This is a genomic window from Collinsella aerofaciens (genome assembly GCF_041537385.1).
Taxonomy (GTDB): Bacteria; Actinomycetota; Coriobacteriia; order Coriobacteriales; family Coriobacteriaceae; genus Collinsella; species Collinsella aerofaciens_BV.
In genome coordinates this window covers 1-57,671 of the sequence record NZ_JBGORS010000005.1, presented here as the reverse complement: position 1 = coordinate 57,671, position 57,671 = coordinate 1, and the positions used below count along the sequence as shown (strand labels likewise).

The following is a 57,671-nucleotide window of genomic DNA, read 5'->3' as shown; positions in this document are numbered from 1 at the left end:
GGAGGCAGCTATGACTTGCGCCTCCCGGCCGATACGTATTGCTTTGTCGCGGGCGACGCGGCCTATCTGGTCGATACGCGCCGCGCGCGCCGTACCGACACGGCGTTTGCCCAACATGCGGCGCCGTTCCTATCGCACTTGTTGCCCTGCCGAACGCCGGTCCATATCGCCGCCGACCAGGTGGGCGAGTTCTGCCGCATGGCGCTGCCTATCTTGCGCGACTACACCGACCTGACCGCTCCCGCCGTACTTGACGCTGTGGCGCCCGAGCCGAGCTTTGCTATGGCGATTGGCGTCGACGATGGCCTTGTGACCTGCAAGATTACGGTGGCCTACGGCGATTGGTCGACAGATCTCTTTAGTCTTTGTGCTCCGGGCAGTCCTTTTGAAGAGCAACGCCCCGGCGTTCCGCCCCGCGATACGGTGGCGGAGTTTCGCGTTATGGACACGGCGGCCCTGTACTTCGATTTCCACGAGGGCGGCCTAGCGTTTGAGGAACGCGATGACGAGAGCCTGTTCCACTTGCTGACCGAGGGCCTGTCTGCCCTGTCCGAGCTGGGCGAGGTTGTGCTCAGCGACCGCCTGCGCCAGATTTCGGTCCGTCCTGCGCCCAAGCTCTCGGTGCGTGCGACCGTCAAGAGCAACCTGCTCGACGTCGAGCTGGGTGCGAGCGGGCTTTCGGCGGCCGACCTTGCCATCTATCTCGATTCGTATAAGCGCCACCAGACGTTCGCGCGCCTTACGTCCGGCGACATCGTTCGCCTGGACGAGGGAGCGCGCGCCGCGTTTGGCCTTGCCGAGGACCTGGGCGTCGATGCTGTCGACCTGCTCGATGGCGTGTTGCTTCCCGCGTCGAGCACCCTTTTTGTCGATAGCATGCTCGCGCGTACGCCGGCGCTCGAGGCCGATCGCGACGCCGCGTTCCGCCGCACCGTCGAGCGCCTGGATACGCTCGGCAAGATGGACTTTACGGTGCCCGCCTCGCTCAAGGCCACGCTGCGTGGCTACCAGATCGACGGCTACCAGTGGCTTGGCTCGCTCGAGCACCTGGGTCTCGGCGGCATCTTGGCCGACGATATGGGCCTGGGCAAAACGCTGCAGATGATTGCGCACATTCTGGCGCGCGTGGAGGCGGGGGATACCAAGCCCACGCTCGTGGTGTGCCCCGCGTCGCTCGTGTACAACTGGGCTGCCGAGCTGGAGCGCTTCTCCCCCTCGATTGATGTGTGTGCCATCGTGGGCGCCAAGGCCCAGCGTCGCGTACAAATTGCCGGTGCCGCCGAGCACAACGTGGTCGTGACGTCGTATGACCTCATGCGTCGCGACATCGACGAATATGTCGAGCAGGACTTTGCCCGCGTAGTGCTCGATGAGGCCCAGTACATTAAAAACCCGCTCACCCAGGTGGCCCGCGCTGCCAAGCGCCTGCCGGCCGGCGTGCGCTTTGCCTTGACGGGCACGCCCATCGAAAACCGCCTGTCCGAGCTTTGGAGTATCTTCGACTTTTTGATGCCGGGTCTTCTGGGCACGCGCGACTCATTTGCCAAGCGCTTTGAGAGCCCCGTCGAGCATGCCGAGGGCGATAGTGCCGCTCGTCTGCAGGCGCTCGTATCGCCGTTTGTGCTGCGTCGCGTCAAGGAAGATGTGGTGGCCGATCTGCCCGAGAAGATCGAGGATACGGTGATGGCACAGCTTGCCGGCGAACAGCGCAAGCTCTACCTGGCCAACCAAGACCGCATCGCCCAGCAGGTGCAGCACCGCGAGGCCGGGGAGTTTAAGAAAGATAAGCTCAAGGTGCTCGCCGAGCTCACCAAGCTGCGCCAGATCTGCTGCGACCCGCGTCTACACTACGAGGATTACAAGGCGGGGAGCGCCAAGCTCGATACGTGCATGGAGCTCGTGCACGGCGCACTCGACGGCGGGCATCGCATCCTGTTGTTCAGCCAGTTTACGGGTATGCTCGATATCATCGGCAAGCGCCTGTCTAAGGAGGACATCGCCTTCCTTAAGCTCACGGGCGCTTCGTCTAAGGAGAGCCGCGCCAAGATGGTTGCGCAGTTCCAGGCAGGCGAGGTGCCGGTGTTCTTGATTTCGCTCAAGGCGGGCGGTGTTGGCCTTAATTTGACGGCTGCCGACGTGGTCATCCACTACGACCCGTGGTGGAACGTGGCCGCGCAGGACCAGGCGACCGATCGCGCCCACCGCATTGGCCAGCAGCACACCGTGACCGTGTACAAGCTCATCGCCAAGGACACGATCGAGGAGCGCATTATGCAGATGCAGGAGTCCAAGCGCGATCTGGTTAACAGCGTGCTCGGCGGCGATGGCATCTCATCGGCACTGTTCACGCGCGAGGATGTTCTGGCACTGCTCGGTGGCGACGGTCGCTAACTTGCGCATGCCGATGGGTGCCAGGACAGGTACTCGGAATTGCCTGAGCGCCCTGGACTCTGCCGAGCCCCTCGATATGTGTTCATTTGCCATGCCGTGGATGGTTCGCCTACCTTTGGGCATAAGAAGCATCAGGAATATTGGCACATCAGCAAAGGAGAACATCATGGCGAAATTCTTTAAGGACTCCGACGGCAAGCTCGTTGCCGCCCTTGGCGACGGCGTTGCGACCCCTGCCGGCTGCATGGAGCTGACGGCAAACACCGAGGATGCGGCGCACGAGAAGCACGTGCCTGTTGTCGAGATCGAGCGCGACGGCCACGTCATTCGCGCGCGCGTGGGCTCGACGGAGCACCCCATGCTGCCCGAGCACTACATCGAGTGGATCGCGCTTGAGGCCGAGGGCCGCCTGGAGGTCCATTACCTTGAGCCCGGCATGAAGCCCACGACGTTTTTCGCTGGCGGCTCCAAGACCGGTACTGTCTATGCCTACTGCAACCTGCATGGGCTGTGGTCCGCGACGTTCTAGGAGCGCGCCCCCGCTCGGGGTATCATAGCTAGCATATGCACATGCGAGCGCCGGCTGCATTATGCGGCCGGCGCTTTTACTACGACAACGACGATTTACGACGGAAAGGGCTGGGCCATGAAGCTCGCACTTGCACAGATCGATATGCGCTTGGGTAACATCGAGGGCATTTGCGGCCGCATCGAGGACCAGGCTCGCCTGGCCCATGAGCGCGGCGCGCGCGTGCTGTGCGTTCCGGCCCCGCTCTTTATGGGTGCCATGCCGGGCAGCCTGGTGGGCGCTGCCGATTTTGAGCACGATATGCTGACGGGCCTGACGGGCGTTGCCGAGCGCATCCAAGAGCTCGATATGATCTGCATCGTGCCCGCTGCGGTTTCGTTTGAGGGCCAGCCCCTGCTTGACTACATGATGCTTAAGGATGGTCGCGTGGTGCCTGCGCGCGCAAGTATTGCCCTGCAGCGCGGTGAGAACAACGACACACGTTGGGCACCGCCGGTGTTTGACGTGGACGGCGTGCGCATCGCCGTGGTGTTTGACCTGGATCGCGAGCTCGAGATGCTGCCGACCGGTGTCGACCTCATTGCCTATTTCCAATTCAACGCGTTTGACATGACCGATCGCGAGACCGCCGCCGTCGCCGCCGTGCGCAGCGGTGCCTACCGCAAGATCGCCTCCAAGCGCAGCGTGTGGTTTGCCTGCATGGCGCCGGTCGGCGCCTATGACGAGTCGGTGTATACCGGCGGGTCGTTTGTGCTCGACGATTGCGGTCGCGTGGTGGCCCAGGCGCCGTGTTTTGAGGAGAGCCTGCTGGTTCAGGAGATTCAGCGCGGCGTGATGCTCGATGCCCTGGAGGACCATGAGCTGCCCCAGTTTCGCTCCGAGGAGTGGTTGTGGCAGGCGCTGGTGCTTGCCGTGCGCGACAATGCCCGCGCCCACGGTACGTCGCATGCCGTGGTGGCGATCGAGGGCGATTTGCCGTCGTCCCTGTTGGCGGCGCTTGCCGTCGATGCCTTGGGTCCTCGTAACGTAATTGGCTTAGTGCTGGGGCGCAACCGCATCTTTACGCCGGCGCAGGAGGAGGCCGAGGCCGCCCGCTGTTCTGCTGTTCGCTCAATCGCTGAGCGCCTGCACATTCGCACCGTCGAGCGCGATGCGCCGGATGCGGAGCGCGTGCTCGACCGCGACGTGTCGGCGGGCGATGCCGAGCGCCTGCGTTCGCGCGCGCTGGGCCTGATGCTCGAGGATACGGCGCTCGAGCTGGGCGCCATGGCGTTGAGCCCGCTTTCCAAGACTGAGTATGCACTGGCGGCGCCCGCGCTGTCCGGCGGCTACCAGGGCGATTTTGCGCCCTTTGGCGACGTGTATCTGTCGACGCTCGAGTTTGTGGCACGCGTGCGCAACCGCACCTCGGCCGTGGTGCCCCAAGAGCTCGTGACGCTCAACGCGGTAGAGGATTGCATGGATCGCGTGCTGGCGCAGGCACTCTCGGCGCTCGCCGGCCCGGTTGATATGCTCGATCGCGCGGCGCAGCTGCTGGGCGGGCTTGAGCCGGGCGAGGTCGATGGTGCGCTCGAGTCGCACGTGGACCGCAACCGCCCCTTTGATGACATCCCGATGGCCGCCGCCAAGCCCGAGGCCTGCTCGCTGCTGCTGATGCTCGTGCGCCAAGGTGAGGCTGCTCGTCGCATGCTACCGACGGCGCCGATCGTTTCGGCCCGTTCGTTTGCCGAGCGCGCCTGGCCGTACATGCTTGCGTGGTCCGATCTGGGGCTCAACGGTAAGGAGCGCATGGCGGTTGATTCGCTGGCGCGCGCCGAGGTGCGCCGTTTTGCCGACGACGATACGAGTGACCGTATGCGCGGCGAGATGATGGGCTTATTAGGCGAGCTGTTGGGTATTTCGCCCGAGCAGATGGAAGAGCTGCGCTCCGAGGACGGTCAGCGTCGTTTGCATGAGAGTATGAAGAAGTTTGAGGGCGAGGTCCAGGACGCCATCGATAAGATGATGGGCGGCCAGGGTGGACCGCAGGGAGGTCCGATGCCGCACCCGCCGGTTGATCCGAGGCAGTTTCCGTTCTTTAGCCAAAACTAACTATGGGATGGGATTCGCTTTCAACCCCGATACTTCAACTAAGCACCTTGGCCCCGTTGTGTTATTCTAGAACAGACGTTCGTGAATGGTGCGCGGGGCCTTGTCTTGCGATGTGCTTGTGACGAGGGGAGGTCGGCTTGGTTATCTTGGGTATCGACCCCGGTTTGGCCCATACGGGCTGGGGGATTATCGAGGAGCGACGTGGCGAGGTTCGTTGCCGTGCCTACGGTTGTATCGAGACCAGCGCGGGCAGCCCGCTCGCGGTGCGCCTGTCGCATATCGCCCGCGACCTCAAGGGTGTCGTGGAGCGCTACCGCCCCGATACCGCCGCCATCGAGAGCATCTATTTTGGCGCCAACGTTCGCTCGGCCATTCCTACGGCGCATGCCCGCGGTGCTGCGCTCGTGGCGCTTTCGGAATGCGCGCTCGAGATCGGCGAGTACACGCCTATGCAGATCAAGCAGGCTGTGGTGGGCACCGGTGCCGCAGATAAGCGGCAGGTCGCCTACATGGTGCGCACGCTCACACAGCTCGATCACGACCCGCATCCCGACCATGCCGCCGATGCCCTGGCCTGCGCTATCTGCCACGTTAACCTCAGCCGCACCCGGGCGCTTACCGGCGGCGAGTTCTATCAACAGAGAGGAACCGGATACTGATGATTTCCCAGCTCCATGGAACGCTTGTCGAGGCCACGATGAGCTCGGCCGTCGTCGATGTATCGGGCGTGGGCTTTGAGCTTGGTATTTCGGGCAGCACTGCCGCCACGCTGCCTACGCCCGGCGGCGAGGTACGCCTTTATACCCGTATGCAGGTGCGCGAGGACGCCATGACGCTCTTTGGTTTTGCCTCCAAGGACGAGCGCACGATGTTTGATCGGCTCGTGTCCGTCTCGGGCGTCGGTCCGCGCCTGGCGCTCGCCGTGCTCTCCACCTATACCGTGGGGCAGCTGTATTCCCTGGTAATGGCCGAGGATGACAAGGGCATGGCCAAGGTGCCCGGTGTGGGCAAAAAGACAGCGCAGCGCCTCATCTTGGAACTCAAGAGCACCTTTGCCAAGGACAAGGGCTTTGTGCCGGTCGACGTGATTCCCGGCCAGATTGCGATGCCGGTTCCCGCCGCCACTCCTTCGGTGATCGATGACGCCCGTGCGGCGCTCCTTTCCATGGGCTTTAGCCCGCAGGAGACCGATGTTGCCCTGAGCGGGTATGATGGGCAGGATATGCGTGTCGAGGATCTGCTCGGCGCTGCGCTTAAGCGACTCGGAATGGATGCGTGATGTGGGAAGCCGATGACTCTCAGGACCTGTGGGCGACGCCCGGCAACTCGCCGGCGGCATCCATGGCGCACGGCGAGCGCATGGTGGGCTCGGAGCTGACGGCCGAGGACCTCGATGTCGATCGCACTTTGCGCCCCCAGCGCCTGGACGACTACTGTGGCCAGGAGCACATCAAGCAGAGCCTGCGCGTGTTGATCGAAGCGGCGCAGAGCCGTGGCGAGACGCTCGACCACGTGATTTTTTCGGGTCCTCCGGGCCTGGGCAAGACCACGCTGGCCACCGTTATCGCCAACGAGCTGGGCGCTCAGATCAAGACGACGAGCGGTCCGGCCATCGCGCGTACCGGCGACCTGGCTGCCATCCTTACCAACCTGCAGCCGGGTGACGTGCTGTTTATCGACGAAATCCACCGCCTTAACCGATCGGTCGAGGAGGTCCTGTACCCCGCGATGGAGGACTTTGCGCTCGATATCGTGATCGGCAAGGGTCCTGCGGCGCGTTCGATTCGCCTGGATATTCCCAAGTTTACGCTGGTGGCGGCCACGACCCGTTCGGGCATGCTGACCGGCCCGCTGCGTGATCGCTTTGGCATTTCGTATCGCTTGGATTACTACACGGTCGAGGAGCTTGCCCAGATTGTGACACGCTCGGCGACCATTCTGGGCGTGACAATCGACCATCCCAGCGCGCTCGAGATCGGCTCGCGCTCGCGTGGCACGCCGCGTCTTGCCAACCGTCTGCTCAAACGCGTGCGCGATTACGCGCAGGTGCGCGGCAACGGGCCTATTGAGCTCGATATCTGCCGTCAGGCGCTCGAGTTTTTTGAGATCGACGAGCTTGGCTTGGACTGGATGGATATTCGCATTTTGGAGACACTCGCCAAGACGTTCTCCGGTCGTGCCGTGGGCCTGACGACGCTTGCCAGCGCGGTGGGCGAGGACCCGGGAACGCTCGAGGATGTCTATGAGCCTTATCTGCTGCAGTGCGGCTTGATGATTCGCACGCCCCAGGGCCGCCAGGCAACGCTTCGCACCTTTGAGCATTTGGGAATTGAGCCAGCCGTTTAGAGACGGGTTTGTTTTGGCGGGCTGTTGGGCTATCGCTGGGCATCGGGTAAACATATCGCCGTTCATCGGTTATGGGTGTTTTACTATTGCACGCCCGTGCTATGCTGGATTGGTCTTTTTCTCATCCGGTAACGAAAGGACCGCCCATGCCTACTGACATCGAAATCGCACGTTCTGTTACGCCACTGCCTATTACCGAGGTGGCCAAGAACGCCGGCGTCGACGTTAAGCATCTGATTCCGTACGGCTTTGACAAGGCAAAGGTCGACTATTCCCTGCTCAACGAGCCAACTGATCACCAGGCCAAGCTTGTCCTCGTGACCGCTATCAATCCCACGCCCGCAGGCGAGGGCAAGACCACCACGACCATCGGTCTGGCCGACGGTCTGCGTCGTCGCGGCGTCAAGAGCGCCGTGGCCCTGCGCGAGCCTTCGCTCGGTCCCGTCTTTGGCGTTAAGGGCGGTGCTGCCGGCGGCGGCTGGGCTCAGGTCATCCCCATGGAGGATATCAACCTGCACTTTACCGGTGACTTCCATGCCATCGGTGCTGCCAACAACCTGCTGGCCGCCATGCTCGACAACCATATTCAGCAAGGCAACCAGCTCGGTATCGACGTTAAGCGCATCACCTGGAAGCGCGTTGTCGACATGAACGACCGCCAGCTGCGCCACGTTATCGACGGCATTGGCGGCAAGGCTCAGGGCGTGCCGCGCGAGGATGGCTTCGATATCACCGTCGCCTCCGAGGTCATGGCAATCCTGTGCCTGTCTACGAGCATTAACGACCTCAAGGAGCGCCTGGGCGAGATTGTTGTCGGCTACAGCTTTGCCGGCGAGCCCGTCCGCGCCCGCGACCTTAAGGCCCAGGGTGCCATGGCCGCGTTGCTTAAGGACGCGCTCAAGCCCAACTTGGTGCAAACGCTCGAGGGCACGCCCGCGTTTGTCCACGGCGGCCCCTTCGCCAACATTGCCCACGGCTGCAACTCTATCATGGCCACGCGTATGGCGATGCGCTTTGGCGATGTCGCTATTACCGAGGCCGGCTTCGGTGCCGATCTGGGTGCCGAGAAGTTCCTCGACATTAAGTGCCGCATGACGGGCGTTCGCCCCAGCGCTGTTGTGGTCGTCGCCACTGCCCGCGCGCTTAAGTACAACGGCGGTGTTGCCAAGGCCGACCTCAATGAGGAGAACCTCGAGGCACTCAAGGCTGGCATGCCCAACCTGCTGCGTCACGTCGACAACATCCAGAACGTTTATGGTCTGCCCTGCGTGGTCGCCATCAACCGTTTCCCGACGGACACCGAGGCCGAGCTTGCTCTCATCGAGTCCGAGTGCCAGAAGCTCGGCGTCAACGTTAAGCTTTCCGAGGTCTGGGCCAAGGGCGGCGAGGGCGCGCTCGACCTGGCCGATGAAGTCATGCGTCTGATTGAGCAGCCGAGCGAGCTCAAGTTTGCCTACGAGGACGGCGCCGATGTTGCCGATGCCCTCGAGGCCGTCGCCACCAAGGTTTACCGCGCCGACGGCGTCGACTTTACGCCGGCTGCCAAGCGCCAGCTCGCCGAGCTGCGCGAGAACGGCTTTGGCAACCTGCCGGTGTGCGTCGCCAAGACGCAGTACAGCTTTAGCGATAACGCCAAGGCGCTGGGCGCGCCCGAGAACTTCCGCATCACCGTGCGCGAACTCAAGGTTTCCGCCGGTGCCCACTTTGTGGTCGCGCTGACCGGTAGCGTTCTGACCATGCCGGGCCTGCCCAAAGTTCCCGCGGCCGAGAACATCGACGTCGATAACGACGGCAACATCACCGGTCTGTTCTAAGCCTGTTGCCCATAGCTGCTTGTCCGCCCCGTCGCGCCTACCAAGGCCCGGCGGGGCTTTTGTTTTCTAGCCGCGCTGGAGGCCGAAGAGTTTGGCGTTGCGCTCGGCGACCATCATGTTGATATCGGCGATTTCCATCTCGCCGTCAATGTAGGGCTGGTAGGTGCCATATGGATCGCCGGCTCCCAAGCTGCAACTTCCGCAGTTATCGCAGCTGCCGTTGCCGCAGCCGGCGAGTGCCAGCTTGATGATTTCCTCGCGCTCGGCACGCGTCGTGTCTTTGATGAGCTTGCTTTTTGCCATGACGTTCCTCGATTCGCCTGTTGCCACCTGTCGCGCATGTCTTGTAGATACCGACGGGCTCTGCCCATCATAGGCTTTTGCGCGGGTAGAATGCATGGATAACTTGATGCTTAAGGGCGACGGAAAGGAATCGTTGCATGGACCAGGATAAGACGACCGTAATGGGCGGCTACGGTTCCGCGCAGGCTGGCGATAGCGCCGATGTGACCCGCGTTGTTCCCAACCCCGGTTATACCGACCCCGCCGCGATGCAGCCTTCTGCCGAGCCCACCCGGGTTATGGGCTATGGCGACACGGCGCAGGATTCTTACGCTGCATCTTCGCAAGGCCCCTATGGCAACGCAGCTCCGAACGCAGCTCCGGACCCGTTTGATTACGCGCCGCAGGATTCTTATGCCGCCTCGACGCCGAATCCCTATGATGACCTGCCACAGAATCCCATTCCGCAGCCCCAGCAGACGACGTATATGCCTCGCACGGCGCAGCCTCGCTACGAGTCGCGCGAGGCGTATCGCGAGTACCCCAAGTCGATTCCGCAATATGGCGAGGACGAGGAGAAGAAGCCGTTGCGTTCGTCGAGCGTGATCAAGAAGATCCTCATCGTGCTGGCGATCTTCTTTGCGCTGTCGGTTGTGTTTGCCATTGTGTCGGGCATGCTCAACAAGCGAGGGAGTTCAACGGCCGATACCACTGCCGAGCAAACCGAGTCCGCCTTGTCTAGCACCGTCGATCTGAGCGATATCCCGGGGCAGTACTGGTCCAACGCCAAGAAGCTTCTCAAGTCGCGCGGCGCCGATCTTTCGAATGCCGTGGTCCTGACTGATGATGGCTCAACGCCCGTCGTCGATGCCAACTGGGTCGTTACTTCTGCTTACTATAACGACAGCGGCAACCTCGAAATTCAACTCACGCACAAGAATAGCTCGGGCAACTCGCCCGACGGCCAAAGCGGTACCGACAGCTCGAGTTCCAATACGCTGGAGGACTTGAGCAACAAGGCACAGGAGCTTGGGGATAAGGCCCAAGAGCTGGGCGACACGGCCCAGAACCTGGGCGACACCGCTCAGAACTTGGGTGATATGGCGACGGATGCCTGGAACGCACTGCAAAACGGCATCTCGGGCGCGCAGGGAAACTAGCTGTTAAGCGGGCTACAGTTGCTCGGCCGGACGCTCGGGCGAGCTAAAGCCCGAATCAAACGTGACGACGCACGAGACGTCGGGCCGGCGCTCGTGCACGATGCGCGTGACGAGCTCCAGCAGCTCCTCGTCGGATATGTCAAAGCCGTCGGGACGCACCAGGTCAAACGAAACAAACCCGTCGTGCTCGTGCAGGTCGTGGATGGAGAGCGCGGGATCGATCTGCATGACGCCGCGCTTGACCCAGCCGCGCAGGTCGTCGCCGGTGGTGGCGATGGGGTCGCAGTGCAGCGTGATATCGATGCCCATCTGCCGTTGGATATCGTGCTCGATGGTGTCCAGGATCTCGTGATGTTCAAACGCATCGCCCTCGCCGGGCATCTCCACATGGGCGCTGGCAAACTGACGACCGGGGCCGTAGTCGTGCACCATCAGGTCGTGTGTGCCCAAGACCTGCGGATAGGACATGATCTTGTCGCGGATTGCCTGGACGAGCTTGGGATCGGGCGCTTGGCCCAGCAACGGGCTGATGGCGTCGCGCACTAGGCCCATGCCGCTGATGCAGATGAAGATGCCCACACTCAGGCCTGCCCAGCCATCGAGGTCAAAGCCGGTCGTCTGCGAAATAAGCGCCGCCACCAAGACCGAGCCCGAGGTGATGACGTCGTTTTTGGAGTCCTGTGCTGTGGCGATGAGCGTCTCCGAGTCGATGCGGTCGCCCAACGTGCGGTTGAACGCGGCCATCCAGAGCTTAACGAGCATGGACAAGACGAGGGCGGCTAAGGAGAGCACCGAATATGCAGTGGGGGAAGGCTTGATGATCTTAGTGACCGACTCGAGGATCAGGTTGATGCCGACGGCGCAAACCAGGACGGCGACGAACAGGCCGGCTAGGTACTCATAGCGGCCGTGGCCATAGGGGTGGCCTTCGTCTGCCGGGCGGCTGGCAAGGCGGAACCCGAGCAGGCTCACGATGTTGCTCGAGGCGTCGGAGAGGTTGTTGAAGGCGTCGGCGATGAGCGAGACAGAGCCGGCGAGCAGGCCCGCGATGCCCTTGGCCAGGCACAGAGTGATGTTGAGGCCAATGCAGATGAGGCTTGCGGCGAAGCCCGCGTTGGTGCGGCAAGATGCATCGACCGGCTCGCCCTCGCTGCCGGGAACAAGCGTATGTACCAGCCGATTTACAAATAGCATAGCGGTCGTCCTCACAATCATGTTTAAGGAGACAGTGTAGCTCGCGCGGAGGCGCTGTGCACCGATGCTCAGAAAATGCAGCAATGGTCTGCCGGTGCTAACGAGCGAGCCTTCTCGTCTGCCTGGGTGGTCCATTTTGGGCCACATGGGTATGGGCATGTGCCTGTTTGCTCGACATACTTAATGTCGACAGCCCGTGCTTAAGGAGGATGTTTCCATGGACGAGATGTTTGCCATTAAATGTCAAAACTGCGGCGGCCCTATGTACTCGCACCAGGCTAAGCGCAGCTTTGAGTGCGCCTATTGCGGTGCGGTCATTCCGTGGCAGGCGGACGCCGGAGAGCCCAAGAGCGCTTTGGGCATTCGCCATACGCCGTTGACGGTGGTGGATGGACTGCTCAAGCTCACGCATGTGTCGCAACTCGAGCGCCCGGAGGATCTGGACTGGTATTTCTTCAATTCGCACTGGCGCAATCAGTCGGTCCTGGAACATCTGCTGTGGGAGGATCGCGGCACGGCGCAGGAGTTCCAAGAGGCCACGCATGTGAGCATTCCTTGCCCCTTCTGCGGAGCGTCCTTTGAGGGTGAGTCAACGCAGCGTGTGTTTGAGTGCCCGTCCTGCGGCAACAAGATCGGCATTGCCGATCTGCTCAAGCCCGGTACGTTTAGCAAGCGTCTGACCATGGGCGTGGGTGCGGAGTATGTGCCGGAGCAGGGTATTCCCTGCGAAATCTCGCCGCAGCAAGCACGTGCCAACGCACTGCAGCTGGTGCGCCAGTATCCCGACGCCTTTGCCGGGCACGACGTGGAAGATACGATCCAAAACGACATGATGCTCTTCTATTTCCCCATGGCGCTGGCGGACCTGCGCATGATGGCGTCCTTCCCGGGCAAGGGCCTGAGCAAGGAGACCCTGGTGTACTACGAGGTGCTCGACTGGGCATATCCCAGGGCAAACTACCTGGACGTTCGTCTCATGGGCATTTTGGAGCCGTGGGACTATGCCAAGGTTGGGCCGTTTGACCCTGCCATGCAGGAAGGTGACTTCCGCGTTGTCTCCGTCGATGCGTCCACCAAGGACCAGGTGGTCATTGATAAGCTGGCGCTCGACGTTGCCGGCAACGATGCCGAGGCGGTGCTGGGGCTCAATAAAAAGAGCATCCGCACCTGGGCGCGCAAGGCCCGCAAGCACAAGGACGGTCTGGTTATGGTGCCGGTCTACTTTGTCGATCGTCCGGCGTCGGATAGCCGCGATGGCGAGCAAGTGCGCATCGCCGTGAACGGCCAGACGGGCCGCGCGGCCGCGGTGGTGTTTAGCGACAAGCGCGAAACGCATATTGTGGCGCCGCTCAACCCGAGCCTGCATCTGTCCGGCGAAAGTACCGTGCATGCCACGCCCATCGAGGTCAAATACGTTAAATCGCCGTTCCTATACCAGATCGTGCGCCGTGGAGGCGGCGAGCAACCGCGCCAGGTGGCAGCCGCCGTCGAGGGTTCCTACCGAGAGGAGAAGCCCAAACGCAAGGGCTTGTTCGCTGCGATATTTGGGAAGTAGGGAAGCGCAGCCGGTTGGGGTCGTGATGCGATGGCCAGCTACACGGGGCAGCTCGCAGGAGTGCGGACTGCCCCGTTTTTGTGTTGCGGGGAAGTGCCGGGCACTTCATTAAAAGTCCTCGCGCGGACTCGAATTCCAATGTCGCCTAGCGCCTTCGTGCAGGATTCCCGAAGTGACTAAAATGTGGCCATAGAGGCAGTTTTAGCGAACCCCGCGGGAGCGACACGCATGGATAACAACACTTTGCTGTTCCAGGACAAAGGTTCGGGTAGGTTTAAAGACGTCAAGATCTACCCCAATCGTATCGAGGTGCTCAAGAAGGGCACTTTTGGCGACAGGCACACCGAGATTGTCTACCTTAAGGACATCACGGGGGTCAACAGGATCAAGGGTCGCGACGTTTCCCTGCGTAACAGGCTGTTGACCGCTTGCGTCTTTAGCCTGAGTAGCCGTGCGAAGGCCCAGGAATTTGTGAAAGCTCTGAACATGGTGATGTAGCCGATAGCGGCGTTCGGGCCAAGGTAAAAATCGGGGCGCAGAACGGTATTCTGCGCCCCGATTGGGTTAATGCGCCCAAAAGACTGGCTTGCCTATTCGTTAACGTCCTCGGTATTGTCGCGGTCACTGGCAAGCATTGCTGCACCTGCGACCGTTGTCGCCACGGCGGCGGCAGCGAGCCCGGCGGCAACGCCAGAGCCGTCGCCCGTGTTGGCGAGCTTTCCGCCCGAGCTCTTGCCCTGGCCTCTCTTGTTGCTCTTGCCGTTCTTGTCGGCGCCGCCTGCGTTGGAACCCGTGTCGCTGCCGGTGCCGCCTGCACTGCCCGAGGCCGCTACGGTAAAGCTTGCGGCTCCGTCGCTGGCGAGCGTGTAGTTCTGCGCCGCGTCGCCCAAGAGACCGTTCACGCGCACCCAGTACGTTCCTGCGGCAAATGTTTCGCCCTCGGCCATTGCCGCGCCCGGAGCGCCGTCCGCGTCGTGCACAAACTCGAGATGGGCCGTGCAGGCATCGGTTTCGAGCTTGCCCTCGAGTGATGCCGCAATCTTGGCGCGCACGTCTTCGCCGGCCTTAAGGCCTTCGAGTCCCTCAAAATGGGGCGTCAGCGCGCGTGGATCGATATCGATGGGCACGGAGCCCCGCAGCTCCGTAACGGTCTCGTTGCCCAAGGCGTCGACATCCACATATTCGATGGCAAACGCATGGCCCGAAGCCGCCACGTTGAGTACGTTGCTGCTGTCGACGAGGCGGAAATGGCCCTCGCCAACGGTCTTGCCATCCTGGAGCGAGGCATCGCTCAGCGAGTCGCCGTACGTCATGCGCATGCAGGTCGGGAGGTAGTACGAAGCTGTCTGCTTGTGCTGTGTATCGTAATCGTAATTGCGCTGGTAGATGCTCCGGGCCAGCGCCGCATCAACAAAGTCGGATGCGATGATGCCAATGTGCTTGAGGTAATCTGACTTTGTTTTCTCGTTGCCGCTGGGGTTGATGTACGGGCTCTTATACAGATGCTCATTGACTACTCGTGCCGAGGTAAAAGGATTGCCTCCATGCGACAAGCCCGTGCAGCTGGTGTAGTTGATAGACCAGCAACGCTCCTGGACTTGCACCGTGGCCCCGGCATCGTCCACGACGTCCACCTTGTTGCGCGTGCGCCCGGTCGTTTCCTTCAGCGCATTATCGACCCAACTGAGCTTGTCGGTTCCCGTGAGTTTGTACTTGTCCTGGGCATATACCTTGGTGCAATAGGGCTCTTCATTGCCCGTTTCCCCTATGGCTTCAAATCCCCGTGCGTCTTGGACGAGACACATCGACTGCCCGGAATGCGCCTTGATTTTGTCATCCCATTGGGTGAGGTCGAGGCCCCACGTGTGGCCGCTTACGCTGTTGCCGGCGAGCCCAAATCGACGCAGCAGGACAATCTTTCCGCGCACCTCGCCCAGCGTGGGGACGTGGCCCGATGTGTAGAACAGGTTGGGGTTATCGGCCATAACCTTGGCGAAGGCCGTCGTTATGCTTTCGTCGGTAGCCTCATCGTTGCCGCGCGATGCGAGCATGATAAGCGCTTCTGACGGGTTTTCGTTCAAAAACTTTTTGAAGTACCTGATGACATCGGAAAGATGCAAAAAGTGCCCGTCTTTTTTAAGCAGATAGAAAATTCCGTGGTCGATGCCGGGGTCATCGCCCTTTCCGAGCCGGATATCAAAATAGCGGATTCCCTCGAGCAACTGCGTGGGAATGTAATCCTGCTGGCATTTTACTTGCGAGGATTGGGGCTCAGTGTCGTTGTCCACGCTGCAGGTGCCCGAATCGTGCGTACCCGGGATGCTCAGTTCGTCGAGGTACTTGTCGTCGTCGACGTGGCTCATCCAACATGGCCCATCGACGTAGCTGCTATACGTGATCCAGTCGATGCTGCTAACCGTGGCATCGTTCTTTTTCATGTCGTAACCGATAAGTTCGAGCTCCCACGGAATGCTCTCACTCTTATGGCAGATCTTATTGTTGTCCTGGTCTTTGCCGTTCGATTCTATTGCCAGGTACTTAATGTCTTTTTTCTCGGTTTCTTTCTCGACCGTGCGGTCTCGGATGATATAGGTTCCGTTTGATTGACGCTCGAACGCAAAAGCGCGGCTGGGCTTGTTGTCATACTCGCCACTCCATACGTGGATAACCTTTCCATCTTTGTCCGAGTCGCCATCGACCGACCAAATGCTGTAGCCCGTCTTTTTATGCTCTTCGAAATTGAGCAAGGTGCGGATAGCATACCAGTTTGTATCGTCATTCTTGGTCGTTACGTTCTCAAGGATGAGCTTGCTGGACGTGCCGTCATTAAACAGGTGGCAGACGTTGCCGATGACGTTGCCGTCTTCGTTGACGCTCGCGGTGCGAAAATAGCCCGCGGGGCGAAGGCGAATGACGAACTTGTTGAGGTTGGCCGACGCTGTGGTGGCGTCGTCTGCAAATGCCGCGCGCACGGGAAGGCCCAATCCCGCGGTTTCGGGCAGGCTTACAAATGGCGACAATGCTGCGAGTCCTAGGCCCAACGTGAATGCTCGACGGCTGATGGCGTGGTGTTCGGTCATAACTCCTCCGTTCGCAGGGTGCGGTTATGCGATAGTTTTGGTCACTATACTGCTCAGATGTTTAAAGATGCTGGTTTAATTGCCTGCGCGGCACAATAAATCGGCGGGCGGACGTGTTGGGGCGTTTGTCGTTTTCGTACTGTTGCCACATTTGGGGCGGTTCCGACGTCCGGCATCCTCGCGTTCGTCGGCTACAGGCATAAGAAAGGGAGGGTCGGTTTACCGGCCCTCCCTGGGTACGAAGCGCTGGGGTACCGTCGCTTGTTTGCACTGCGACCGTGTTTCTCGTTGCGCTCGCCAGTCGCTTAGCGCTTGATCTCGATATCGTCGAGCTTGACGTCCATGGCCTCGGTCTTGGCCTCGGCGATGTCGTCGGCAAATTCCAGAGACTTCATCATGGTCTCGACGGCGTCCTTGTGCTCCTCGACGTTGCCGATACGCACATACACACTGCCCCCGTCAACGTCGGTGAAGTATTCGGTCGTTACGCCGCCCGAGTGTGTATAGGAAGCGTTGCGCCAAGTCTTGCCGTTGTACTTGACGGGGTCATTCTCGGTCCACTCAAAGCTGGCATTCCACTTTGCCTCGTAGTCGAACAGCTCGTCGGCGTTCTTGTCAGGATCGAAGACGGGGATGAAGCGATCGCTGGCGTGCTCGCTCTCGGTGAACTTAAACTGGGCCCTGTCGGCAGTGTCGCCTGCGACGTCGGTGATCTCGACGCCCTCGGGGACCTCGACCTTAAACCAAATGAAATCGGTCCTCATATCCACGGCTGGCTTTTCTGCTCCGCCGCCACCGCCACTGCCGGTGGCGCCGCCGCTTCCACCGCAACCCACCAGGGCAACTGCGGCAAAGAGACTCATGCAGAGGGTGAGAATCGCAAAGGCCTTCTTTTTCATGGTCGTGTCCTCCTCGATCTGTAACCGCCCATGGATTACCTGTCTTTACTGTACGCGCGAGCAGCTCATTCGGGTGGGCCATGTGTCCCATTCTGGGGGCAGGATTTGCGCCGACAAGTGGCAATATGCGAGGGCGCAAAAGAGGGGAGGGCCGATGCTGTCGGCCCTCCCCGGGTTGGGCGCCCGTTGTTTTAATGGGCGCATGCGCGCTGGTGCGCGTAGGCGCGTGCGGGCGTCCCGTTACTTGATCTCGATGCTCGAAATCTCGACTTCGCGTGCCTCGGAAACTGCCTCTGCCATGTCATCGGGGAACTCGATGGAGTTGAGGAGCGCCTCGGCTTCTTTCTTGTGCAGGTCGAAGTTCGCGATGAGAACGCAGACGCTTCCCGGCTCAACGTCGGTAAAGAGATAGGTATGGGTGCCGCGGTTGTCCTTGCACGTTCCGGTGAGCCATGTCCTGCCGTTGTACTCGACGGGGTCGCCAACTTCCCACTGGAACATGCTGCTCTTTCGACCTTCATCGGCAAGAGCCTCTTCTGCCGTCATCTTCTCTTCCCAAACAGGTATGAAGCGGTCAACCGTGGTGTTCTCGTTCTCGAGGAAGGTGAGCTGGACCCTGTCGGCATTCTTGCCGGCGGAGTCGCTCACGCCAACGTTCTCGGGCATCTCGACCTTAAACCAGATAAAGTCGGTCTTTGCGGCTGCGGGGGCCTTTTCCTTGCTCTCGTTCTTGGAGGCGCTGCCGCCGCCCGATGCGCTCCCGCCGCAGCCGACAAGGGCAAACGCGGCAAAGAGGGCGATGCAAAGGGAAAGGATCGATAGGGTCTTTTTCTTCATGGTGGCGTCCTCCTTGTCTGCCAGGGACATCGTGTGCCGCGGATCGCTGGGGCGGCGGTTACGCATGCACATGATGCCTTTGTTTACTGTGCGGTTATTCCTCCATTCGTCGTCCGGTGCCGTGATGAGCTTGCCCCAACATAGGGCTCCTTACCTATATGTATGCCCCAGTTGCCGCTGCCCGGGAGTCTCGAAACGTGGGCCATGTGTCCCATGTTTGTGTCGCTGCCGCCTATCGTGTGCCATAGAAATCAGCGATGGCCAGGTGCGCTGACGCTCGAGTACTTATGGGCTAGACTTAGCACCATTATGTGATCGATGCGGTCGGTCGGCGGTTGCCGCTCGACCGATGTATATGACTTGAAGGTGCATGCGTATGAGCCAAGAGATGATGGACAAGACCTGCCGCGGGTTTGCCGAGGCGCTGGCCGCGCGCGAGCCGGTTCCCGGCGGTGGCAGCGCGAGCGCCTTTGTGGGCGCGCTGGGCGCCTCGCTGTGCGGGATGGTCGCGCGCTACGGCGCGACCAACCCCGCGCTTGCCGATCGCGCGGATGACCTGACGCGCGCGTTTGCCCAGGCTGATGAGCTGGCCCAGGAGCTTGTCGAGTTGGTTGCCGAGGACGTTCGTGCCTATGGGCAGGTGTCCGCGGCGTACGGTATTCCGCGTGGCGATCCGGCTCGAGCGACCGCGATTCAGGATGCGCTGCATGTGGCCGCTATGCCGCCGTATCGCATTATGGATGCCTGCGGGCGTGCACTGGCGCTGCTCGAGGACATGGCCGACAAGGGTTCGCGTCAGCTGCTGTCCGATGTGGCGTGCGGCGCCGTGTTCTGCCGTTCTGCTATGCAGGGCGCGAGCTTGACGCTCTTTGCGAACACCACGTCTATGAAGGATCGCGCTCGTGCTGAGGAGCTCGAGACGGCGTGTGATGAGTTGCTCGACACGTGGTTGCCGCGCGCCGATGCGCTGGCGCGCCGCGCCGCCGACGCTGCAAGGAAGAGAGGATAGCCATGGCTGAGCTGCTGAAGGGTGCTCCCGTTGCCCGCGCTTTGACCGAGGAGCTCGTCGCTCGCTGCGCGGCTTTGCGTGAGCGCGGCGTTGTGCCGACGCTGGCCATCGTTCGCGTGGGCGAGCGCGAGGACGACCTGTCCTACGAGCGCGGTGCGCTCAAGCGCTGCGAGAAGGTTGGCATTGAAGCTCGCCGCATTTTGCTTCCCGCCGATGTTTCGCAGGACGAGCTGTTGACGGCCATCGAGGACATCAATACCGATTCGGCTATTCATGGCTGCCTGATGTTCCGCCCGCTGCCCGCCGGCCTTGACGAGGACGCGGTTGCCGCGGCACTCGATCCTGCCAAGGACGTTGACTCCATGACGCCGGCTTCGCTGCTCACCACGCTTTCGGGGCGCGGCGAGGGTTTTGCCCCCTGCACAGCCGAAGCCGTGCTTGCTTTGCTGGATCATTACGGCGTTGAGCTGGATGGGGCTAAGGTCGCGGTTGTCGGTCGCTCGCTGGTGATCGGGCGTCCTGTTGCCGCCATGCTTACGGCGCGCAATGCGACTGTGACAACGTGCCATACGCATACGCGCGACCTTGCTGCCGAGTGCCGTGCTGCCGACATTGTGGTTGCCGCCGTTGGACGCGCGCGTACGATTGGTGTGGACGCGGTTCGCGAGGGCCAGACGATCATTGATGTGGGCATTAATTGGGACGAGGCCGCTGGCAAGCTGGTGGGTGACGTCGATTCTGATGCTGCGGAGCCGGTCGTTAACGCCATCACGCCCGTGCCGGGCGGTGTGGGCGCTGTGACGACGGCGATCCTCGCCAAACACGTGATCGAGGCGGCCGAGCGCGCATCGAAATAGGCGTTTTGGGCTGTTTGAGGGGGTTAGTTCTATACCCCGTGGACAAAAAATGCCAAATATGAGTACTGTTGCCAAGATAGTCACATATATTTTAGGTCAAATAGGCTCTCTAACGATATTTATTATCGATAGAGAGCCTATTTTATTGGACCTATGAGGAATTACATCATCTAATTTTTGAACAAATGTAGATTTTTGACATCCATGCGTAGCAAAATTGCTGTTACTAAATTGGTGACAGTACTCATATTTGGCATTTTTTGACCACGGGGGTTGCCAGCGCCGCGGTTTCGCCCTTTCTGCGCTGAAGCGATACACTGTTATCGTTTGATTTCTTCGCTCAAGGAGGATGCGCATGCCGTGCACAACGATTTTGGTTGGTAAGAACGCGAGCTACGACGGGTCGACGTTGGTTGCCCGCAACGAGGACTCGTCCAACGGGGTGTTTGAGCCCAAGCGTATGCGCGTGGTGCATCCCGACGAGCAGCCGCGCGTCTACACGAGCGTCCTGAGTCACCTGACCGTTGAGCTGCCCGATAACCCCATGCGTTACACGAGCGTCCCCGATGTTGTCCCGGGCCACGGCATCTGGGCCGAGGCCGGTTTCAACGAGCTCAATGTGGGCATGTCCGCAACCGAGACGCTCACCACCAACGAGCGCGTCCGCGGCGCCGACCCGCTCGTCGACTACGTGCCCGCCAAGGGCAACGAGGGCGAGGACGGCTATGTTCCGGCGCAGCCCGGCGGTCTGGGCGAGGAGGACATGGTGACCCTGGTGCTGCCATATGCCAAATCCGCCCGCGACGGCGTACGCATTCTGGGCGACCTGCTCGAGCGCTATGGCACCTACGAGAACAACGGCATCGCCTTTAGCGACGTGGACGAGATCTGGTGGCTCGAGACCATCGGCGGCCACCACTGGATTGCCAAGCGCGTGCCCGATGACGCCTATGTGACTATGCCCAACCAGCTGGGTATCGACAGCTTTGACCTGGATGACGCCGAGGGCGCCCAAGCCGACCACATGTGCTCCGCCGACCTGCGCGCCTGGATGGCCGAGTGGCATCTGGACCTGACGCTGGGCGTTGAGGGCGACGGCCCGGCTGCGGTCTTCAACCCGCGCGAGGCCTTTGGCTCGCACAGCGACAGCGACCATGTCTACAACACGCCGCGCGCGTGGTACATGCAGCGCTGCCTCAACCCCAGCGATGTGTGGGACGGCCCCGACGCCGACTACACGCCCGAGAGCGACGATATTCCCTGGAGCCGCGTGCCCGAGCGCAAGGTGACCATCGAGGACATCAAGTACGTGCTTTCGAGCCACTACCAGGGCACGGAGTACGACTGCTACGGCAGCAAGGGCACGCCCGCTACGCGTGGCGCCTATCGCCCCATCGGTATCAACCGCAACAGCCAGCTCGCCGTGCTGCAGCTGCGTCCCTATGCGCAGCCGGCCTATCGCGCCGTGCAGTGGATGGCGTTTGGCTCCAACTCGTTTAACGCGCTGGTTCCACTGTACGCCAACGTCGAGACCATGCCCGAGTACTATGCCGATACGCAGGCTCGCGTGACGTCCGAAAACTTCTACTGGGCCAACCGCCTGATCGGCGCCCTGGCCGACGTCCGTTTCCATGAGTGCGGTCGCGCGGTCGAGGATTATCAGGAGAAGGTCGGTGGCATGGGCCACAAGCAGATCCATGACGTCGATGCTGCCGTAGCCGCTCTGCCCGAGGCCGAGGTACCTGCCGAGCTTGCACGCGCCAATGAGGCCTTTGCCGAGCGTGTTCGCGTGGAGACCGATGCTCTACTGGGCAAGGTGCTCTACACCACGAGCTGCGCCATGAAGAACTCTTTCGCGATGAACGACAACGTGAGGTAGGGATTTCCCGTCGATCGAATAGCGCTAAAACGCTTTGTCGCTTTCACTCAATCTTGGGTACAAGAACGCCAATGCAGTTGTTTGTGATTGGAGACAACCATGGTTATGAAACTCGATCAGCTTGTTAACGGCGCCATCAACGTGGGCTTCGGCGCCGCCGCTGTTGCCGTCGAGGGTAGCAAGAAGGTCCTCGACGACCTCAATACCAAGGGTGAGCAGGTGCGCAAGGACGCAGGCGCCCCCGATATCGCCCGCAGCGTGTCCGACATGTTCGAGCAAGCCGGTGGCACCATCTCCGACCTGACCGAGCGTCTGGGCATGCAGGGCGAGACCGCGGCTCAGCGCGTGCTCGACGAACTCATTCTGGCTCGCGTCCGCGTCATGACCGCCCCCGAGCGCACGGCCTTCCTGGCCCATGTGCGCGACATCGTCGATTCGGTCGAGGACAACGTGACCTCGGTGCCCGTCGAGTCCGTTGAGCCCGACGATGCGAAGGATACCGAAGAGGCCGAGTAGCAGCGCAGATGGCAGATTCCACCACCGATTACAACAATCTAGATCCCTTGGGTGACGAGGCGGCGGTTGTCGATGAGGTCGATGCCACCGTCTCGGGCGCTCGCAAGAAGCCGCGCGCTGTCGATATGGTCCCCGAGGAGCCCGACGCGATGGCGCCGGATGAAGAATACCAGCTCACGCCGGCGGGTCGCCGCGAGCGCATCGGGCAGATTGTTCGCCTGGTCAAAAAGTACCGCGTGTGGGATAACCTCACGCCGGTTCGTTTGCGCCGCCTGCTCGAGGAACTCGGCCCCATGTTCGTCAAGATGGGGCAGATTCTGGCTAACCGGTCCGAGATTCTGCCGCAACGCTTTTGCGACGAGCTGCGTCGTCTGCGCTCCGACGTGGAGCCGGTGCCGTACGAGGTCGTACTCAGTTGTCTGGAAGAAGAATACGGCCTGCGCCTGGGGGAGATGTTCGATGCGATCGACCCCAATCCGCTTGGTAGCGCATCGCTCGCGCAGGTGCACCGCGCTCGTCTGGTGACGGGCGAGGACGTGGCCGTCAAGGTGCAGCGTCCCGGTGCGCAGCAGGTTATGGCACAGGACATCGATATCATCCGCTCGGTGGTGCGTATCGTTTCCAAGTTCGTCAACACCGATCAATTTGTTGACCTGCACGGCGTAGTCGAGGAGTTGTGGGCCTCGTTTCGCGAGGAGACCAACTTTTTGGCCGAGGCCAAAAACCTCAACGACTTCTACGAGTTCCATAAGAGCGTTCATGGCGTGACGTGTCCTAAATCCTATCTGGACCTGTGCACCGAGCACGTGGTGGTTATGGACTACGTCGACGGCATTTCGATCGCCGATCCTGAACGCTTGGTGGTCGAGGGCTATGACTTGGAAAAGATCGGTGCCGCAATCGTCGAGGATTACTCGACGCAGGTGCTCGATGACGGCTTTTTCCATGCCGACCCGCATGCGGGAAACATTATTCTCAAGGACGGCATCGTTTACTTTATCGACTTGGGCATGGTCGGACGCATGTCGAGTCACGATCGCGGTATCGTCAAGGACATGATTTTCGCCGTGGCCGAGGGTGACGTGCCCAAGCTCAAGGATTCGCTCATGCGCTTCGCCGTGACGCGTGGCGACTCGGCTGAGCTCGATCATTCAGCGTTTTTGTCCGATCTTGACTTTATCGTGGCTGACTTTGCGGGCCTTGACCTGAAGGACCTGGATATCGGCGAGTTTTTGACCTCGCTGTTAAACCTCGCGCGTAAGAATGACGTTGAGCTGCCGAGCGTGGTAACGATGTTCGCCCGCGGCATGGTGACGCTCGAGGGCCTGTTGACCGAGTACATGCCCAACGTCAACATGATCCAGATCATCCAGACGCACATCAAAAACGAAAAAAGCACCTATGCGCGTGTGCGCGATATGGGACGCGATCTTGCCGCGAGCAGCTATCGCGCGGCAAAAGGCTCGCTCGAGGCGGCCGAGTATCTGGGCTTGGCTTCGCACATGCTTACGCGCGGCCAGCTTAAGGTGAACACGCAGATCATGAGCAGCGATAAGGCGCTGCGACAGCTGGGCGGAATTATCGACCGCATGTCGATGGCAATTGTGATTGCTGGCCTGTTTATCGGTTCGTCGGTGGTGTACTACGCGCGCATCGAGCCGGTTGTGTTTGGTATCCCGGTCATTGGCTTTATGGGCTACGTCAGCGCACTGGTGCTGGCGCTTATGCTGGGCCGCAATATCTGGCTCAACAGTCACGGCGGCAAGCACTAGAGGCCGCGACCGTCACCGCATTTTCCTATCGCAAACAATAGCTTTTACCTTGGGCTTCGCCTGCGTGCGAGGCCCTTTTGCGTGATACCATACTGACGGTAATAATCGATGGCCTAGATGGTGGTGCGGAGACGCACGAATGCGCGGTTTTCCTGCGCGTTTGGGAGAATTGGGGTGCAAGTCCCCGGCTGTACCAGTAACCGTAATTCCTCTTGGCTCGGGATGTTCGTGTCGCAGATCGGACGGCGCGCCTGAGCCGTTAAGGTTAAGTCGGATCGCCTCCCATCTTGTATGCGGCTGCGGCGTATGCCGCCGGTGTGCATAGGGCTCTGGAGGGAAGGGGGACCCCGATGGGGGAACTCGAGCGCAACATGCGCGATGACGTGGGGCAGCCTCAAGGTAACGCTCCAAGTACAGACAATGGGGGACAAATGGATATGTTTGAGGACGAGCGCGAGCGCGCCTCGTTGCATCGCCGTGGCGCGATTGCACGCGGTGTAGCTAAGCGCGGCCTGGTGGCATTCCTGGCCTTCGCGATGGCCTTTGGCACCACGCCGGCTCAGCTGTGGGCCGAGGGCGCCGAGGGCATTGCCGAGGCTGTGGCTCAGACGGCACCGCCTGCCGAGAACGGCTCTGGTGAGTCCGCGACAAGCCCTGCTGCCGACCTCAATGCGAGCGGCGTGGTGGCGAATGGGGGCACTGCCGAGCAAGATGCCGCCGCGACAACTTCGGGCCCTACCGACAAGACTGAGGACGATAGCGCTGCAGGCAATGAGGCGCCGGTTGCATCGACGCCCGATGCCTCGAAGCAGGACGCCGCCGTTGTCTCTGCCGCTGGAGAGGCCAAGACTCAGCCTGTCAAGGCCGAGAGCCAGGATGTCTCTGCCACGTGCTCCGTCGTCGGCACCGACGCCAAGGGCGCCCAGCAGACCTGGGCCGCCGCGCAGCGGATCACGCTGAAGGAGGGCTCGACCGCGGCCGACCTCTCCGAGCAGCTCTTCAAGCAGGCCGGCCTCAAGGCCGACTACGATCCCAACGGCACCTGGGGCTGGGCGCTCAACACGATCACGTCGCCCTTCGATAAGGACCGCAAGCTCGGCTACGACTCGGCGACCGGCGCGTACTGGCAGCTGTTCGTCAACGGCAGCGCCTCCGAGGTCGGCGCGGGCGGCTACACGCTCAAGGACGGCGACTCCGTCGTCTGGTGCTACTCGAAGTACGGTGACCCCGCGCCCGCCAATCAGATTTCCGTTAGCTGCACCGTTATCGGCCAGGACGCCTCGGGCGCTCAGCAGACATGGGCGCAGCCCACGACAGCTTTGGTGGAAGAGGGCGCGACCGCTGCTGATCTTTCCGAGCAGGCCTTTAAAAAGGCTGGCATTGGCGCCAAAACGGGGAAAGGCACGTACGGCTGGTATCTCGAGTCGCTGACTTCACCGTTCAACAAGACCGTGACGCTTTCGAGCGAGAAAGTTAACGAAAACACTTGGAAATTCTGGCAGTTCTTCGTTAACGGTCAGGCGGCCAATGTCGGCGCGGGCAATTACACGCTCAAGGCCGGGGACAAGGTTACCTGGGTCTATGGCTTTGATGGAACCATGCCCGGCCAGGTTTCCGTTTCAATGGAGATCATCGGTAAGAAGGATGAGAAGGCGCAGCGCTGGACCGATCCTTCGACGCAGGTGTTTGTCGAGGGCACGACGATCAAGGACGCTTCCGCTGCCTACTTCGATGCCATTGGCATTGAGTCCAAGATGTACGACCAATTTGGTTATTGGGGTGTTCATAGTCTTGTCTCCCCGCTTGATGGCACCGAGCTGTCGGGTGCATGGTCGTTCTTTGTCAACGGCGTTCCCGGGCCTCAGCTCGATAGCGATTACGTGCTCAAGTCGGGCGACAAAATCGTCTGGGCTTACGCCCCTGGCGACACCGTTCCTAATCCCGATGAAGTCGTAGTCGATCCGAGCGCTTCGCGCCCGACCGATTGGAAAGCCGACTGGAGTGGCAATTCCAATGCGGTGGTCAAGAACGTGTCCACGCCTACGGGCGCGCTGGCAAGCTCTTGGACGTTCGATTGGAGGGCCTACTCGGGTGCCACGTATTCCAATGCGAGCGAGCCTATTGTCGTGAACGGCAACGTTTACCTTGCCGTGAACAAGCGTTTGCTTAAGATCGACGCCGAGTCGGGCAAGGTGCTTGCCGAGTCGAACCTTCAGACTGCGATTGGCTACACCACGCGTCCGATTTATACGAAAGGCTTGGTCATCGTCCCGCTTGACGGCGGTGCGGTCCAGGCTCTGACGGCCGATACGCTGACGACGGTTTGGGTCACTGACTCTGTGAGCAAATCTGCCCAGTCAAATTCCCAGTTGACGGTCGATGGCAACTATCTCTACGTTGGCACCGTTGATGTCGACTATGGAACGAGTACGTACAATAACGGTCATCTGACGCGTATTAATATACTGACCGGCGCCGTTTCTTGGCAGCATGTTAATGCTGATGAGGGCTACTACTGGACGAGCGCTACAGTGGGCGACGGCTATATTCTGGTTCCGACGAGTGCAGGTACCGTTGAGATGCTGAGCAAGTCGACGGGTGATGTGCTCGGCAGCGTTTCGGTTGGTGCCATCGTCAACTCCGGCTGTGTACTGTCCAAAGACGGCAAGCATGCCTATGTGATCTCGCGTGACGGCAAGTTCCACGTGCTGGCACTGTCGGACGCAAACGCAAGGGCCTCTTCGCGCATTTCCGAAGAACGCGTCATCGATCTTGGTCTTACGGGTTGTGCCTGCATGCCCACGCTGTATGGCAATAAGCTGATTGTCGGTGGCGAGGTTTCTGGCGGTTCGGCGCTGGCGATTGTCGACCTTGATAATGACTTTGCTACGACGTTGGTTTCGTCTGCCGATGGCTCCGTGCTTCCTGCCGGTGGCATCAAGGGCGCACCGCTCGTGAGTGTCCAGGCGGATGACACGTACGTTTATTTTACTGTCAACTATGGTGCGACTTCCGACTATGTGAACTACACCTCGGGCGGTGGCGTGTATCGCTACAAGATGGGTGACGCACAGGCGACCGGTGCGTTTAGCGCAGCGGGACACAACAATTACTGTGACTCGCCGATTGCCTGCGATGCCAAGGGTAACCTCTACTACATCAACGATTCCGGCACGCTTTTCAAGCTGAGTGGTGGCGTTAAGGTCTCGTTTGAGACTGGCGAGGGTTCTAAGGTCGACTTCCAGACTACGGCCGACGGCAAGCTGGTCAAGCCGGCCGATCCGACGCGCGATGGCTACACTTTCGGCGGTTGGTATACCGATGAGGCTTGCACGCAGGCGTATGATTTCAGTACACCGGTGACGGCCGATCTGACGCTGTATGCCAAGTGGACCAAGAATGCCGTTAACCCTGGCGGCAATGGCGGTTCTGGCACTAATGGTGGCAACGGTGGCGCTGGCAACGGTTCTGGTGCTGGCGCTGGCACGGGCACGGGTTCCGGCTCCGGCTCTAAGGGCCAGCAGGCCGGCGGCGCTATCGCCCCGGGTCATAAGCCGACGACCAAGACGACGGTGTCGACCAAGACCGAGACCAAGGACAACAAGTCCGACAAGAAGGGCTCCGATAAGTCCGATAAGAAGGACGAGAAGAAGTCTGACAAGAAGTCTGACAAGAAGGACAGCAAGTCCGACAAGAAGTCCGATTCCAAGTCCGATACGGGTGCTGCTTCCACGACTACTGCTAAGAAGTCCTCTAGTGCTTCCGAGCAGGAGACTGGCACCAACCCGCTCGCCATTGTTGGCATCGCCGCCGGCGTCATCGGTCTCGCCATCGTCGGTGTGTTCGTGTTCACCAAACGTCGGTAGGTGAGGGCTGTGTCCAATAAATCCAAGGACGCTGACCCCAAGCAACCAGATTCCTCGTTTATCCAGCTTGACGATGCAAAGCAAAAGGGCGCCGCTTCGGCGGCGTCCGCCCCTCGCCGCAAGGCGCTCCTCGGCGTTCTGACTGCCGCGTGCACCATTCTGATCGTCGTCTCGCTGGGTTTCGTCCATCCTTCCACAAGCGGTGCCTGGTCTATCGACTGGATCATTCAGACCGTGTCGGGGGAGAGCGTCGTCACCAAGGACACCAAGGCGTCTGGCTCGTCTGCCGCTTCGGGCGAGGCCAGTTCCAAGGATTCCAAGTCATCGAATGACGCAAAAGATGAGTCCAAGCATTCTGATGAGTCCAAGTCCAAGGACGATTCCGAGTCTTCAAACAAGGAATCGGACAAGAACTCGGATAACAAGAAGTCCGAGGACCAGGACGGCAAGAAGTCTGGCGATAAATCCGCTGCCCAAAATACGGGAACCGGTGATACTTCCAATGCGTCTGGCGGTGCTTCTTCGGGCGGTGGCCAGTCGTCTGATGGAGCCTCATCCTCTAATGGTGGAAACGTCTCCTCGGGCGGCCAGAGCGGCTCGCAGGAGTCCAGCTACGTCACGGTGACGGTTTCGGTCACATCGAGCGCTGTGGGCAATCCTGTGTCCTCTGGTGGCACCTTTACCTTTAACGAAGGCGCTACCGTCTACGATGCCCTGTGCGCGCTGGGCCTTTCTGTCAACGCACATGGCTCGTCGTACGGCACGTATGTCTCCGCGATTGGTGGTTTGGCCGAGAAACAGTACGGCGGCACGAGCGGCTGGATGTACTCCGTCAACGGCTCAACGCCCATGACGGCTTGCAGCAACTACGTTCTCTCCAACGGCGACAACGTGGTCTGGTATTACGTTACAGGCTAGAGGCCTCGACATAGCGCGCCAGACGGGCGGTTCGGACAAACATCCGGGCCGCCCGTTTTTCATGCGAATGGGATTGGGTTGCCGGGTCTCTCGGCAAACAAAAAACCGGTTGGAATGGGAATTCCAACCGGTTATACATTCAAGCAAATAGTGAATCGACTACGACCGTGCGCCCTCGAGGAAGAAGCGGCGACTAAAGTAGTTGTACCAGGTGACCAAGAACGTGGCGATGGCCTTCATGGCCTGGTAGCCGATGCTCAAAAACGTGACGCCCACAAACATATACAGATCGTTGAGGCCCAGGCCAATCACCGACAGGATGGTGAAGATCGTGAACTCGCGCTTGCGGCTCATGCCCTCGCGATGGTCGAACACGTACTTCATGCTGAGCCAGTAGTTGACCACGACGGACGTGATGAACGAAACCGTGGTGCTCATCAAAAAGTCGAGGTGAAACAGCTCGACGAGCGCAATGAGCATACCCCAGTCGATGCCAAAGGAGATAAGACCCACGACAGCGAACTTGAGGAACTGCTTGGTATGAGGTTGTGCCAGTGCCTTGCGCACGTAATCACATCCAATGCGTTGATGAATCGAGCAGAGGATACTTTAGAGCTTTTGCAAGGGAAACGTAAGGTCTTTGCCAAGAACTATACGAACTCGCCAAATTTTCAAGAGCTAATCCGCAAACGTTGAAAATTTGCCCGTAAACGAGCAAAGCCCACGAACAACACAGCGCTCGACGCGCGTCATCCGTGGGCATCGTAAGGCTGTAAGGTTGCGAGTTACTTGGTCTCGTCGCCTTCCAGGAAGATCTTTCGGGTCACAAAGTTGTAGACCATGACAAGCGCGGTGGCGCAGATCTTGGCGATATTGGCCTCGAGTCCCAGGCCGGCGTTGAGCGTCAACACGATACCGTCGTTGAGTGCCAGGCCGATCACGGACAGCACGACAAAGATAATGAACTCGCGGCGGCGGCTCATGCCTTCCTTGTGCGCAAACACGTACTTCATGCTGGCGACGTAATTAAAGATGAGTGAGATGATAAAGCCGCTGGTGTTGGCGATTAGGATGTTGAGGCCCAGACCGTAGTGGAGCAGATTCATGATGCCAAAGTCGATGACCGTGGCAATGACGCCGACGACGCCAAACTTCATAATCTGCGCAAGGAGCTTTTGCATGGTACCTGCCTTAGGGTGGCGCCGGGACGCCGTGGGGATGACAAACTCAGCAAGTTTAGCCAATCCCCGCGGGTGGGGCTAGGCGCGCTCCTCGATAGCACCGTTTCTATATGCATCGAGCAGCTGGCGCAGGTCCTGGATCTGACTGCGGATCTTGGCTCCTGAATCGGTGTCGCTCACCATGCGGCGACGGTCTGCTTGGTCAAAACGGTTGGTCTCGCTCTCGATGTCCACGTTGCGTGTGAGTGCCTCGGCAACCGTCGTAAAGGCCCGGTGCGACTTGAGACGGCAGCCGCGCGAGCTCGAGATGAGCGTATAGCCGGCGATACCCGTCTTGGGATGGTAAGCGCGGCAGAAGCCGCCATCGATGACCAGCAGCTTGCCCTCGGCGCGGATGGGCTGCTCGCCCTTGGTGGTTTTAACGGGCGTGTGGCCGTTGATGATGTGACCGGTCGGTGAGCATGCCATGGGCGCGACGCCAAACTCGCGCATGATGTCGTCGCAGACCGAGGGCGACTTGGTAAGCGTAAAGTACGGGTCCATCGGCTCGACCCAGGTGCTCTTATCGGCGATATAGGCGCGCTCAAAGGTACGCACCAGGCGTCCGCTGGCGGGTGAGTTAAAGCCGATCCACAGGTACCACATCCAGTCGAGGGCGTCGCGGTCGCCCACGCGCCAGGCGCGGCGGGCGATGTGGTCGCAAAAATCGAGATAATCGCGGCCAGCGTGCCAGGTGCCCAGGCAGTTCATGCTGCTAAAGGTGCCGTCTTCGTTGAGCGGCACGCAGCCGTGGAACAGCAGGTTGCCGTTGGCGACCTTGTACATCGAGCCATGAGAATAGAGGAAATCGATATGGCGATGCAGGTGATCGGCGGTGACAAACTCGGACACGAGCTTGTCGATGATGTGCTGCTCCTCGGGCGTGAGCGTATAGGGGTCCGCCGGGTCGACGGTGGGGAAGTCGTTGGTCGTGAGCGGCCACACGCTGCCGTCGGCGAGCGTGACCGTGCCGGTGTCGTGATCGATCTTGTCGAGTAACAGGCGGTCGGTCATGTCGAACTCGGGGTGGCGCTGGATAATCTGGCCCTCGAGCTTAAAGAGCAGGACGTTGATGGCCTTGATCAGCGGGGTGATGGACTCACCGGCGGTGTAGGTGGCATCGGCAAAGGCGACAAGCTCACGCAGCGAGATGCCGTAGTCGTTCTCCAGGATCTCGTAGTTGTCGTAGCGTAGGTTGTTGCGCAGCACCGTGGCGATGCAGGCGGGCTCACCGGCCGCAGCGCCCATCCACAGCAGGTCGTGGTTGCCCCACTGGATGTCGAGTGAATGGTAGGTGAGCAGACGGTCCATAATCTTGGCCGCGCCGCCGCCGCGGTCGAAGATGTCGCCCACCAGGTGCAGGTGGTCGACGGCCAGGCGCTTGATGAGCGAGGCGAGCGACTCGATAAAGTCGTCGGCGCTGGCGGTCTCCAGAATGGACTCCACGATGCGCTCGTGATAACGCACGCGATAGTTGTTCTCGTCCGGATGCGTGTGCAGCAGCTCGTCGATGATGTAGGCGTAATCGCGTGGGATGGCCTTACGCACCTTGGAGCGCGTATAGCGGCTCGAAAGCGAGCGGGCGACCATGATGAGCTGGTCAAGCATCGTCTTGTACCAGGTGGGCGAGTCCTCGCGCCGGCTGCGGACTAGCTCGATCTTCTCGCGCGGGTAGTAGATGAGCGTGCACAGCTCGCCCTTCTCGTCAAAGGAGAGCGTGTCGCCAAAGATCTCGTCGACATGTTCGCGCACGACGCCCGAGCAGTTGTTGAGGATGTGCATAAAGGCTTCGTACTCGCCATGCACGTCGCTCATAAAATGCTCGGTGCCCTTTGGCAGGTTGAGGATGGCCGAGAGGTTGATGATCTCGGTAAACGCGGATTGCTCGGTGGGAAACTGTCTCGACAGCAGACGCAGATACTTGAAGTCTTGCGGATTGCGATCGAATGCGACCATGAAACACCTTCCGATAGGGCTGGTAAAACTGATAAACAGCGTCAAACGTTTATCAGTATGCGCCGCTTTTGTTTCGATTTTGCGCCAGCGGCTGAATTGTCGGCTGAACGGTTTGGTAAATCGATTTAGTGAAGGTAGATATGGCGGTTGGGTGGAGACGATAGAGGGTGTTTTCTCAGATATTTATGCGTGGGGTCGGTGGAAACAATGGTGGTAAAGATGTTCGCAATTTTTGGTTCGATTTGGTAAATAGTGGACATATGTACCGTATGTAGGCTCACTGTGCGATAATTTGCGCAGCAATGAGTAAGGAGCCCCATATGAGTGATTTTGTCCCGACCTGTGAATCCGCCGCCGATCGAACTCGGGAGTTCTTTGAATCGCGCAATATCCCTGTCGTGTGTTTTCATTACGAGCTCGACGATGTTGTCTATACGGACGATCTGTATCAGTCGATTACGCCGGACGAGTTTTTTGCCCAGATTGCCGCAGGCGCCATGCCCAAGACGTCTCAGGTGAGCGTGGGTGAGTACGAGGAGTTTTGGGAGCCGCTTGTTGCCGAGGGTAAAGACGTGCTGCACCTGACGTTGTCGTCGGGTATTTCGGGTACGTATGGCTCGGCTTGCGTTGCGGCGCAGATGCTTGCGGATCGCTATCCCCAGGGCGGCAAGGTGCGCGTCATCGATTCGCTGGCGGCGTCTTCGGGCTTTGGCCTGCTGGCGGAATGTGCCGCCGACGTGCGCGATAGCGGGGCTTCACTCGACGAGACGGCTGCCTGGATCGAGGAGCACAAGCTCAACCTGCACCACTGGTTCTTCTCGACCGATCTGTCGAGCTACCTGCGCGGCGGTCGCATTTCGGCTGCGAGCGCGATCATCGGCACGGCGCTTAAGATTTGCCCGCTTATGACGGTCGATTGCGAAGGTGGGCTGTCGCCACGTGAGAAGATTCGCACTAAGAAGCGCGCGATTTCCGAGATGGCTAAGACCATGATGGCACACGTGCAGGACGGTGCGGATTATTCGGGTAAGTGCGTCATGTCGCACTCGGCGTGCCGCGAGGATGCCGAGGCAGTTGCGGCGCTGATCGAGGAACAGATTCCGCAGCTTAAAGGCAAGATTGAGATCAATAACATCGGTACTCTGATTGGCTCGCATACCGGACCTGGTACGGTGGCGCTCTTCTTTATGGGCGACAAGCGCGTGGATTAGTTTGCCCCATCACATCGCTGCATGATTGCTCAAACGAAAACGGCCCGCCTCACGTTTGTGGGGCGGGCCTTGCTGTTGGGGTTAGCGTTTCTTTCCGCGGAAGAAGAAGCCGTGCAGTGACGGCTTGAGGCCGCGGTTGGCGCGATGCTCCTCGACGCGCTCGTGGATCGAAGCGACGCGCTCGATGACTTCGTCGGGAATCGGCACGTCGGGATTCATGTTCTCGACCTGGCTGACCTCGGCGGCGGAGACCTGGTCGATAATGGGCACATCGTCGTGCGAGATGACAGGTGTGGCGTCTTCCTTCATCTTGCGATAACGCTGCATCATGTCGGTCTGTAGCTGCTGGGCCGAAGGCGGCGTCCAGATGATGGCGTTGGCGCCGGCGGCGATGGTTTCACGGATGCTCTCTGGCGTCTTGCCGCCCGGCGCGATGAGCGGCAGGTTGGGATAGTGCTTGCGCAGCTCGCGTAGGATCTGGGGCGTGTTCTTGCCGGCGGCGATGTTGAGAATCTTGGCTCCAGCGCGCACCTTGGCGTGGGCATCGTCGTCGCAGCGAACGACCGTAGCGATGACGGGGATGTCGGCGATGTTGGTGATGTGCTCGACCATCTCGGCAGTAGCGGGGGAGTTGACCACGCAGCCCGCCGCGCCTTGCATCTCGGAGACGGCTGCCATCTGCACGGAGCGCTTACCGGTCGTAGTTCCGCCGCCCACGCCTACAAAGACCGGGCACTCGGCGACGGTCAACAGTGCCTGCGTAATGGCCGGCTGCGGCGTGAAGGGGTAAACGGCAAAGACGGCATCGGCGTTGGAGTTGCGGATGACCGCGACATCGGTGGTGTAAATGAGCGACTTGATGCGGCGGCCGAAGAGCGTGAAGCCGCTGGCCTCCTCGATCTCGTCGGGCATGCGAAGGGCAGCCTTGCGCAGACGTCCGTCGATGGGCAGGGGCTCCATAGGGAGCAGGCCGTTGGGCGTGACGGCTACCTGGGGCTCGGTGAACTCGTCTGCGAGCTCGACCTCGGAGAAATCGACCGAGGCGACGATGTCTTCGTGAACTTCGGCAGGCACATCGATGGGAGCTTGGTCGTTTGCCGCGGCAGGCGTGTCGAAGGAGCTGGTGCCGACGAAGGCGTCGACGCGCTCGTTTAGATCGTTGAGGGTATCCATGGAGGCTCGATTCTATGTGATGACGGCCGGCAGGGTGCCGGCAGCGTTGTGCTTGCTAAATCGTTTGACGAGTTGATTTTTCCCCGCCGCGTCCCTCGTTAGACCGAAGGGCGGCGAACGTGAAGGAGCTGTGGTGGCGGGGATCGAGGTGCTATCTTGAAAGTCCCGTTTAAAAGAGAGGTGACGCGGTATGGAATTGACAGCAATGTTGGGCTCGATTGGCCTGTGTGTGGGCGCAATCGTTGCCGCCGCGGTCATCTACTTTGTGGTTACGGCCATTAAAGGCAAAAGGGCCGAACGCAAGGAGCGCGCGATGCTTAAACAGCATCGCGACCAGCAGGGCAAACGCGCACAGAGATAGCTTGTTGAGTTTTGGATCCGTGCGCTAGCTGCGTTTTCGGATCAGGGCAATGTAGAAGCCCTCAAAGTCGCGGCTAGGCGGAATGGTCAGCGTGCCGGGCATACCGTTGGCGACGGACGAGACGTGGCTGGCGGCGATGGCCTCGGTGAGGGCGTTGCACTCGATGCGTGGCTCTTCGCCAACTTCCTGAGCACGGCGCGTTTCACTTTCGCTCGGCGTGCCGTCGAGGGGGATAAGCTCGCAATCCATGTGCTTGTCGAGGGCCTCTTGCAGGGCGTCCTCGTTTTCCTGCGGCAAGATCGAACAAGTCGAATAGACGAGCGTGCCGCCCGGTTTAAGGGCTCCCATGGCGCGGTCCAGAAGTGCTCGCTGCGAGCGGGTACACTTACTCAGCAGCTGCTCGGTCAGGCCGCGCAGGCTTTTCTCGTTGCCGCTGATGACGGTGCCCGTGCCGGTGCAGGGGGCATCGAGCAGGATGCGGTCAAAGCGGAAGAACTCGTCGAGCTCGCGTGCGTCGATGCGCACGACGGGCACGTTTTTTGCGCCTTGGCGGTGGAGGTTGGCTTCGAGCTTCTCGGCGCGGGGAATGCTCATCTCGCAGGCGGTAAGGTGCGCCTGGCCCTGCGTGAGGGCGGCGATCTGCGTCGTCTTGCCACCGGGGGCCGCGCACATGTCCAGGATGTCCTCGCCTGCCTGGGCGCCCAGGACCAACGGCGGCATCATGGACGACAGACTTTGCAAGTAGATCTTGCCGTCGCGGTAGATGTCGAGGTCCCACAGGTCGGAAACCTGGGCGTCGGGCAGGATGAAGGCGTCTGGGTACCAGGCGACGGGGTTGTGGGCGATGCCGGCGGCATCGAGCACCGCAGCGATGTCCTCGGCGGTTGCCTTGAGCGTGTTGGCGCGCAGCGTGACCGGGCGTGTGACCGCGGCGCCGAAGCCCTTGATCATGAGCTCGGCATCGGCGGGCGCATAGGCGCCGGCGACCGTGTCGACCATAAAGCGCGGCAGGTCGGCGGCGCAAGGAAGGGCGGCAAGCTGGTCGGAAAGCTCGGTGGCGGCAAACTGCCTGAGCTTGAGCTCGGCCTTGACCTGCTTTTTCTGCTTACGACGACGCGGCTTGGACATCCGTCTTTCCTTCCCATTCCATTACATGTCGAGTGTTTAGTACTGGCTCTCGTGCTTGCTAAAGAAGTCGAAGCGCGGGGGCAGCGGCTTCACGCGGTGCTCGCCGGGCTTCTCGCCCAGGATCTCCACGAACTCGTCCGTGGAGGCAAAGATGTTATCCCAGCTAAAGAAAGCGACCGGGTCGACGTCGAAGTACTCGCAGATGAGCTCGCAGCCGGCCGGCACAATACCGTGCATCAGGACGGTCGCCACGCGCAGCTCGGTAAAGGCGTCGACAAGGGCCTGCGTCATCGCGGCATTGGCCGGCTCGCCCTCGAGCTTGTTGGCGGCCTTGGAGGCGTCGCTCCAGCGCTTGTTGGCGGCGCGCAGGTAGTCGTCGCACACGGCAAGCGCGCGGTGCGTCTCGAACTTGTACATGGCCTGCTCAAAGGCGAGGGCTGCCTGCTGGGCGGCTTCGACCACGGTGTCAGAAGCGGCACCGGCGGGGATGCAGCCGTTGCGGTAGGGGCTCTCGTCGCCTTCCTTGACGGCGACGCCGTAGAAGCAGCTGCGGGCCAGACGGTTGAACACGCCGGCCAGCAGCGCGCTCTCCTTAAGGGCCGGGTCGATAACGCGCTTGTCGTCGCAGGCGCGTACCTCGTTGCCGTCCTTGTCCTTGCCGGTCACACGCGTGTCGTATGCCTTGGGGCTAAAGCTCACCGGCTTTTCGGATAGGCCGAGCGACAGCCAGTGCGCGCGCATCTGCTCGCAGGTGTAGTGGTTGAGCAGGTCGTCTGCCGGCGGGGGAGGCGTCTGCGAGGACGAGCTGGCCTTTTTGCCCATGTAGAGCAGGTGGTAGCAGGCGCTGACGGTGCTCTGTGTGAGGTTCCAGCCCAGGGCCTCCCACATGGCGGTCTGCGCGATGCAGTAGAAGTAGATGTTGTCCTGGCCGATGAACTGGTAAATCTGAGCGTCGTCAGAGCACCACCAGTCGCGCCAGTCGAGCGAGCTGTGCTGGTAGGTGGGTGCGGGCACCTGCGTGGAGTCGGCGGCGGGCTCGCCCATGAGGGCGGCATCCTGGGCGGCGACGCCCTCGGTCACGCCGGCGGCCTTGGCATCGCGCGCGAGCACGGTACGCGTATAGCTGATGGGCGCCCACAGGCTCTCGGGCCAGCACCAGCAGGTGACGTCGGAGACGCCATCGACCTCGGGCACCGGAACGCCCCAGTCGATGTTGCCGGTGATGCGGAAGGGCACGAGTGCCTTGCCGCTGCGGAAGCGCACGCCACCGTTGGCGAGCACCGCGTGGGCGTCGTCGCGCTCCTTCCAGCTGGGGAAGGTGACGGTAAAGCTGCTCTTGTTGCCCTCGGGCTCCAGCACGGTGTGCTCGGGGAGCTGGTCCTCGACGGCATCGAAGGCCTCGCGGAACTTGTTCTGGATGTAGAGCTGAGTCGGCAGCAGCCACTCCTCCATGGTCTTGGAGACCACGGAGCGAACCTGCGGGTTCTGGGCGAGCTTGGCGGTGTAGGTCTTCATAAAGTCGAGGTAGGCCGGCAGGTCAAAGTAGAGATTGTCGACCGGGCGCAGCTCGGGCACCTCGCCGGTGAGCTGGCTCTTGGGCGCGATGAGCTCCTCGGGCTCAAACTGGTGGCCCAGATCGCACTCGTCGGCATAAGCCTTCTCGGACTTGCAGCCCTGGATGGGGCAGCGGCCGATGACCTGGCGGCCGTTGAGGAACGTGCCGGCCTTGGCATCGTAGAACTGCAGCGTGGAGCGCTTGGAGATGGTGCCCTGCTCGTGCAGGCGCTCGATAATCTCGGCAGTCACCTCGTTGTGGATCTGGGCCGCCGGCTCAAGGCCCGAGCCGCCGTAGATGTCGCAGCTGATGTTGTAGTTGTTGAGGGTCGCGGCCTGGCGGGAGTGATTGGACTCGACATACTCGCCGATGGACTTGTCGTAGCCCTCGTTCTCCTTGAGCTTGCGGTAGCTCTCCATGATGGGCGAACCGTAGCAGTCGGTGCCCGAGGTGAAGATGACGTTTTCGCGGCCCAGGCGGTCGCGCAGGAAGCGGGCGAAGAAGTCGGCCGGGACAAAGACGCCGCCGACGTGGCCAAAGTGCAGACCCTTGTTGCCGTAGGGCTCGCCGGCGGTAACGATGGCGCGGCGCGGCCAGCTGGGACGGTCGTTCATGGAGTATTTGGATGCCATGGGACTCCTTCGCATATAGGTAAGAGCGCGGCCGGGCACGGGGTTCGGCGGCGCGGTGGTCAATTCGTGCATATCGTTCGACATTATCGCACATGCGGGCGGGTGCGTGGCAGGGGCGCTATCCTAAGATGCTATGAATGAGATTTCCAACATACATGCGTTTGAGGACGAGGATTTTCTACACGCTTGCTTCGTGTGGGGGATGGCCGTGATCGCGGTGTTTGCCGTGTGCCTGGTGCCGGTGTTTATGCTGTTGGGCGGGCCTGCGGACTTGGACGCGGCTGAGGCGGGCGGCTGGATGGCTGTCGTGGGCTGGATAGTCGGCTTGGCTGCGGTCTCAATGGCATCGTTTGCCGTGCACGAGCTGGTGCATGCGGTGTTTTTTAAGCTGCTGGCGCCTGCGGGCGCGCAGGTGACCTTTGGGGCGAATCGCGAGACGGCGATGATCTATGCCTGCGCCGAGGGCGTTGTGTATTCGCGCCGGCGGTACATGGCGGTTTGCCTGGCGCCGACGGTTGTTGTGACGACAGCATTTGCCCTGGGGTTTGCGTTCTCGGACTATCCGCTGCTGTGCTACCTGGCGACTGGTCTGCACTTGTCGGGCTGTGTGGGTGATTGGTATTACGTGCGGACCATTCTGCGCGACCGCCGTATCGTCGCCTGCGAGGATACGTCCTTTGGCGTGCGCTTTTTCGCAAAGTAGTCTTTTTGGGGCGGGGCTATTTTAGCTGCCATGATGTCGGGGTGAGTTTTCTGGGACGGGGATGTCGATGAAGTCGTTGTTACTGCATGCGTGCTGTGCACCATGCTCGCTTGAGCCGGTTCGCCTGCTGCGCGAGGAGGGGTTTGAGCCCACGATTTGCTGGACCAATCCCAATATTCAACCGCGCGATGAATGGCGGCGGCGTCTGGACGAGCTGCGCCGGTGGTGTGCCGATGGCGACATCGAGCTCATCGAGGCGGGGGAGGACCGCGAGCGCTGGGAGGCCGGCGTGGCCCCGCTGGGTGCCGATCGGCCCCGTCGCTGTCGCTCGTGCTATGCCTTGCGCTTGGCCGAGGCATGCCGCGTTGCCCAGGAGCGCAGGTTTGAATATGTGGGTACGACGCTCGCCGTCTCGCCGTATCAGCTGTTCGACACCTGCAATGACGTGCTTGAGCGTTTGGCGGCCGCTCATGGGCTCACCCCGGTGATTCGCGATTTTCGCCCGTATTATCCCGAGGCTACGCGCCGTTCGCGCGAACTGGGCATGTATCGACAGAACTACTGCGGCTGCCGCTTTTCTGCTGTCGAGGCGGCCATGGACCGCGCCCGCATCCGCGACGAGCGCAAAGCCGCCAAAAAGTAGTTCGTTTGGGACGTCAGCCTGCTAGGATGTAGAGCGGACTTTAGTTATATAAGGAGTATCCGACGTGTCTATGCGTACCGATGATTTTGACTACAACCTTCCTGAGGAACTGATTGCCCAGGCTCCTGCCGAGCCGCGCGACTCCTGCCGCCTGCTGGTGGTGGATCGCAAAGGCTCCCAGGCGGGGAAGCCGCTGGAGCACGGCGGTACCGTTGAGCACCGCATCTTCCGCGACATCATCGACTATATCGAGCCGGGCGATGTGCTCGTCATCAACAAGACGCGCGTGATGCCGGCCCGCCTGATCGGTCGCAAATCGGGCTCGGGTGGCGTGGTCGAGACGCTGCTGCTCAAGCGCCGCGAGGATGTTGACCCGCTGGGCCATGTTTGGGAGTGCTTGGTCAAGCCGGGCAAGCGCCTGAAGCCCGGTGCCCAGATTGAGTATCGCGCCGGTGGCGCCCATGCGCCCGAGGGGGCTCCCGTGGTGCTGACGGCCGAGGTCATCGACTTTGTCACCGATAGCCGTGGTGGCCGTCTGGTGCGCTTTGAGCCGGCCGGTTGCAATGCCGCCGGCGACCCGCGCACGCTCGACGAGGCCATCCATGCTGCCGGCCACGTGCCGCTGCCGCCCTACATTACCGATTACGAGGGCGATCCCGAGAAGTACCAGACCGTCTACGCCATGAAGGAAGAGCACTCGGCTGCCGCTCCCACGGCGGGTCTGCACTTTACGCCCGAGCTTATGGCTGCCATCGAGGCCAAGGGTGCCAAGTTTGCCGCCGTCGAACTCGAGGTGGGCATCGATACCTTCCGTCTGGTGGAGGAGGACGATCCCACGCAGCATGTGATGCACACCGAGCGCTACCACGTGTCGCAGGAGGTTGTCGACGCCGTGCATAAGGCGAAGGCCGAGGGCCATCGTGTGATTGCTGTCGGTACCACGGCGGTGCGCTCGCTCGAGAGCGCGTTTGACGCCGATGCTCCGGTGTCCGATCCGGCTGTGACGGCGCGCTATTTTGAGGGCCGCGAGGACGGGGCCGATACGCTCGGCCGCGGCGACATCGTGGTGCGCGAGAACGCCACGACGCAGCTCTACCTCATGCCCGGATCGACCTATCACGTGGTTGACGCGCTGATCACAAACTTCCACGTGCCGCGCTCCACGCTCATGATGCTCGTGAGCGCGCTTGCCACCCGCGACCAGATCATGGATGCCTACGCCGCCGCCATCGAGGAGCGCTACCGCTTCTTCAGCTTTGGCGACGCGATGCTCATTCAGTAGGTTACGGCGTTTTCCAAACGCCGTAACCGGCCGACGCTGCGCGGGCCGCATTTGGACAATCTGACGTTCAATCGTCGGGCATGACCAGAAGGTCAATGCCCTCCTCTTTCACGTCACCTTGCTCGCTTAGGGGCGTTTTCGCTGACTTCGCCAAAGCATCGGCAGGTACTCATTGGGGATGTACTCATTGGGGACGTACTTAAATGAGTGCCTGCAGAATGAGAGTGGATAATCTCCCGTTTTTGGCCTGCTTGGGGGCTCAAAGTGGGAGATTATCCACTCTCGTCATTGGACTAGTCTTTGGGGACGTTCTTGTTTGACTAGTCGTTTAAGAACGTCCCCAATGACTACTTGCTTGTGAATAGCCAGATTGCGATGAGTACGAGGACTGCAGCGATGATGCAGACGATGGCGCCGGTGAATTTGATGCGTGAGTCGCGGGTACGCTCGCGCACCGCGTCCTCGGTGGCCTCGAGCTGGGCGACTTCTCGCTCGGTCTCGGTGTGTTCGGCTTTGTCTCGGGCCAGGGACCCTGCAAGCGACTCGGTGATCTCTGGGTGGTCGTGCACCTCGGTCGCCTGTTCGATGATCGACTGCGCATGTGCGACATCTGCTTGGGCGTTGGCGATGGTCTGCTCCTGCTCGCGGCGTGCCTTGTCCTCCGCGGCGATCTTCTCGCGCAGTTCGCGCTGACGAGTCGCGGCGGCAGTCTTCGCCGTCTGCAACTCGTCGCGCGCGGCATCGGCTTCGGTCGTCACGGCTTGGTGCGCGCGTTTTGCGTCGGCGATAGGGGCTTGAGCCTGCTCGACGGCCTGCTCGGCTGCGGCAAGTGAATGCTCAAGGTCGGCGGTGATGCGCGGGACATCTTCTTCGGCTTTACGCAGGGCATCTGCCGTGTCGGAAATCTGCATCGAGAGCTCGCTGGTGCGCACCGTATAGTTGGCGGGATTTGCCGAGGGATTGCGTTGCAGCTCGGCATACTCATGACGCAGCGTCTCGAGTTGGGCGCGCGTGGCGTCGACGGTTTGTTGTGCGGCGGCAATGCCGGCGTCTCGCTCTGCCTTCACCTTGTCGCGGATGCGCTTGGAATCCTCAAGACGTCGAACGAGGCGGTTGCCGGTCTCGCGCGAGCTCGTCTCGCGGGCCTCCACGGCATCGAGCGCGGCCTTCAGACGGAGCTCGGTCGCGTCATCCTCTGTCTTCATTTGTTCGAGCTGACCCTTGAGCTCTGTCGCTTTGGCGGCGTGGGCATCACGGTCAATCTCGGCGGCCGCTGCAGTCTTTTGGGCCGTGGCAATCGCCTGGCGCTGGTCGGCGACGATCTGGTCGTAGCGGCCTGCGATATCCTGGCGCGTCTCGAGTTCCTCGGCCTGATTGGCAATGCGCTGCTCAAGTTCGGCCAAGTGGGCGCGGGCATCGGCAAGTGCCTTTTTCGCGGCGTTCATCTCGCGCATGGCCGAGGCGCCCTGGGCGATAAAGGTGCCCACGGCGTTCGCGGTGTTCGAGACAGCGGTCCCCAGATCGCGGTTCGCGGCAGGGGAGTGCGGGGCGGTCGGGCGAGCGGTGCCGGCAGCATCCGCATCGGCAGCCTGCGGCACGGCGATATTGCCGGTACCGCCCTCGATCACAGAAAAGCCTGCTGCGTGCGGGTCGACTGCATCGGCGCCAATCGTGGGGTGCTCGAGCTGCAGAAACGAGGGCATGGTGCTGCCCTGGTCGGCAACCGGAGTCTCGCCGGGTACGAAGGTCGAGGCTGCCTCGGCGGCCTCCTCTTCCTCGGCGTCAACGTCAGCGTCGGCCACGGCGTCTTTCATCGCTTTGACGGCATCCATCATGGAGTCCATGACGGCGTCGAGCTCTTCTTCTGAAGAAACCTCGATAGGGCCCGCAGCTTGCGGAGTGGCATCATGTACGGGGTCGTCGTCCTGAGCGGGCGCATCGTCATTTTGCTCGCCTGCATCTTCGGCGCCGGGGGTTTCCGCCGTAGCGCTTTCGTCCAAGATGGGGTCGTCGAGGTCAATATCATCGCAGGTCACAGCGTCGGCATCTGCAGCGACGTCTGCGGAATCATCAATATGCTGTTGAGTCTGGGGGTCCAGCTCGTCTGTCATAGGCATGTGCTCCTCATCGTTGTTCGTCACCCTATGATAAAGTCTCGCGCTGACATCCCGCGCGCCGCAGCAAAGTTTCAAAACGTGTTCGATGGCTCGCGTCGATAGCAAAAACTCGGCCACTTTATCCAGTTTGTACTTGACATTCCCTTCGCCGAAAGACGTTGCGCCGTTCGCCTGCCATGGGCTTTATTTTTCACTTGAACCCGCTAAAGTTGCATTTCAGCTTTTGGCGCGTGAAGTTGGATGCGCGCAGTCGACGGGCGGGCCCGTCGCGATTTGAAAGGACTTTATATGGGACTTTTCACTGGTAAGACCGTGATCGTTACCGGCGGCGGCAAGGCCACGCTTAAGGACGGCTCCGCTGGTTCCATCGGCTACGGCATCGATATCGCTTTTGCCAAGGAGGGCGCAAACCTCGTCATTACCGGCCGCAACGTTGCCAAGCTCGAGGCTGCCAAGGAATCCCTCGAGGCCGAGTACGGCGTCAAGGTTCTGCCTGTTCAGGCCGATGTTTCGGCTGGTCAGGACAACGAAGCTGTCGTCCAGAACGTCATCGACAAGGCCATTGAGGAGTTCGGCCGCATCGACGCCGTCGTCAACAATGCTCAGGCCAGCGCCTCGGGTGTGACCATCGCCGACCACACCATGGATCAGTTTAACCTGGCCATTTATTCCGGTCTGTATGCCACCTATCTGTACATGCAGAAGGCCTATCCGCACCTGAAGGAGACCAAGGGCTCCGTGGTCAACTTTGCCTCGGGCGCCGGCCTGTTTGGCAACTATGGCCAGTGCAGCTATGCTGCCGCCAAGGAGGGCATCCGCGGCCTGACCCGCGTCGCTGCCAACGAGTGGGGCAAGGACGGCATCAACGTCAATATCGTTTGCCCGCTTGCTTGGACCGCTGCGCTCGAGAACTTCCAGGATGCTTATCCCGAGGCGTTCAAGGCCAACGTCCACATGCCGCCGGCTGGCCACTACGGCGACGTCGAGAAGGAAATCGGCCGCGTTGTCGTTCAGCTCTGCGGTCCCGACTTTAAGTATATGAACGGCGAGACCGTCACCCTCGAGGGTGGCATGGGCCAGCGTCCTTAGGGGTTCCGCCGTTCTACCGAACGGCGGACCGGCCGACGCTGCGCGGGCCGCATTTGGACAATCTGCCGTTCAATTTCAAGGGCGCGACCAGAAGGTCAGCGCCCTTTCATTTCACGGCACCTTGTCTCAAATGTGACCCGCTCGCTGACGTTGACAAAACATCGGCGTTTCCGTGGTTGGTAAATAGCTCCACTCATTGGGGACGTACTTAAATGAGTGCCCACAAAATGAGCGTGGATAATCTCCCGTTTTTGGTCTGTGTTTTGGGCAAAAGTGGGAGATTATCCACGCTCATTCGGTAAGCGTCCAAAAATCCGCGCTCATTTGCCGTGTCCCTGCCGCGCCACCTCTTGCGCCAGTTTCTGTCGAGTCGGTGCTTCTTGCGGGTTGCCCGTATAATGGTTTGCGTATGAACCGCAACCAAGGAGTTCCAGTTTATGGACCAGAACCTTTTTAAATTCGACCTGATCGCCGAGGACCCGACGACGCACGCGCGTGCCGGCGTACTGCACACCCCGCACGGCGACATCGAGACGCCGATTTTTATGCCCGTGGGCACCAAGGCAAACGTCAAGGGCATTCCTACCGAGACTGTCAAGAAGCTCGGCGCCCAGATCGTGCTCGCCAATACCTATCATCTGTCCATGCGTCCCGGCGAGGACACCATCGCCGAGCTGGGCGGCCTGCACAAGTTCATGAACTGGCACGGCCCCATCCTCACCGACTCGGGCGGTTTCCAGGTCTTCAGCCACAACGATGCCGTCAAGCTCACCGATGAGGGCGTGCGCTTTATCGTCAACGATTACGACGGCCGCCACGTGTTTTGGACGCCCGAGGACAACATGGAAATCGCCATGAAACTCGGCTCCGATATCTGCATGCAGCTCGACCAGTGCCCGGGCTATCCCGCCACGCGCGCCTACGTTGAGCGCGCCGTTGAGCTGTCGAGCATGTGGGCCGAGCGCTGCTATAAGGCGCATACCCGCGATGACCAGGCGCTCTTTGGCATCGTTCAGGGCGGCATGCACCTGGATCTGCGCCTGCGTTCGCTGCGCCATCTGGAGGAGTGCGGCGACTTCCCGGGCTATGGTATCGGTGGCTACTCGGTGGGCGAGGATCACGAGACCATGTTCGAGACCCTGGCGCCGCTCGTGAGCGAGTACATGCCCAAGCATAAGCCGCGCTACCTGATGGGTGTCGGCAACCCCACCACGCTCGTGCGCGGCGTGGGCGTGGGCATCGACATGTTCGACTGTGTGCTGCCGACGCGCACCGGTCGCATGGGTACGGCGTTCTCCAGTGAAGGTCGCCTTAACTTCCGTAACGCGCGCTTTGCGCACGACGACGGCCCCATCGACCCCACCTGCACCTGCCCGGTGTGCACGGGCGGCTACAGCCGCGCGCTCATCCGTCACATGGTCACGCAGAAGGAGATGCTCGGCGGCATTCTGCTGTCGATGCACAACATCTACTACCTGCTCAACCTGATGCAGCGCGCCCGCCAGGCCATTATCGAGGGTCGTTACGGCGCGTTCGTGAGTGACTGGATGAACAGCCCAGCGGCGGTGGATTACTAAGAGCGACGGACACGCTTGCAGAGCGTGGGCAACGGCAATGGCCGAGCGCCAGCCGGTCGTCACATTCGCTGACACCGGTTGCGCGACCGCTGACCGATAGCTTGCAAGTGCTTGATGCATCGTGGGTACCATACCGAATAGTTGATGTTCGGGCGGGTGTTTGACGCATGGCGTCGACCCCGCCCGCTTTTCTTTTTCTCGATAGGAGTACCCATGATTAAGAATGAGAACGTCGAGGGCGAGCCTGCCTACGACGAGACGTACCGCCGCGGCCCCGTGGTCATGCGCGGCCCCATGATTCCTAAGGACAACACCTACGCCAACCTGCTGGCGCCCGAGGAGTCGACTGACTGGCTGCACGCCGACCCCTGGCGCGTGCTGCGAATTCAGGCAGAGTTTGTCGATGGCTTTGGCGCACTTGCCGAGCTTGGACCTGCGGTGACCATCTTCGGTAGCGCCCGCACGCCCAAGACCGATCCGCTCTACAAGGCGGCGCGTACCGTCGGGCGCAAAATCGCCCAGCGCGGCGTGGCGGTTATCACCGGCGGCGGTCCCGGCGTCATGGAGGCAGCCAACAGGGGAGCGGCGAGCGCCAACGGCAAGTCGGTCGGCCTGGGTATCGAGCTTCCGCATGAGCAGGGGCTCAACAAATACGTGAACCTCGGCATGGACTTCCGCTACTTCTTTGTGCGCAAAACCATGTTCGTTAAGTACAGCTCGGGCGCCATCGTATTTCCCGGCGGCTTTGGCACGCTCGACGAGATGTTCGAGGTTCTCACGCTGGTGCAGACGCACAAGGTCAAGCGCATGCCGCTCGTGCTGGTGGGCAGCGAGTACTGGCAGGGCCTGTTCGACTGGCTCAACGGTCCGGTGATGAGCGCCGGTATGATCAGTCCGCTCGATCCGGATCTGGTACACATTACCGACGACCTCAACGAGGCCGTTGACATTGCCCTGAGCGGGCTGATGTAGAGTAGCTAAAATGGGACGGGGCTAAAAAGACCGGTGCGTAACGTTACATGCCAGTCTTTTTAGCCCCGTCCCAAATGAACTGCTTCTAAGTTGCGGTGGAATAGGGATTGATTGACGGCTAATAAGCCAAAAACAGTCCCTATTTCACCGCAACTGATGTGGGCGTCCCTAGCGAGTTGGCTGGTAGCGGGGGCAGTAGCTGATGGCGATGGCGTCGACGCCTACATGGGTGGCGATGGTGCAGCCGATGGGGCCGGTGCCGGCGTCTACGTAGTCCTGGCCCGCGAGCGCCTGGTTGACGAGCTCCTGCTCCTCGGCGGCGCCGGTCGTGAGCACGCGCACGCTGGAGCCTGGATGTTCGGCCAAAAATGCGAGGCAGTCAGCCATGGTGTTGGCGACGATGCGCTTGGCGCCGCGGCCCTTTTTGACGGCCTTGATCTCGCCCGATTTCCACTCCGGCGAAACGGCCAGACGAATGTTGAGCATCTGCGTGAGCTGGCCGGCGAGCTTAGGCGCGCGGCCGTTCTTAACGAGGTTCTCGAGCGTGCGGGGAATTAGCAGCAGATGGGCGTCAGGCAGCGTCGCGCGGATCTGCGCCTCGGTCTCGTCCAGGCTGCGGCCGTCCTCACGCATGGCCAGCGCGTACTCCACCAGTAGGCCCTCGGCGCCCGAGCCGGTGCGCGAATCGATGCAGCGCACGTCGAGCTCGTGGGTCTCGGCCACCAGGCTGGCGTTGGCATAGCAGGCGGACCACTCGCTGCACAGCGAGATAAAGATCGCGCTATCGTGGCCGTCGGCGAGCACGCGGTCAAAGAGTGCCTTGAACTCGCCGGCGCTCGGCTGCGAGGTGTGCGGTAGCTGCTCGGAGCCTGCCATGCGGGCGACGTACTCCTCAGCGGTAATCTGCACCTGGTCGAGCAGGTCCTCGCCCTCGATAATCACATGCAGCGGAATCACGTAAATGCCAAGCTCTTGAGCACGGGCGGGGGAGATGTCCGACGTGGAGTCGGTTATGATGGCAAAAGACATAATTGCACCTTTCGTTGGGGCGCGACGGCGCCGCCTTCTGAGAGCAAAGTGCGACAAGTATAGTGGAGTTGCTCTACATTGCTAGGTTCAATTGTTGAATAGTCAACAGTTTGAAGTGTCGGTGTGGAAATCATCAACTGGGGAAGAGGGATACCGATGGAGGCGCTGGAGATAGGCAAGCGGCCGGTTGTGCTGTTCGATTTTGACGGTACGGTGGCCGATACGGGTCGGGCAGTGATGACCTCGACGCGCAAGACGCTGGCTGCGCGCGGGTTTTCGGAGACGCAGATGGGTGATCTGCGCCGCATGATCGGGCCGCCCCTGTGGAAGAGCTTTCACGACTTTTACGGCTTTTCCCGCGAGGAGTCGCTTGTGGTGGCCGACGAGTACCGCGCCTTTTTTGATGAGCTGGGACCGGAGGAGTACCCCGTGTTCGATGGGATTCCCGAGCTGCTGGATGAGTTGGCCGCCCGGGGCAAGCGTATGGCCGTGGCGACGTCACGCATGGAGGCCAAATGCATCGACATGGTGCATGAGCTTGGTCTTTCTCAGTTCGAAGCCGTGGTTGGCATGAATCCTCCGCAGGGGCGCGAGACCAAGGCCGATTCGGTTCGCGATGCCCTGGCGGCGCTCGGCGCGACGGCGGACGATGCCGTGATGATCGGCGATCGCTTTAACGACGTCGAGGGCGCGCACGCGATGGGCGTGCCGTGCATCGGCATCTATTCGGGCGCGGCGGCGCCGGGTGAGCATGAGGCGGCGGGTGCCGATGCAGTGGTGCACTCGGTGGCCGAGCTTGCTAAACTTTTCTCTATCTAGGAACTAAATGTGAGGGGCGGGTACGCTTGCCGCTCATTGGTAAGGAGGTCGTCCATGAATCAGGTGGAGCAGAGCGTCGCCGAGTATGTCGACGAGGTCTGGGAAGATGTCGTCGCCGATATCGAGCAGCTGGTGAGCTATCCGTCCGTGGCAGTTTCTGCCGATGCAGAGCCCGGCGCGCCGTTTGGCCGCCCGGTCCGTGACGCGCTCGACTGTGCGCTCGGCATCGCGCAGAAGCTCGGCTATCAGACGAGCGACGACGAGGGCTATGTGGGCATTGCCGATATTCCTGGCCGCGGCGACAAGCAGCTCGCGACCATCTGCCACGTGGACGTGGTGCCCGCCGGCCCGGGCTGGAACACCGACCCGTTTGCGATGGAGCGTCGCGAGGGCTGGCTGCTCGGCCGCGGCGTTATCGACGACAAGGGTCCGGCGGTGCTGTCGCTCTACGCCGGCGCCTATCTGCTCAAGCACGGCATTACCCCGCGCTATACTTTCCGCGCGCTGCTGGGCTGCGATGAGGAAGTGGGCATGTCCGACGTTCACCATTATCTGGAGAACCACGCAGACCCCGACTTTTTGTTTACGCCCGATGCCGAGTTTCCGGTCTGCAATGCCGAGAAGGGCCAGTTTGGGGCGACGTTCGTGAGTCCCAAGATCGACGGCGGGCGCATCGTGTCGTGGAGCGGCTCCGAGGCGAGCAATGCCATTCCGTCGCAGTCCATCTGCGAGCTCGCGATTGCCGCCGATGAGCTGCCGGCGCCCGTTGAGAACGCCGACCGCCTGGAGATCACGGCGCTTGATAACGGGCATGCGCAGATTTTCGCCCACGGTATTGGCGGCCACGCTTCGATGCCTGAGGGCACCATCAACGCCGTCGGCCTGATCGTGTCGTATCTGCGCGAGGCCGAAGACGCGTTTGGTGCACGCGACGAGCGCCTGCTGACGCCTGCCGAGCACGAGTTCGTCAAGTTCCTGGCCTTTGTGCATGCGGATGCCTATGGCCGCGGCCTGGGTATCGATGCGACGAGTCCGGCGTTTGGCCCGCTTACCTGCAACGCTGGCGTCATTCGCGTGGCGGATGGCCATATTGAGCAGGTCATCGACGTGCGCTTCCCCGACAGCACGAGCGTCGATACCATTTGCGAGCAGCTCGAGCCGCTCGTCGGCCGCTTTGGCGTGACGTGCCGTGTGGGTCGTGCGAAGGTGCCGTTCTCGGTCTCTGCCGACGATCCGGCCGTGAAGGCGCTTATTGATACCTATAACGAGTTTACGGGCAAGCATGCTGAGCCCTTTGCCATGGGCGGCGGCACGTACGCGCGCAACTTTGCCCGCGCCGTCTCGTTTGGCCCCGAGGAGACCGGTCTGGAGCTGCCCGAGTGGGGCGGCCAGATGCACGGTCCCAACGAGTGCGCCAACGAGGAACAGCTCAAGCAGGCGCTCAAGATCTACATCGTGGCGATCTTACGTTTGAACGAGCTTGAGCTTTAAGGCTGCGGCGTTTTAACAACTTAGCACCCCTTTCGTCCGGGCTTTTTAAGTTGCGGTGGAATAGTTCCTAGAATGGGCCATTTGATGGCCAAGCAGGAACTATTTCACCGCAACTTTGTTTTTATTGGTGTAAAAGGCGGGTCATGCTTGGTGGCGGGTTTGTTATCCGTTTGTAAAGGCTGGGCAGAGCTTGCGGTAAGGGTCTATCAAATGTCCGTAAGAAACCGCAGATAAGGCGGTCGTCGCCCGATCGAGACCGTATCTTTCCAAACAGCAAAGCGGGCAGGGTGCCCGCGAGTCGCATGTATGAAAGGAAGATCATGCTCGATCAGGCTTATTCTCGTCGTCAGTTCCTCGGCCTTGCTGGTGGTCTTGCCAGCATCGTCGGTCTCGGTCTCGTTGGTTGCGGCGGCTCCAACGCCGCCAACACCGCTGCTGAGGGCAGCGCCGCTGCTGCCGAGTCCGTCTCGGGCGAGGTGACCTACGACGGCGCTTCCTCGTTCCAGGCTCTCGTCGAGGCTGCTGCCGAGAAGTTCATGGATGCCAACCCGGACGTCTCCGTCTCTGGCTCGGGTAACGGTTCGGGCAAGGGCCTGACCGCTGTCGCCGCCGGCACCGTCACTATCGGTAACTCCGACGTCTTCGCCGAGACCAAGCTCGAGACCGACCAGGTCAAGAACCTCGTCGACCACGAGGTCGCCGTCGTGGGCATGGGCCCCGTCGTCTCCAAGAACGTCAAGGTCGACGACCTGTCCCTCGAGCAGCTCAAGGGTATCTTCTCCGGCCAGATCACCAACTGGAAGGAGGTCGGCGGCGACGACGCCAAGATCGTCGTTCTCAACCGCAAGGCCGGCTCCGGCACCCGCGCCACCTTCGAGGCCGCCGTCTTTGGCGACGAGGCCGTCGACTTTAAGGGCGACGCCGAGCTCGACAAGTCCGGCGATGTCCAGACTCAGATGGGCAGCACCGACAACGCCATCTCCTACCTCGACTTCTCGCACTTCGATGACTCCAAGTTCAACGCCATCATGGTCGAGGGCGTCGAGCCCAAGAGCACAAACGTCACCGACGACTCCTTCAAGATCTGGGCGACCGAGCACATGTACTGTGCTAAGGACGCCGACGAGGCCACCAAGGCCTTCCTGGAGTTCATGCTTTCCGACGACGTCCAGGGCAAGCTCGTCGAGGAGCAGGGCTTTATTCCCGTTTCTGCCATGAAGGTCGTCAAGGACGCCAGTGGCAAGGTCTCCGCTAAATAAGTAATCGCCCCCGGAAAGGTTTGCAATGGCAAAACAGCTGCCAAAGCGCGAGCTTGAGAACGTGGGCCTGGGCGTCACGGGTGCGTGCGTAGCGCTCGTGACGCTTGTCGTTGCCGCGCTCATCTTTATGGTCGCCCAAAAGGGGCTCTCGGCTTTTTTCAAGGACGGCGTCTCGATCGTCGAGTTTTTTACCGGTACCAAGTGGGACCTGGCCAACACGGCCGAAAACGGCCTGCCCTACACTGGCGCCCTGCCCCTGATCGTCACCTCGTTTGCGGTCATGGTGCTCTCCACGCTCATCGCACTGCCCATCGCCATCGGCTCTGCCATCTTTGCGGTCGAGATTCAGCCTAAGTTTGGCTCCAAGGTTTTTCAGCCGCTCATTGAGCTTTTGACCGGTATTCCCTCGGTCGTCTTTGGCCTGATCGGCTTTCACGTGGTCGTCGGCCTTATGAAGAGCGTTTTCCATGTGAGCACGGGTCTGGGTATCTTGCCCGGCGCTATCGTGCTGGCAGTCATGATTCTGCCGACGATGACCACGCTTTCGGTCGATGGCCTGCGCGCTGTGCCCGACAGCTACCGTCAGGGCTCGCTCGCACTGGGCTACACCCGCTGGCAGACCATCTGGCACGTGGTGCTCAAGTCCGCCATGCCGTCGCTCATGACCGCGGTCATCCTTGGCATGACCCGCGCCTTTGGCGAAACGCTCGCCGTGCGCATGGTTATCGGCGGCATCGAGGCCATGCCGACGTCGCTGCTGTCGCCCGCCTCGACCATCACCACCACGCTCACCACATCTATGGCTGTCTATGCCGAGGGCTCGGCCCAGGACGACGTCCTGTGGGCGCTCGGTCTTCTGCTGATGGGCATGAGCCTCATCTTCATCCTGATCATCCATCTCATTGGCCGCAAGGGGGCGAAGGCTCGTGGCTAGCACGCGCATCCATATCGACGAGGCGAGACTCGGGCGTGTCCAAAGGCAGGACCGCATCGCCACGGGCGTGCTGACGGCGATCGTCGCCATCGTCATGCTCATCGTCGTCTCCATGGTGGCCTACATCCTGTTCGAGGGCATCTCGACGCTGTTCCAGCCGGGCTTCCTCACGCAGCCTGCGCGCGCCAACGGAACCCAGGGCGGCGTGCTCTACCAGCTGTTCGACTCGTTTTACCTGCTGCTGATCACCCTGATCATCTCGGTGCCCATCAGCCTGGGCGGCGCGGTCTTTTTGGTTGAGTACGCGCCCGATGGGCCTATCCGCGACATCGCCTCCACCGCTATCGAGACCTTGTCCTCGTTGCCTTCCATCGTCGTCGGCATGTTCGGCTTTCTGGTGTTCTCGGTGCAGCTGGGCTGGAAGTACTCCATCATCTCCGGCGCCGTCGCGCTCACCATGTTCAACATCCCCATCCTGGTGCGCGTGATTCAGCAGGCGCTCGAGGACGTGCCGCAGGCCCAGCGCGATGCGTGCCTGGCCATGGGACTCACCCGCTGGGAGGCCACGCTGCACATTCTGATTCCCGAGGCCATGCCCGCCATCGTGACCGGCATCGTGCTTTCGGCCGGCCGTGTCTTTGGCGAGGCCGCGGCGCTGCTCTTTACCTCGGGCATGAGCTCGCCGGTGCGTCTGAACTTCTTGAGCTTTAACCTGTCGAGTCCCACCTGCGCCTGGAACGTGTTCCGCCCCGGTGAGTCGCTCGCCGTGCACATCTACAAGATTTACGGTGAGGGCAGCCCCGAGGCCCAGCAGATCGTTTGGGGCACCGCGGCGCTGCTGATGATTTGCGTGCTGCTGTTTAACGTAGTCGCCCGTATCGTGGGCAAGCAACTGGCAAGGAGGATGACGGCCGAATGAGCGAGATAAATGCGACGCCCGCAACCGATGCGGCCACGTCCGAGACCCAGGACTTTCTGTCGAGTGTGGGGGAGAGCGAGAAGCACGTGCGCGTGAGCGGCAAGGCCGTGAGCGACGAGGTCGTGCTCTCCACCAAGGACGTCAACGTGTACTATGGCGACCACCATGCGCTGCACGACACGTCGCTCGACTTCCACAAGGGTGAGATCACGGCGCTCATCGGGCCTTCGGGCTGCGGCAAGTCGACCTTCTTGCGCAGCCTCAACCTGATGAATCGCGAGATTCGCGGCTGCCGCGTGGAGGGCGAGATCAGCTACCGCGGACGCAACGTGAACACCAAGACCGAGAATACCTACGAGCTGCGCCGGTCCATTGGCATGGTGTTTCAGCAGCCCAACCCCTTCCGCAAGTCCATTCGAGACAACATCACGTTTGCGCCCAAGCGCCACGGCATCACCGACCGCGACGAGCTCGATCGCATGGTCGAGGAAAGCCTGCGCGGTGCGGCCCTGTGGGACGAGGTCAAGGACAAGCTCGACAAGAGCGCCTACGCGCTTTCGGGCGGTCAGCAGCAGCGTTTGTGCATCGCGCGCACGCTGGCACTCAACCCCGACGTAATCCTGTTTGACGAGCCCTGCTCGGCGCTCGACCCCATCTCGACGCTGGCGATCGAGGACCTCATGTCGTCGATCGTGGCCGACCGCGCCATCGTCATCGTGACGCACAACATGGAGCAGGCGTCGCGCGTTTCCAACCGCACGGCGTTTTTCTACATGGGCGATATGGTCGAGTACGACGAGACCGACGAGATTTTCCAACGGCCCAAGGATAAGCGGCTGAATGATTACCTCACCGGCATGTTCTCCTAGTCCGGGACATGCTTGAGGCCCGCGGCGGCCACGGTTGCCGCGGGGCTGATTGGAGAGGCGGGTCATCTCTTGCGGGAGATGGCCCGCCTTTTTGCGTCGCGTGCTGGTGCGCTTGCCCAAAACCACCACAAAGGTGCCTGTCCCCTTTGTGGTGGTTTTCGCTATCATGGACAACGTTGAATCTCTACGAAGGAGCAGGGCATATGGCGATTCTTTTGGGATGCGATTCCATCAGCCTAGAGTTTCCCACCAAGCATATTTTCGATAGCGTGACGCTCGGCGTGGGCGAGGGCGACCGCATTGGTATTGTCGGTAAAAACGGCGACGGCAAGTCGACGCTGCTGAGCGTGCTCGCCGGCACGCTGGAGCCCGATGACGGACGCGTGACGCACCGCCGCGGCACCACGATCGGTCTACTCGGTCAAAAGGATCAGCTTGTCGACACCGATACCGTGCATCATGCCGTTGTGGGCGACACGCCCGAGTATGAGTGGGCGTCGAGTCCGCGTACGCGCCAGATTCTGGCCGGTCTTATTAGCGATGTGCCCTGGGAGGGCATGGTGGGCGAGCTCTCGGGCGGTCAGCGCCGTCGCGTGGACCTTGCGCGCCTGCTGATCGGCGACTACGATGTGCTCATGCTCGACGAGCCCACCAACCACCTGGACATGCGCACCATCAACTGGCTTGCGCGTCACTTAAAGGCCCGCTGGCAGCGCGGCCAGGGCGCCATGCTCGTGGTCACGCACGACCGCTGGTTCTTGGACGAGGTCTGCACCAGCATGTGGGAGGTCCACGACGGCCAGGTCGATCCCTTCGAGGGCGGCTACTCGGCATATATCCTGCAGTGCGTGGAGCGCGACCGCATGGCCGCCGTTACCGAGGAGCGCCGTCGCAACATGGCGCGCAAGGAGCTCGCGTGGCTGAGCCGCGGCGCCCAGGCGCGTTCCACCAAGCCCAAGTTTCGCGTTGAGGCTGCTCGCGAGCTGATCGCCGACGTACCGCCCGTGCGTGACGAGCTGGAGCTCAAGCGCCTTGCCGTGAGCCGCCTAGGCAAGCAGGTCATCGACGTGGTCGATGTGGACGCCGGCTATGCGGATACCGATGGCGCGCCCAAGCAGGTGCTCACCGACGTGACCTGGCTCATCGGTGCGGGCGACCGCTATGGTCTTTTGGGCGAGAACGGCGCCGGCAAGTCCACGTTGCTCGACGTGATTCAGGGCAAGATCGCGCCCCTGCGCGGTCGCGTAAAGATCGGCCAGACGGTGCGCTTTGGCGTGCTGTCGCAGCAGCTCGAGGAGCTCGAGCCCTACATGGGCGACACGATTCGCGAGGTGCTCAGCCACTATAAGAAGTACTACGTCATCGACGGCAAGGAGACTTCGCCCGAGAAGCTCTGCGAGCGTCTGGGCTTTACGACGCAGCAGCTCTGGAGTCGTATCGGCGATCTTTCGGGCGGCCAGCGCCGTCGCCTGTCGCTGCTGCTGACGATCCTGGACGAGCCCAACGTGCTTATCCTGGACGAGCCGGGCAACGACCTCGATACCGACATGCTGGCGATTGTCGAGGACCTGCTCGACGGCTGGCCGGGCACGCTGATCCTGGTGACGCACGACCGCTTCTTGATGGAGCGCGTGACCGACCAACAGTGGGCGCTGCTCGACGGCCACCTGACGCATATGCCCGGCGGCGTCGACCAGTACCTGCGCCTGTGCAACGCCACTGCCGAGGGCGAACCCGTGGGCGCACCGAGTGCCAAGACCGGCACGTTCGACACCGGCGCCGCGGCAGCTGCGGCCGAAAAGCCCAAGTCGAGCGGTCAGCCCAACGGCCTTTCCAATGCCGAGCGCCAGAAGCTTCGCCGCGAGGTGAGCTCACTCGAGCGCAAAATGGAGACGCAGCGCGCCCGCGTGGAGGAGGCCGAGGCCGCGATGGCTCAGGTCGACCCCACCAACTACACGGCGCTGGGCGAGCAGCAGGCAAAGATCGACGAGGCCCACGCCGCCATGGACGAGCTGGAGATGGCGTGGCTCGAGGCGAGCGAGAAGCTCGAGGGCGAGGAGTAGGCGAGGATGATCAAGGCCGCGTTTTTCGATATCGACGGCACGCTGCTGAGCTTTAAGACCCACCGGATTCCGGCGTCGGCACAGCAGGTGCTCGACAGCTTTCACGAGCAGGGGATCGCGTGTGTGATTGCTACGGGTCGCCCGACCTACCAGATGCCCGATTGGCTGTTCAACTTGGGTTGGGATGCGTACATTACGCTTTCGGGTCAGCGCTGTTTTGATGCCAAGGGCGTTTACCGTAGCTGCCCGATTGACCCGGACGACGTTGCGGTGATTGTGGACCAGGTGGCGCAGGGGCGCTATGACTCGCTGTGTATGCAGGGCGAGAACTCGTTTGTGAACCGCCTGTCCGAGCGCGTGGTGACGGCAGGCAGCAACGCGGGAATCGTCTACCACGAGGAGCCGTTTGAACACGCCTTCGATGCGCCGGTTTACCAGTTCTGCGCCTTTGTGGACCCTGCCGACGAGCATATCGTGACCGACACCGTGTCGCATTCGCTCACCACGCGCTGGTGCGATCTGTTCTGCGACATTATTCCGGCCAACGGCGGAAAGGACCTGGGCGTGGCGGCGACGCTGGAGCGGCTGGGCATCGACGCGAGCGAGGCGATCGCCTTTGGCGACGGTGAGAACGACCTGTCAATGTTTTCTGCCGTGGGCACAAGCGTGGCCATGGGTAATGCGCAGGACACGGTGAAAGCTGCAGCGACCTATGTGACGACAGCCGTGGACGACGATGGCATCTACAACGCCGCGAAGCACTTTGGCCTCGTGTAGCTACGACCCGGCACTTGGGGACGTTCCTTATCTGCCGGCAGCTAGGGACACTCCTTGCGCGCTGCGTGCCGTGTCGCCTTGCTTGCCCCGCGTGTTTTGTGAAACGCGGCTAACTTTTTGGTCAATGAAGTAAGACATGGGCAACTTTTGCGGTAAAGTAAGCCGTGGAAAGTATCCAAAGGCTAACTAGAAGCCATCGCGAAAGGCGGCCCATGGCCCTACGTGAATCCGGAGAAGACTATCTCGAATCGATCTACGTTCTGTCGCAGCGCCAAGGCACGGTGCGCTCAATCGACGTCGCCGAATACTTGGGCGTAACCAAAGCAAGCGTCTCTAAAGCCATGGCAGCCTTGGAGAGCACCGGCTACGTGGAGATGGGCAAACGCGACGTGCATCTGACGGAACGCGGTCTTGAGGTTGCCCGTCAAATGTGGGAGCGCCACTGCTTTTTCGTGGGGCTGCTGGAGGATGCGGGTGTTTCGGCTGAGGTCGCGTCGCAAGAGGGCTGCCACATGGAGCATTGCCTGAGCGAGGAGAGCTTTGAGAAGCTGAGGGCGATGTTGGGACGGGGCGAGGCGACGGATTCAACCTCGGAATCCTAGCAGGTCCTCAGTAGCGCGGAGTTCGCGCAAAGCGCGAACCAGCGAAAAGGGGAGAGGGGTTCGGAGAATAACGAGTCCGACGCAGTCCAAAGTGCAGCTATCGGTGCGCGACGCCACCACAGCTGGGCTATCTCTGCGTTCCCAAAGAGGCTCGCCTCCCGCGCCGGAACGGCGCGGGACAGCGATCGGGACCAGTAGCCCCACCAACTAAGTCCAACTCAGACAAGGAACCCCGCCAGCAAGCGATGCCCAAGAACCGCCGGCTGTGTCGCCGCAGGCCGGGGCCGGGCTTGGT

The 57,671-nt window shown here is 61.1% G+C and carries 47 protein-coding genes (1 of these 47 running past the window's edge); 34 read left to right on the top strand and 13 right to left on the bottom strand.

All coding sequences use genetic code 11. From position 1 onward, the window contains the following. The 7 genes from ACEG18_RS07435 to ACEG18_RS07405 form a co-directional block, all read left to right on the top strand. A protein-coding gene (locus tag ACEG18_RS07435; RefSeq protein WP_372542074.1) for a DEAD/DEAH box helicase crosses the window boundary here: on the top strand, positions 1–2,391 show its 3' portion. 1,083 nt of this gene lie to the left of the window's left edge; only the last 2,391 of its 3,474 coding nucleotides appear in the window; its start codon lies off the left edge, out of view; the stop codon is at positions 2,389–2,391. A gap of 166 nt (positions 2,392–2,557) precedes the next feature. After that, complete coding sequence (locus ACEG18_RS07430) at positions 2,558–2,920, top strand: desulfoferrodoxin family protein (RefSeq protein ID WP_372542072.1); 363 nt, start codon at positions 2,558–2,560, stop codon at positions 2,918–2,920. A gap of 117 nt (positions 2,921–3,037) precedes the next feature. Next, positions 3,038–5,011, top strand: a complete 1,974-nt coding sequence (locus tag ACEG18_RS07425) for an NAD(+) synthetase (protein ID WP_372542071.1) — start codon at positions 3,038–3,040, stop codon at positions 5,009–5,011. Positions 5,012–5,148: 137 nt separating this feature from the next. Further along, the gene (gene ruvC, locus ACEG18_RS07420) at positions 5,149–5,670 is read left to right on the top strand and encodes a crossover junction endodeoxyribonuclease RuvC (protein ID WP_035137351.1); all 522 of its coding nucleotides are present in this window, start codon (positions 5,149–5,151) and stop codon (positions 5,668–5,670) included. Beyond that, positions 5,670–6,290, top strand: a complete 621-nt coding sequence (ruvA, locus tag ACEG18_RS07415; RefSeq protein ID WP_372542070.1) for a Holliday junction branch migration protein RuvA — start codon at positions 5,670–5,672, stop codon at positions 6,288–6,290. Before ruvC ends, ruvA begins: the two co-directional genes overlap by 1 nt. After that, on the top strand, positions 6,290–7,357 hold the full coding sequence (ruvB, locus tag ACEG18_RS07410; protein WP_372542068.1) for a Holliday junction branch migration DNA helicase RuvB: 1,068 nt from the start codon (positions 6,290–6,292) through the stop codon (positions 7,355–7,357). Before ruvA ends, ruvB begins: the two co-directional genes overlap by 1 nt. Positions 7,358–7,503: 146 nt before the next feature. Further along, positions 7,504–9,171 (top strand): formate--tetrahydrofolate ligase, encoded by a 1,668-nt coding sequence (locus ACEG18_RS07405; protein WP_195361069.1) that lies wholly within the window; start codon positions 7,504–7,506, stop codon positions 9,169–9,171. Between the two features lie 66 nt (positions 9,172–9,237). On the opposite strand, the gene ACEG18_RS07400 is transcribed toward ACEG18_RS07405, so the two are convergent. Beyond that, a complete protein-coding gene (locus ACEG18_RS07400) occupies positions 9,238–9,474 on the bottom strand; it encodes a hypothetical protein (RefSeq protein ID WP_035137347.1) in 237 nt (78 codons plus the stop codon). A gap of 137 nt (positions 9,475–9,611) precedes the next feature. Here ACEG18_RS07400 and ACEG18_RS07395 point away from each other — a divergent pair, with 137 nt between their 5' ends. Continuing rightward, positions 9,612–10,613: a hypothetical protein gene (locus tag ACEG18_RS07395; protein ID WP_372542066.1), complete on the top strand. Its 1,002-nt coding sequence runs from the start codon at positions 9,612–9,614 to the stop codon at positions 10,611–10,613. A 12-nt stretch (positions 10,614–10,625) separates the two neighbouring features. Here ACEG18_RS07395 and ACEG18_RS07390 read toward each other — a convergent pair whose 3' ends face one another. Further along, positions 10,626–11,807 (bottom strand): cation diffusion facilitator family transporter, encoded by a 1,182-nt coding sequence (locus ACEG18_RS07390; RefSeq protein ID WP_372542064.1) that lies wholly within the window; start codon positions 11,805–11,807, stop codon positions 10,626–10,628. Between the two features lie 217 nt (positions 11,808–12,024). On the opposite strand from ACEG18_RS07390, the gene ACEG18_RS07385 reads away from it, so the two are divergent. Continuing rightward, positions 12,025–13,362, top strand: a complete 1,338-nt coding sequence (locus ACEG18_RS07385) for a TFIIB-type zinc ribbon-containing protein (RefSeq protein WP_372542062.1) — start codon at positions 12,025–12,027, stop codon at positions 13,360–13,362. A gap of 228 nt (positions 13,363–13,590) precedes the next feature. Continuing rightward, entirely contained in the window at positions 13,591–13,860 is a 270-nt protein-coding gene (locus ACEG18_RS07380; RefSeq protein ID WP_117639757.1) for a hypothetical protein, read from the top strand. 92 nt (positions 13,861–13,952) lie between these two features. Here the strand turns inward: ACEG18_RS07380 and ACEG18_RS07375 are convergent, their stop codons facing one another. The 3 genes from ACEG18_RS07375 to ACEG18_RS07365 form a co-directional block, all read right to left on the bottom strand. Beyond that, complete coding sequence (locus ACEG18_RS07375; RefSeq protein WP_372542060.1) at positions 13,953–16,442, bottom strand: phosphatidylinositol-specific phospholipase C; 2,490 nt, start codon at positions 16,440–16,442, stop codon at positions 13,953–13,955. Positions 16,443–16,747: 305 nt separating this feature from the next. Next, positions 16,748–17,341, bottom strand: a complete 594-nt coding sequence (locus ACEG18_RS07370) for a hypothetical protein (RefSeq protein ID WP_372542058.1) — start codon at positions 17,339–17,341, stop codon at positions 16,748–16,750. A 240-nt stretch (positions 17,342–17,581) separates the two neighbouring features. Continuing rightward, positions 17,582–18,178 (bottom strand): hypothetical protein, encoded by a 597-nt coding sequence (locus ACEG18_RS07365; protein ID WP_372542057.1) that lies wholly within the window; start codon positions 18,176–18,178, stop codon positions 17,582–17,584. Between the two features lie 376 nt (positions 18,179–18,554). Here ACEG18_RS07365 and ACEG18_RS07360 point away from each other — a divergent pair, with 376 nt between their 5' ends. The 7 genes from ACEG18_RS07360 (at position 18,555) to ACEG18_RS07330 (ending at position 28,995) form a co-directional block, all read left to right on the top strand. Beyond that, positions 18,555–19,187 carry a cyclodeaminase/cyclohydrolase family protein gene (locus ACEG18_RS07360; protein WP_157757990.1) on the top strand — a complete coding sequence of 211 codons (633 nt, stop codon included), beginning with the start codon at positions 18,555–18,557 and terminating at the stop codon, positions 19,185–19,187. 2 nt (positions 19,188–19,189) lie between these two features. After that, positions 19,190–20,044, top strand: coding sequence for a bifunctional 5,10-methylenetetrahydrofolate dehydrogenase/5,10-methenyltetrahydrofolate cyclohydrolase (locus ACEG18_RS07355; RefSeq protein WP_372542055.1), 855 nt, complete (start codon positions 19,190–19,192; stop codon positions 20,042–20,044). 355 nt (positions 20,045–20,399) lie between these two features. Continuing rightward, the gene (locus ACEG18_RS07350) at positions 20,400–21,923 is read left to right on the top strand and encodes a C69 family dipeptidase (RefSeq protein ID WP_196025214.1); all 1,524 of its coding nucleotides are present in this window, start codon (positions 20,400–20,402) and stop codon (positions 21,921–21,923) included. Positions 21,924–22,022: 99 nt separating this feature from the next. Beyond that, on the top strand, positions 22,023–22,439 hold the full coding sequence (locus tag ACEG18_RS07345; protein WP_055250902.1) for a hypothetical protein: 417 nt from the start codon (positions 22,023–22,025) through the stop codon (positions 22,437–22,439). 8 nt (positions 22,440–22,447) lie between these two features. Next, on the top strand, positions 22,448–24,211 hold the full coding sequence (locus ACEG18_RS07340) for an ABC1 kinase family protein (protein WP_372542053.1): 1,764 nt from the start codon (positions 22,448–22,450) through the stop codon (positions 24,209–24,211). A 431-nt stretch (positions 24,212–24,642) separates the two neighbouring features. Continuing rightward, positions 24,643–28,077, top strand: a complete 3,435-nt coding sequence (locus ACEG18_RS07335) for a DUF4430 domain-containing protein (protein WP_372542051.1) — start codon at positions 24,643–24,645, stop codon at positions 28,075–28,077. 9 nt (positions 28,078–28,086) lie between these two features. Further along, on the top strand, positions 28,087–28,995 hold the full coding sequence (locus ACEG18_RS07330) for a DUF4430 domain-containing protein (RefSeq protein ID WP_233503973.1): 909 nt from the start codon (positions 28,087–28,089) through the stop codon (positions 28,993–28,995). A gap of 159 nt (positions 28,996–29,154) precedes the next feature. On the opposite strand, the gene ACEG18_RS07325 is transcribed toward ACEG18_RS07330, so the two are convergent. The 3 genes from ACEG18_RS07325 to ACEG18_RS07315 form a co-directional block, all read right to left on the bottom strand. Continuing rightward, on the bottom strand, positions 29,155–29,562 hold the full coding sequence (locus ACEG18_RS07325; protein WP_022095123.1) for a GtrA family protein: 408 nt from the start codon (positions 29,560–29,562) through the stop codon (positions 29,155–29,157). 218 nt (positions 29,563–29,780) lie between these two features. After that, positions 29,781–30,176 (bottom strand): GtrA family protein, encoded by a 396-nt coding sequence (locus ACEG18_RS07320; RefSeq protein WP_372542049.1) that lies wholly within the window; start codon positions 30,174–30,176, stop codon positions 29,781–29,783. Between the two features lie 78 nt (positions 30,177–30,254). Beyond that, a complete protein-coding gene (locus ACEG18_RS07315) occupies positions 30,255–32,171 on the bottom strand; it encodes a fructose-1,6-bisphosphatase (protein WP_372542047.1) in 1,917 nt (638 codons plus the stop codon). Between the two features lie 320 nt (positions 32,172–32,491). Between ACEG18_RS07315 and ACEG18_RS07310 the strand changes: the two genes are divergently transcribed. Further along, the gene (locus ACEG18_RS07310) at positions 32,492–33,382 is read left to right on the top strand and encodes a DegV family protein (protein WP_372542045.1); all 891 of its coding nucleotides are present in this window, start codon (positions 32,492–32,494) and stop codon (positions 33,380–33,382) included. Between the two features lie 81 nt (positions 33,383–33,463). On the opposite strand, the gene ACEG18_RS07305 is transcribed toward ACEG18_RS07310, so the two are convergent. Continuing rightward, positions 33,464–34,555 (bottom strand): beta/alpha barrel domain-containing protein, encoded by a 1,092-nt coding sequence (locus ACEG18_RS07305; protein WP_372542043.1) that lies wholly within the window; start codon positions 34,553–34,555, stop codon positions 33,464–33,466. A gap of 190 nt (positions 34,556–34,745) precedes the next feature. Between ACEG18_RS07305 and ACEG18_RS07300 the strand changes: the two genes are divergently transcribed. Next, positions 34,746–34,916, top strand: coding sequence for a hypothetical protein (locus tag ACEG18_RS07300; protein ID WP_158564430.1), 171 nt, complete (start codon positions 34,746–34,748; stop codon positions 34,914–34,916). Between the two features lie 24 nt (positions 34,917–34,940). Here ACEG18_RS07300 and ACEG18_RS07295 read toward each other — a convergent pair whose 3' ends face one another. Further along, on the bottom strand, positions 34,941–36,044 hold the full coding sequence (locus ACEG18_RS07295) for an RsmB/NOP family class I SAM-dependent RNA methyltransferase (protein ID WP_372542041.1): 1,104 nt from the start codon (positions 36,042–36,044) through the stop codon (positions 34,941–34,943). A 36-nt stretch (positions 36,045–36,080) separates the two neighbouring features. Continuing rightward, entirely contained in the window at positions 36,081–38,231 is a 2,151-nt protein-coding gene (locus ACEG18_RS07290; RefSeq protein WP_372542039.1) for a methionine--tRNA ligase, read from the bottom strand. A gap of 133 nt (positions 38,232–38,364) precedes the next feature. Between ACEG18_RS07290 and ACEG18_RS07285 the strand changes: the two genes are divergently transcribed. The 3 genes from ACEG18_RS07285 to queA all read left to right on the top strand — a co-directional run bounded on the left by ACEG18_RS07285 (position 38,365) and on the right by queA (position 40,859). After that, positions 38,365–38,934 carry a DUF3267 domain-containing protein gene (locus tag ACEG18_RS07285; protein ID WP_372542037.1) on the top strand — a complete coding sequence of 190 codons (570 nt, stop codon included), beginning with the start codon at positions 38,365–38,367 and terminating at the stop codon, positions 38,932–38,934. 67 nt (positions 38,935–39,001) lie between these two features. Continuing rightward, the gene (locus tag ACEG18_RS07280; RefSeq protein ID WP_117564473.1) at positions 39,002–39,577 is read left to right on the top strand and encodes an epoxyqueuosine reductase QueH; all 576 of its coding nucleotides are present in this window, start codon (positions 39,002–39,004) and stop codon (positions 39,575–39,577) included. A 70-nt stretch (positions 39,578–39,647) separates the two neighbouring features. After that, positions 39,648–40,859, top strand: coding sequence for a tRNA preQ1(34) S-adenosylmethionine ribosyltransferase-isomerase QueA (gene queA, locus ACEG18_RS07275; RefSeq protein ID WP_372542141.1), 1,212 nt, complete (start codon positions 39,648–39,650; stop codon positions 40,857–40,859). Between the two features lie 347 nt (positions 40,860–41,206). Here the strand turns inward: queA and ACEG18_RS07270 are convergent, their stop codons facing one another. Then, positions 41,207–42,970, bottom strand: a complete 1,764-nt coding sequence (locus ACEG18_RS07270) for a coiled-coil domain-containing protein (RefSeq protein ID WP_372542035.1) — start codon at positions 42,968–42,970, stop codon at positions 41,207–41,209. A 294-nt stretch (positions 42,971–43,264) separates the two neighbouring features. Here ACEG18_RS07270 and ACEG18_RS07265 point away from each other — a divergent pair, with 294 nt between their 5' ends. From ACEG18_RS07265 to ACEG18_RS07255, 3 genes are all read left to right on the top strand, one after another. Beyond that, positions 43,265–44,065, top strand: coding sequence for an SDR family NAD(P)-dependent oxidoreductase (locus ACEG18_RS07265; RefSeq protein ID WP_006235414.1), 801 nt, complete (start codon positions 43,265–43,267; stop codon positions 44,063–44,065). A 437-nt stretch (positions 44,066–44,502) separates the two neighbouring features. Further along, positions 44,503–45,642, top strand: a complete 1,140-nt coding sequence (tgt, locus tag ACEG18_RS07260) for a tRNA guanosine(34) transglycosylase Tgt (protein ID WP_055250876.1) — start codon at positions 44,503–44,505, stop codon at positions 45,640–45,642. Between the two features lie 213 nt (positions 45,643–45,855). Further along, positions 45,856–46,614 carry an LOG family protein gene (locus tag ACEG18_RS07255; protein ID WP_372542032.1) on the top strand — a complete coding sequence of 253 codons (759 nt, stop codon included), beginning with the start codon at positions 45,856–45,858 and terminating at the stop codon, positions 46,612–46,614. 168 nt (positions 46,615–46,782) lie between these two features. Here ACEG18_RS07255 and ACEG18_RS07250 read toward each other — a convergent pair whose 3' ends face one another. Continuing rightward, positions 46,783–47,643, bottom strand: a complete 861-nt coding sequence (locus ACEG18_RS07250) for a DegV family protein (protein WP_372542031.1) — start codon at positions 47,641–47,643, stop codon at positions 46,783–46,785. A gap of 123 nt (positions 47,644–47,766) precedes the next feature. On the opposite strand from ACEG18_RS07250, the gene ACEG18_RS07245 reads away from it, so the two are divergent. From ACEG18_RS07245 to ACEG18_RS07205, 9 genes are all read left to right on the top strand, one after another. Next, positions 47,767–48,462, top strand: a complete 696-nt coding sequence (locus tag ACEG18_RS07245) for an HAD hydrolase-like protein (RefSeq protein WP_372542029.1) — start codon at positions 47,767–47,769, stop codon at positions 48,460–48,462. A gap of 54 nt (positions 48,463–48,516) precedes the next feature. Further along, positions 48,517–49,953, top strand: coding sequence for a M20 family metallopeptidase (locus tag ACEG18_RS07240; RefSeq protein WP_372542028.1), 1,437 nt, complete (start codon positions 48,517–48,519; stop codon positions 49,951–49,953). A gap of 320 nt (positions 49,954–50,273) precedes the next feature. Then, positions 50,274–51,212: a phosphate ABC transporter substrate-binding protein gene (locus ACEG18_RS07235; RefSeq protein ID WP_372542026.1), complete on the top strand. Its 939-nt coding sequence runs from the start codon at positions 50,274–50,276 to the stop codon at positions 51,210–51,212. A gap of 25 nt (positions 51,213–51,237) precedes the next feature. Continuing rightward, the gene (gene pstC / locus ACEG18_RS07230) at positions 51,238–52,146 is read left to right on the top strand and encodes a phosphate ABC transporter permease subunit PstC (RefSeq protein ID WP_055252651.1); all 909 of its coding nucleotides are present in this window, start codon (positions 51,238–51,240) and stop codon (positions 52,144–52,146) included. Next, complete coding sequence (gene pstA, locus ACEG18_RS07225) at positions 52,139–53,065, top strand: phosphate ABC transporter permease PstA (RefSeq protein ID WP_195445851.1); 927 nt, start codon at positions 52,139–52,141, stop codon at positions 53,063–53,065. The genes pstC and pstA overlap by 8 nt, the downstream gene beginning before the upstream one ends. Continuing rightward, positions 53,062–53,934, top strand: coding sequence for a phosphate ABC transporter ATP-binding protein PstB (pstB, locus tag ACEG18_RS07220; protein ID WP_372542024.1), 873 nt, complete (start codon positions 53,062–53,064; stop codon positions 53,932–53,934). Before pstA ends, pstB begins: the two co-directional genes overlap by 4 nt. Before the next feature lie 203 nt (positions 53,935–54,137). Beyond that, the gene (locus tag ACEG18_RS07215) at positions 54,138–55,997 is read left to right on the top strand and encodes an ABC-F family ATP-binding cassette domain-containing protein (protein ID WP_372542022.1); all 1,860 of its coding nucleotides are present in this window, start codon (positions 54,138–54,140) and stop codon (positions 55,995–55,997) included. A gap of 6 nt (positions 55,998–56,003) precedes the next feature. After that, positions 56,004–56,774 carry a Cof-type HAD-IIB family hydrolase gene (locus ACEG18_RS07210; RefSeq protein WP_372542020.1) on the top strand — a complete coding sequence of 257 codons (771 nt, stop codon included), beginning with the start codon at positions 56,004–56,006 and terminating at the stop codon, positions 56,772–56,774. A 212-nt stretch (positions 56,775–56,986) separates the two neighbouring features. Beyond that, entirely contained in the window at positions 56,987–57,376 is a 390-nt protein-coding gene (locus ACEG18_RS07205) for a metal-dependent transcriptional regulator (protein WP_372542018.1), read from the top strand. The last annotated feature ends 295 nt before the right edge of the window (positions 57,377–57,671 follow it).

Excerpts from the sequence above, each read along its gene's own strand:
- ACEG18_RS07430 (WP_372542072.1), top strand. The coding sequence starts at position 2,558 with ATGGCGAAATTCTTTAAGGACTCCGACGGCAAGCTCGTTGCCGCCCTT.
- ACEG18_RS07425 (WP_372542071.1), top strand. The coding sequence starts at position 3,038 with ATGAAGCTCGCACTTGCACAGATCGATATGCGCTTGGGTAACATCGAG.
- ruvA (WP_372542070.1), top strand. The coding sequence starts at position 5,670 with ATGATTTCCCAGCTCCATGGAACGCTTGTCGAGGCCACGATGAGCTCG.
- ruvB (WP_372542068.1), top strand. The coding sequence starts at position 6,290 with ATGTGGGAAGCCGATGACTCTCAGGACCTGTGGGCGACGCCCGGCAAC.
- ACEG18_RS07405 (WP_195361069.1), top strand. The coding sequence starts at position 7,504 with ATGCCTACTGACATCGAAATCGCACGTTCTGTTACGCCACTGCCTATT.
- ACEG18_RS07400 (WP_035137347.1), bottom strand. The coding sequence starts at position 9,474 with ATGGCAAAAAGCAAGCTCATCAAAGACACGACGCGTGCCGAGCGCGAG.
- ACEG18_RS07395 (WP_372542066.1), top strand. The coding sequence starts at position 9,612 with ATGGACCAGGATAAGACGACCGTAATGGGCGGCTACGGTTCCGCGCAG.
- ACEG18_RS07390 (WP_372542064.1), bottom strand. The coding sequence starts at position 11,807 with ATGCTATTTGTAAATCGGCTGGTACATACGCTTGTTCCCGGCAGCGAG.
- ACEG18_RS07385 (WP_372542062.1), top strand. The coding sequence starts at position 12,025 with ATGGACGAGATGTTTGCCATTAAATGTCAAAACTGCGGCGGCCCTATG.
- ACEG18_RS07380 (WP_117639757.1), top strand. The coding sequence starts at position 13,591 with ATGGATAACAACACTTTGCTGTTCCAGGACAAAGGTTCGGGTAGGTTT.
- ACEG18_RS07375 (WP_372542060.1), bottom strand. The coding sequence starts at position 16,442 with ATGACCGAACACCACGCCATCAGCCGTCGAGCATTCACGTTGGGCCTA.
- ACEG18_RS07370 (WP_372542058.1), bottom strand. The coding sequence starts at position 17,341 with ATGAAAAAGAAGGCCTTTGCGATTCTCACCCTCTGCATGAGTCTCTTT.
- ACEG18_RS07365 (WP_372542057.1), bottom strand. The coding sequence starts at position 18,178 with ATGAAGAAAAAGACCCTATCGATCCTTTCCCTTTGCATCGCCCTCTTT.
- ACEG18_RS07360 (WP_157757990.1), top strand. The coding sequence starts at position 18,555 with ATGAGCCAAGAGATGATGGACAAGACCTGCCGCGGGTTTGCCGAGGCG.
- ACEG18_RS07355 (WP_372542055.1), top strand. The coding sequence starts at position 19,190 with ATGGCTGAGCTGCTGAAGGGTGCTCCCGTTGCCCGCGCTTTGACCGAG.
- ACEG18_RS07350 (WP_196025214.1), top strand. The coding sequence starts at position 20,400 with ATGCCGTGCACAACGATTTTGGTTGGTAAGAACGCGAGCTACGACGGG.
- ACEG18_RS07345 (WP_055250902.1), top strand. The coding sequence starts at position 22,023 with ATGGTTATGAAACTCGATCAGCTTGTTAACGGCGCCATCAACGTGGGC.
- ACEG18_RS07340 (WP_372542053.1), top strand. The coding sequence starts at position 22,448 with ATGGCAGATTCCACCACCGATTACAACAATCTAGATCCCTTGGGTGAC.
- ACEG18_RS07335 (WP_372542051.1), top strand. The coding sequence starts at position 24,643 with ATGGATATGTTTGAGGACGAGCGCGAGCGCGCCTCGTTGCATCGCCGT.
- ACEG18_RS07320 (WP_372542049.1), bottom strand. The coding sequence starts at position 30,176 with ATGCAAAAGCTCCTTGCGCAGATTATGAAGTTTGGCGTCGTCGGCGTC.
- ACEG18_RS07315 (WP_372542047.1), bottom strand. The coding sequence starts at position 32,171 with ATGGTCGCATTCGATCGCAATCCGCAAGACTTCAAGTATCTGCGTCTG.
- ACEG18_RS07310 (WP_372542045.1), top strand. The coding sequence starts at position 32,492 with ATGAGTGATTTTGTCCCGACCTGTGAATCCGCCGCCGATCGAACTCGG.
- ACEG18_RS07305 (WP_372542043.1), bottom strand. The coding sequence starts at position 34,555 with ATGGATACCCTCAACGATCTAAACGAGCGCGTCGACGCCTTCGTCGGC.
- ACEG18_RS07300 (WP_158564430.1), top strand. The coding sequence starts at position 34,746 with ATGGAATTGACAGCAATGTTGGGCTCGATTGGCCTGTGTGTGGGCGCA.
- ACEG18_RS07295 (WP_372542041.1), bottom strand. The coding sequence starts at position 36,044 with ATGTCCAAGCCGCGTCGTCGTAAGCAGAAAAAGCAGGTCAAGGCCGAG.
- ACEG18_RS07290 (WP_372542039.1), bottom strand. The coding sequence starts at position 38,231 with ATGGCATCCAAATACTCCATGAACGACCGTCCCAGCTGGCCGCGCCGC.
- ACEG18_RS07285 (WP_372542037.1), top strand. The coding sequence starts at position 38,365 with ATGAATGAGATTTCCAACATACATGCGTTTGAGGACGAGGATTTTCTA.
- ACEG18_RS07280 (WP_117564473.1), top strand. The coding sequence starts at position 39,002 with ATGAAGTCGTTGTTACTGCATGCGTGCTGTGCACCATGCTCGCTTGAG.
- queA (WP_372542141.1), top strand. The coding sequence starts at position 39,648 with ATGCGTACCGATGATTTTGACTACAACCTTCCTGAGGAACTGATTGCC.
- ACEG18_RS07270 (WP_372542035.1), bottom strand. The coding sequence starts at position 42,970 with ATGACAGACGAGCTGGACCCCCAGACTCAACAGCATATTGATGATTCC.
- ACEG18_RS07265 (WP_006235414.1), top strand. The coding sequence starts at position 43,265 with ATGGGACTTTTCACTGGTAAGACCGTGATCGTTACCGGCGGCGGCAAG.
- tgt (WP_055250876.1), top strand. The coding sequence starts at position 44,503 with ATGGACCAGAACCTTTTTAAATTCGACCTGATCGCCGAGGACCCGACG.
- ACEG18_RS07255 (WP_372542032.1), top strand. The coding sequence starts at position 45,856 with ATGATTAAGAATGAGAACGTCGAGGGCGAGCCTGCCTACGACGAGACG.
- ACEG18_RS07250 (WP_372542031.1), bottom strand. The coding sequence starts at position 47,643 with ATGTCTTTTGCCATCATAACCGACTCCACGTCGGACATCTCCCCCGCC.
- ACEG18_RS07240 (WP_372542028.1), top strand. The coding sequence starts at position 48,517 with ATGAATCAGGTGGAGCAGAGCGTCGCCGAGTATGTCGACGAGGTCTGG.
- ACEG18_RS07235 (WP_372542026.1), top strand. The coding sequence starts at position 50,274 with ATGCTCGATCAGGCTTATTCTCGTCGTCAGTTCCTCGGCCTTGCTGGT.
- pstC (WP_055252651.1), top strand. The coding sequence starts at position 51,238 with ATGGCAAAACAGCTGCCAAAGCGCGAGCTTGAGAACGTGGGCCTGGGC.
- pstB (WP_372542024.1), top strand. The coding sequence starts at position 53,062 with ATGAGCGAGATAAATGCGACGCCCGCAACCGATGCGGCCACGTCCGAG.
- ACEG18_RS07215 (WP_372542022.1), top strand. The coding sequence starts at position 54,138 with ATGGCGATTCTTTTGGGATGCGATTCCATCAGCCTAGAGTTTCCCACC.
- ACEG18_RS07210 (WP_372542020.1), top strand. The coding sequence starts at position 56,004 with ATGATCAAGGCCGCGTTTTTCGATATCGACGGCACGCTGCTGAGCTTT.
- ACEG18_RS07205 (WP_372542018.1), top strand. The coding sequence starts at position 56,987 with ATGGCCCTACGTGAATCCGGAGAAGACTATCTCGAATCGATCTACGTT.